The sequence below is a fragment of the Mesorhizobium sp. WSM4829 genome, assembly GCF_055811475.1.
Genome location: NZ_JBVVQJ010000042.1, coordinates 1 through 57,671, shown reverse-complemented (window position 1 = coordinate 57,671; position 57,671 = coordinate 1). Strand labels below are relative to the sequence as shown.

General features: G+C 59.6%; 37 protein-coding genes, 2 pseudogenes and 1 riboswitch (1 of these 40 running past the window's edge). Of the genes and pseudogenes, 16 read left to right on the top strand and 23 right to left on the bottom strand.

From position 1 onward, the window contains the following. Positions 1 to 2,550 carry the 5' portion of a hypothetical protein gene (locus AC0L17_RS28930; RefSeq protein ID WP_473518286.1) on the bottom strand. 594 nt of this gene lie to the left of the window's left edge, so 2,550 of the gene's 3,144 nt are visible here — the first part of the coding sequence; it begins with the start codon at positions 2,548 to 2,550; the stop codon falls past the left edge of the window. A gap of 1,557 nt (positions 2,551 to 4,107) precedes the next feature. Between AC0L17_RS28930 and AC0L17_RS28925 the strand changes: the two genes are divergently transcribed. Next, positions 4,108 to 4,410, top strand: a complete 303-nt coding sequence (locus AC0L17_RS28925; protein ID WP_473518285.1) for a hypothetical protein — start codon at positions 4,108 to 4,110, stop codon at positions 4,408 to 4,410. Positions 4,411 to 5,766: 1,356 nt separating this feature from the next. On the opposite strand, the gene AC0L17_RS28920 is transcribed toward AC0L17_RS28925, so the two are convergent. Next, positions 5,767 to 6,540, bottom strand: a complete 774-nt coding sequence (locus AC0L17_RS28920; protein ID WP_473518284.1) for an HAD-IIA family hydrolase — start codon at positions 6,538 to 6,540, stop codon at positions 5,767 to 5,769. 1,302 nt (positions 6,541 to 7,842) lie between these two features. Beyond that, on the bottom strand, positions 7,843 to 9,318 hold the full coding sequence (locus AC0L17_RS28915; RefSeq protein ID WP_473518283.1) for an NAD-dependent succinate-semialdehyde dehydrogenase: 1,476 nt from the start codon (positions 9,316 to 9,318) through the stop codon (positions 7,843 to 7,845). Positions 9,319 to 10,811: 1,493 nt separating this feature from the next. On the opposite strand from AC0L17_RS28915, the gene AC0L17_RS28910 reads away from it, so the two are divergent. Then, the gene (locus tag AC0L17_RS28910; RefSeq protein WP_473518282.1) at positions 10,812 to 12,167 is read left to right on the top strand and encodes an aspartate aminotransferase family protein; all 1,356 of its coding nucleotides are present in this window, start codon (positions 10,812 to 10,814) and stop codon (positions 12,165 to 12,167) included. 122 nt (positions 12,168 to 12,289) lie between these two features. Here AC0L17_RS28910 and AC0L17_RS28905 read toward each other — a convergent pair whose 3' ends face one another. From AC0L17_RS28905 to AC0L17_RS28890, 4 genes are all read right to left on the bottom strand, one after another. Beyond that, complete coding sequence (locus AC0L17_RS28905; RefSeq protein WP_473518281.1) at positions 12,290 to 12,730, bottom strand: hypothetical protein; 441 nt, start codon at positions 12,728 to 12,730, stop codon at positions 12,290 to 12,292. A 420-nt stretch (positions 12,731 to 13,150) separates the two neighbouring features. Continuing rightward, complete coding sequence (locus AC0L17_RS28900; RefSeq protein ID WP_473518280.1) at positions 13,151 to 14,992, bottom strand: type II toxin-antitoxin system HipA family toxin; 1,842 nt, start codon at positions 14,990 to 14,992, stop codon at positions 13,151 to 13,153. Between the two features lie 282 nt (positions 14,993 to 15,274). Continuing rightward, on the bottom strand, positions 15,275 to 16,660 hold the full coding sequence (locus tag AC0L17_RS28895; RefSeq protein WP_473518292.1) for a M16 family metallopeptidase: 1,386 nt from the start codon (positions 16,658 to 16,660) through the stop codon (positions 15,275 to 15,277). Between the two features lie 4 nt (positions 16,661 to 16,664). Then, a complete protein-coding gene (locus AC0L17_RS28890; protein WP_473518279.1) occupies positions 16,665 to 18,224 on the bottom strand; it encodes a M16 family metallopeptidase in 1,560 nt (519 codons plus the stop codon). Between the two features lie 519 nt (positions 18,225 to 18,743). Between AC0L17_RS28890 and AC0L17_RS28885 the strand changes: the two genes are divergently transcribed. Beyond that, positions 18,744 to 18,956: a cold-shock protein gene (locus AC0L17_RS28885; RefSeq protein ID WP_008874821.1), complete on the top strand. Its 213-nt coding sequence runs from the start codon at positions 18,744 to 18,746 to the stop codon at positions 18,954 to 18,956. Positions 18,957 to 19,175: 219 nt separating this feature from the next. Beyond that, positions 19,176 to 19,886, top strand: coding sequence for a prephenate dehydratase (locus AC0L17_RS28880; RefSeq protein WP_473518278.1), 711 nt, complete (start codon positions 19,176 to 19,178; stop codon positions 19,884 to 19,886). Between the two features lie 518 nt (positions 19,887 to 20,404). On the opposite strand, the gene hemN is transcribed toward AC0L17_RS28880, so the two are convergent. Together hemN and AC0L17_RS28870 are read right to left on the bottom strand one after the other, a co-directional pair. Next, positions 20,405 to 21,739, bottom strand: coding sequence for an oxygen-independent coproporphyrinogen III oxidase (gene hemN / locus AC0L17_RS28875; RefSeq protein WP_473518291.1), 1,335 nt, complete (start codon positions 21,737 to 21,739; stop codon positions 20,405 to 20,407). Between the two features lie 201 nt (positions 21,740 to 21,940). After that, positions 21,941 to 22,408, bottom strand: a complete 468-nt coding sequence (locus tag AC0L17_RS28870; RefSeq protein ID WP_473518277.1) for a Ros/MucR family transcriptional regulator — start codon at positions 22,406 to 22,408, stop codon at positions 21,941 to 21,943. 540 nt (positions 22,409 to 22,948) lie between these two features. Here AC0L17_RS28870 and AC0L17_RS28865 point away from each other — a divergent pair. Further along, complete coding sequence (locus AC0L17_RS28865; RefSeq protein WP_473518276.1) at positions 22,949 to 23,986, top strand: cytochrome-c peroxidase; 1,038 nt, start codon at positions 22,949 to 22,951, stop codon at positions 23,984 to 23,986. A gap of 212 nt (positions 23,987 to 24,198) precedes the next feature. Here the strand turns inward: AC0L17_RS28865 and tdh are convergent, their stop codons facing one another. The 7 genes and pseudogenes from tdh to AC0L17_RS28830 form a co-directional block, all read right to left on the bottom strand. Further along, the gene (gene tdh / locus AC0L17_RS28860) at positions 24,199 to 25,251 is read right to left on the bottom strand and encodes an L-threonine 3-dehydrogenase (protein WP_473518275.1); all 1,053 of its coding nucleotides are present in this window, start codon (positions 25,249 to 25,251) and stop codon (positions 24,199 to 24,201) included. A 188-nt stretch (positions 25,252 to 25,439) separates the two neighbouring features. Further along, entirely contained in the window at positions 25,440 to 25,733 is a 294-nt protein-coding gene (locus tag AC0L17_RS28855) for a hypothetical protein (protein ID WP_473518274.1), read from the bottom strand. A 180-nt stretch (positions 25,734 to 25,913) separates the two neighbouring features. Beyond that, positions 25,914 to 28,151: pseudogene (gene metE, locus AC0L17_RS28850) on the bottom strand (5-methyltetrahydropteroyltriglutamate--homocysteine S-methyltransferase). A gap of 199 nt (positions 28,152 to 28,350) precedes the next feature. Then, a riboswitch (cobalamin riboswitch) is annotated at positions 28,351 to 28,551 on the bottom strand. Positions 28,552 to 28,937: 386 nt separating this feature from the next. Continuing rightward, positions 28,938 to 29,930, bottom strand: a complete 993-nt coding sequence (locus tag AC0L17_RS28845) for an adenosine kinase (protein ID WP_473518273.1) — start codon at positions 29,928 to 29,930, stop codon at positions 28,938 to 28,940. 108 nt (positions 29,931 to 30,038) lie between these two features. Next, positions 30,039 to 31,214: a methionine adenosyltransferase gene (gene metK, locus AC0L17_RS28840; RefSeq protein WP_473518272.1), complete on the bottom strand. Its 1,176-nt coding sequence runs from the start codon at positions 31,212 to 31,214 to the stop codon at positions 30,039 to 30,041. 54 nt (positions 31,215 to 31,268) lie between these two features. Then, positions 31,269 to 32,606 (bottom strand): serine hydroxymethyltransferase, encoded by a 1,338-nt coding sequence (locus AC0L17_RS28835; RefSeq protein ID WP_473518271.1) that lies wholly within the window; start codon positions 32,604 to 32,606, stop codon positions 31,269 to 31,271. A 30-nt stretch (positions 32,607 to 32,636) separates the two neighbouring features. Further along, positions 32,637 to 32,984, bottom strand: coding sequence for an ArsR/SmtB family transcription factor (locus tag AC0L17_RS28830; protein WP_473518290.1), 348 nt, complete (start codon positions 32,982 to 32,984; stop codon positions 32,637 to 32,639). A gap of 285 nt (positions 32,985 to 33,269) precedes the next feature. On the opposite strand from AC0L17_RS28830, the gene AC0L17_RS28825 reads away from it, so the two are divergent. From AC0L17_RS28825 to AC0L17_RS28815, 3 genes are all read left to right on the top strand, one after another. Next, a complete protein-coding gene (locus AC0L17_RS28825; RefSeq protein ID WP_473518270.1) occupies positions 33,270 to 33,473 on the top strand; it encodes a hypothetical protein in 204 nt (67 codons plus the stop codon). A 77-nt stretch (positions 33,474 to 33,550) separates the two neighbouring features. Continuing rightward, a complete protein-coding gene (locus AC0L17_RS28820) occupies positions 33,551 to 34,168 on the top strand; it encodes a type IV toxin-antitoxin system AbiEi family antitoxin domain-containing protein (protein WP_473518269.1) in 618 nt (205 codons plus the stop codon). After that, positions 34,161 to 35,030 carry a nucleotidyl transferase AbiEii/AbiGii toxin family protein gene (locus AC0L17_RS28815; RefSeq protein ID WP_473518268.1) on the top strand — a complete coding sequence of 290 codons (870 nt, stop codon included), beginning with the start codon at positions 34,161 to 34,163 and terminating at the stop codon, positions 35,028 to 35,030. Before AC0L17_RS28820 ends, AC0L17_RS28815 begins: the two co-directional genes overlap by 8 nt. A gap of 113 nt (positions 35,031 to 35,143) precedes the next feature. Here AC0L17_RS28815 and AC0L17_RS28810 read toward each other — a convergent pair whose 3' ends face one another. From AC0L17_RS28810 to AC0L17_RS28800, 3 genes are all read right to left on the bottom strand, one after another. Then, positions 35,144 to 35,575, bottom strand: a complete 432-nt coding sequence (locus tag AC0L17_RS28810; RefSeq protein WP_473518267.1) for a PIN domain-containing protein — start codon at positions 35,573 to 35,575, stop codon at positions 35,144 to 35,146. Continuing rightward, entirely contained in the window at positions 35,572 to 35,871 is a 300-nt protein-coding gene (locus AC0L17_RS28805) for a hypothetical protein (RefSeq protein WP_473479578.1), read from the bottom strand. Before AC0L17_RS28805 ends, AC0L17_RS28810 begins: the two co-directional genes overlap by 4 nt. Before the next feature lie 632 nt (positions 35,872 to 36,503). Next, entirely contained in the window at positions 36,504 to 37,412 is a 909-nt protein-coding gene (locus AC0L17_RS28800; protein ID WP_473518266.1) for a BRCT domain-containing protein, read from the bottom strand. Positions 37,413 to 38,025: 613 nt separating this feature from the next. Between AC0L17_RS28800 and AC0L17_RS28795 the strand changes: the two genes are divergently transcribed. Further along, a complete protein-coding gene (locus tag AC0L17_RS28795; RefSeq protein WP_473518265.1) occupies positions 38,026 to 38,307 on the top strand; it encodes a hypothetical protein in 282 nt (93 codons plus the stop codon). Between the two features lie 402 nt (positions 38,308 to 38,709). Here the strand turns inward: AC0L17_RS28795 and AC0L17_RS28790 are convergent, their stop codons facing one another. Next, entirely contained in the window at positions 38,710 to 39,039 is a 330-nt protein-coding gene (locus AC0L17_RS28790; protein WP_473518264.1) for a helix-turn-helix domain-containing protein, read from the bottom strand. A gap of 786 nt (positions 39,040 to 39,825) precedes the next feature. On the opposite strand from AC0L17_RS28790, the gene AC0L17_RS28785 reads away from it, so the two are divergent. The 3 genes from AC0L17_RS28785 to AC0L17_RS28775 all read left to right on the top strand — a co-directional run bounded on the left by AC0L17_RS28785 (position 39,826) and on the right by AC0L17_RS28775 (position 41,168). Then, the gene (locus tag AC0L17_RS28785; RefSeq protein ID WP_473518263.1) at positions 39,826 to 40,170 is read left to right on the top strand and encodes a hypothetical protein; all 345 of its coding nucleotides are present in this window, start codon (positions 39,826 to 39,828) and stop codon (positions 40,168 to 40,170) included. 403 nt (positions 40,171 to 40,573) lie between these two features. Next, complete coding sequence (locus tag AC0L17_RS28780) at positions 40,574 to 40,822, top strand: DUF6088 family protein (RefSeq protein WP_473518262.1); 249 nt, start codon at positions 40,574 to 40,576, stop codon at positions 40,820 to 40,822. 4 nt (positions 40,823 to 40,826) lie between these two features. Further along, positions 40,827 to 41,168 (top strand): DUF6088 family protein, encoded by a 342-nt coding sequence (locus tag AC0L17_RS28775; protein ID WP_473518289.1) that lies wholly within the window; start codon positions 40,827 to 40,829, stop codon positions 41,166 to 41,168. 84 nt (positions 41,169 to 41,252) lie between these two features. Here the strand turns inward: AC0L17_RS28775 and AC0L17_RS28770 are convergent, their stop codons facing one another. The 3 genes from AC0L17_RS28770 to AC0L17_RS28760 form a co-directional block, all read right to left on the bottom strand. Continuing rightward, positions 41,253 to 41,726 (bottom strand): (2Fe-2S)-binding protein, encoded by a 474-nt coding sequence (locus tag AC0L17_RS28770; protein ID WP_473518261.1) that lies wholly within the window; start codon positions 41,724 to 41,726, stop codon positions 41,253 to 41,255. Continuing rightward, entirely contained in the window at positions 41,614 to 44,625 is a 3,012-nt protein-coding gene (locus AC0L17_RS28765) for a xanthine dehydrogenase family protein molybdopterin-binding subunit (RefSeq protein ID WP_473518260.1), read from the bottom strand. The genes AC0L17_RS28770 and AC0L17_RS28765 overlap by 113 nt, the downstream gene beginning before the upstream one ends. A 1,037-nt stretch (positions 44,626 to 45,662) precedes the next feature. Beyond that, the gene (locus AC0L17_RS28760) at positions 45,663 to 45,806 is read right to left on the bottom strand and encodes a hypothetical protein (protein WP_473479330.1); all 144 of its coding nucleotides are present in this window, start codon (positions 45,804 to 45,806) and stop codon (positions 45,663 to 45,665) included. Positions 45,807 to 47,088: 1,282 nt separating this feature from the next. Between AC0L17_RS28760 and AC0L17_RS28755 the strand changes: the two genes are divergently transcribed. The 4 genes and pseudogenes from AC0L17_RS28755 to AC0L17_RS28740 all read left to right on the top strand — a co-directional run. Next, complete coding sequence (locus AC0L17_RS28755; RefSeq protein ID WP_473518259.1) at positions 47,089 to 47,955, top strand: hypothetical protein; 867 nt, start codon at positions 47,089 to 47,091, stop codon at positions 47,953 to 47,955. Between the two features lie 246 nt (positions 47,956 to 48,201). Beyond that, on the top strand, positions 48,202 to 49,947 hold the full coding sequence (gene virD4 / locus AC0L17_RS28750) for a type IV secretion system ATPase VirD4 (RefSeq protein WP_473518258.1): 1,746 nt from the start codon (positions 48,202 to 48,204) through the stop codon (positions 49,945 to 49,947). A gap of 75 nt (positions 49,948 to 50,022) precedes the next feature. Then, positions 50,023 to 57,183 carry a Ulp1 family isopeptidase gene (locus AC0L17_RS28745; RefSeq protein WP_473518257.1) on the top strand — a complete coding sequence of 2,387 codons (7,161 nt, stop codon included), beginning with the start codon at positions 50,023 to 50,025 and terminating at the stop codon, positions 57,181 to 57,183. Between the two features lie 127 nt (positions 57,184 to 57,310). Next, positions 57,311 to 57,608, top strand: a pseudogene (locus tag AC0L17_RS28740) (IS66 family transposase); the annotation flags it as partial. Positions 57,609 to 57,671: the final 63 nt, after the last annotated feature.

Genomic DNA, 57,671 nt, shown 5'->3' with positions numbered 1-57,671 from the left:
GACGAGAGCATCGTTCAGCATGGGCAGGCTCGGAGCGTTCGTTGCTTCGATGAAGTGTTGCCCCAATTCGTCGAACAACAAATCGAATTCCTGCCTGAGATCAACGCGGATGTAAGTCTGTACGGTCCCGAGAACGTTGCCCAGGTGGGCCCAGTAGATTTCGAAAAAGGTATCTAGGAACTCGTCGAATTCGAGGATGCTTTGCGCTTCCGCAGAAAACCCCATGACGACCGCGTCGGCAAAACGGTAACTGATAAGTCCCTTTGGCTTCTCCACTCGCCGTATCTGCACGAAATCGGAGGAGAACCGCTCTACGAGCATGTCGTATTTCTTGGAGAAAGCGCCAAGACCTCTGGATACCCGGTCCGCATTGTCATGGCCTACCAATGGCTCGAGGAGTTCGTACCAATGGTCGTTCGCCGCGTAGGATCCCCCGGATGATACGCTGGTCAAAAGGTGCTGTTCCTGTGAAGGGCGTCTTAGCTGGCCCGAGATGGTGCCATGGCGTATCCTCAAGCTCAGATAGCTGTTGATGCCATGCCTGCTGTTGAGACTGCTTTCCCGGCAGAGCTGATCTAGGATTTCTGCGAACAACGCCGAGACCTCATTGTCGGGTATCTCATACGGCTTGGTATCCGAAGCCCCCGAAGCGAGACGATCGAGCATCTCCAGCAAATATTTATCCGAGACGGTCTCCATTCCCGCTTCGGTAAGGGCTCGGAAGCGATCGAACTTGCCTCTGAGATTTTTTCGGGCCCAGTCCCGTATCAGCTCCTCGTCCATGGAAATCTTGCTTCGATCCAGGGACTTGATTGCCTTAACCACCTCTTGGCGGCGCAGGATGAGCTTGATCTCTTCGTCGTAGACTTCAGTCCGTTCTGATGACAACGATTTGAGGGTTGCCAAGATCGCTAGCCGTTCCTCATCCAGCTCGAACTGGTTCCCGTAGGTGAGCGAAAGGCTCAGCATGTCCTCCGTGCAGATCGCCCACAGCAGAAAAATCAGTTTATCCACGTTGTCGACACGGCTCGGTTGCAATTCTGAAGGGCGGAGCACGCCACTGTCATCGAGGAACCGCTCGACCGCGTATGAAAGTGAAGACCTGAATTCACGGTCGAAATTCTCGGCCAGAAGCCAAGTTGCCAGCGCCATGTTCGTGGAGCCGGAATACCTTCCAACGGTCTGATCATCGAGGCGCGTGGCGAGGCGCTCGAGCGGCAGCCATTGCAGAAGGCCGTTGTCACGTCGATAGAGCTCGGCGACTAGGTCCACAGCCGAGTTGATCCTGCCCGACGCCAGAAGTCCCTCGATCTCGCACCACGTTGCGAGCCGGGTAGCCGGAAGACCTCCGGATCGAGCCGTTTTCAGCACTTCCACCATCGAAGGGTTATCCTTGGCCCGTGCCAGCACAGACATCGTCCACCAAGCTTGAGAGCGGTCTTCTATCGCGCCAGGTTGAAGGGATGGATCGAAGCGGTGAAAGTTGGCCACAAGGGCCGGGCATCCTGCCGAAGTCGTCAGCACCCCGGCGTAGTGAGGCACCAGCGGATCTGGAAGGTATGGGATTATGGTAGGGTCGTGGTCGTTGTTGGCCATGAACCTACGTCGTTGGGTGGAAGCGTCGGCCAGCGAAGACGGAGTGTCCGACAGCCTTGATATCGCTGTGGCGAATTCTCCGATATTGAAACGAGGAAAAAGAACCGCATGGCGCAGAATATGCTCTCGAGCAGTGTCCAGCTTTTCGGGGCGCAACTGTACATCCGCGATGGACGCCGCCAAGTCTTCGGAGACGTTTTCGACCTTGGGAGCAAACCCCAGGTTTGAGGCGAAATGAACCTGGTGCAGATTTCCTGCAGCCGGAAGTCCTTCGATGCCGAAGCCGATCAACCTCTCATCGAACTCGAAATCGACTGCGTCGAAATTGTCCACGGCTGCCAAATTGCCCATGAGATATGAAAGCTTGAGCACCCTGATGTCTCCAATTTCCGACATCAGCGGCACTACGTATTGATAGAGTAGGCCAGCGGTAGGGCGGCCCTCCGCAGCGCTCACGCGCGCCAGGTGGACCAGGCATTCATAAAGATCCAAAACCGACAATGTTTGAGCCTGCGCCAACATCTCGGCTTCGTCGCCGTCCTCGATGTCGCTGTTGGCGAGTTGGTAGTTGAGAAAGCGCTTGCCAGGGGCATCGGTCCACACCCGATGTATGTGTCCAGCGATCTCAGAAAGAAACCTGCTCGGATTCTGGTCGTTTTCAGAACGGACCCCAAACCAATAAGAATAGAAGAGGGCGGCGACCGATGCACCACCCGATGTCTGCGACGCGATCCATGACTTCTGCGCTTCAAGTCCATGGACCAGACTTGTTAAGGCGATGCGCGCCGAAAGCATTTCTAGCGACCAACAAACCTCGCCGTTGATCTCGTCAACCAACCCGATTGAGTCTTCGTAACGCGATTGCTGAAGGCAATTCTCAAGGTTCTGACGCAGCTCGACGTAGCGGCGTACCTTGTTCAGCACTGCCCGCAGAGTGCCGAGCGCCCAAGCCAATTCGCGTTCCAAGGACACGGCAGCCAGTGAAGGCACCGAGCTGATTTGTGTGAGCGCTCGGGGTACAAGCCCATCTAGGGGTGAACGATGACGCTGGCTGCGAACGACCCAGTAGGCAATGGTGGGCAAGGTGCCAATAGGTGACGAAGCCCTCAAGTGCGCGATGGAAATCTTCGGGTCGATCCCACCCCTGACCGCGTTCCGCCAACCGGAATGAGGGGGAGGAGGTCTTTTTCTGCTTAGCGGCAAATTGAAGTCCTCATCGAAAGAACTTCGATTACATTTCAAACTACATCAATCAAGTGTGCTGCACGATGTGCTCGCGCAATTCCACAGTGGAATTTGAATGATCAGAATTTCCAGATCATGCAAGTGGCTCAATATGCAAGAGGGGCAGTCCTGATGTCCGCTGCTGGCGCAGCATGCCAACTCACCAGAGGGGCTGAAGTCCGCTCGTGGGGAGCCGGTCGCCGTAGTCTCTGCGTCCAATAATCAGGATACACGTAGTTTGCGATGCCGACATTGATCTATGCAACCCGCACCGTCTCGACCGGCCCAAGCCTGCCATTGACCCGTCTTTCGCGGCGCGACGTGCGTACAGCGGGAATTGAGCGTATCTAAAAAACGCCCAGAGTGTTATTGCTTTTCACTATGAGCAGAGCCAGACCAACAAGAACAGCGAACCCAATCCGTTTCGAAGACCTTGACCCCAAACGTTCGAGGACCTGGTCCGTGAGTTGATCTATGACATCCGGGAATGGCAAACGATAGAGGCCACGGGCAAGGGCGGGACGATGACGGCTTTGATATCAGAGCCTACGAACGCGCCACGACAACCACCATTGACGATGACGGTGACGAGGTTGTCCGCCCAATAGACGGCTACGCGTGGATGATCCAGTGCAAGCGCGAAAAAGCAATTCCCTAGCAAGATATAGAAAAGCTTGGAGGACATCGCTCCAGACAATCCGCCATACGGGTATATCCTGGCTGCCGCGACAAACTCCTCGAAGAAGGCTTACGATACCTTCCGCGATGAGCTCACCAAGTTAGGCGTCTTAGAATTCTATCTTTGGGGCAATGCGACGCTCGAAACCGAGCTCCATCAACCGAAGAACGATAGAATCCTATTCACATTCTTCGGGATATCGAACGTCCTGCGCAGAAGATCACGCGCTACAGAAATCAGGTCCGAAGTCACAAACAAGAACCGCGTTGTGCGAGTGCTTGGAAATAGCCCCGCGCTCTCTTGGATTCTAGCACGAGACTCGAAGGCAGGCGCTATCCGTATGAATCCAAGTATGCGGATTTCGCGAAAGACCCCGTTGGAAGGGCTTTGAGGTTGTCGAACTTCACCCACGTGGCGTGATCGTATTGATGAAACGGTGCTATGCGTACTTTGACGAGTCGGAGAAGACCTTTGATCTCGCTGAGCCACCTATAGCGCTTCGAAAACCCATACGATAGAACGCGCGACACAGGAAGCGAACGAGAAGAACGAGAGAAGCCTGATCTTGTCAGGAATTATTGGGAAAGGCTGCGTCAGAAGAGCCAAGAATGTTTCATCTAAAGGGCATCATTCGTTACGAGGATATGCTTGAGATCGATGATAAAGGCGATAGCTGGAATGAGGTTCCACACATATTTGTCGACTTCGTCGGTGGGTTTCCAGTGTCCGGTACGCTTGTGTGCTTAGAAAAGGGACAGCGGGAAATCGGGCTAGATGGTTTCTCCCGAGAGGCTGTCTTCCCCAAGTCTTTTCCCGAACCAGAGTTTGGAAAAATCTACGACGAGGAAGGGCTGGCGTTGCCCGAAGGGCTCTGTGAACGATGTGAACTTCCACGGCGGCGACCTGGATAAGCTGTTCGATGTTGACGGACGATTTGCGCACCTGAAACCAAGCGATGTTGCTGTCGTTCGGTTCGGACAAAAAGACGACCGTTTCGTCCAGATCACTCATCGGTACGAATTGTCGAGCGGCGATCTAATACGGATCACCCCCAGATGGTTTGGCAGGTGAAGCAACACATCGGTCGAGATCCATTGGCGGATGATGTGATCCAAATCCTGGAGTGCCGCAGCTGTTACAAGCAACAATGGGAAGGCAAGCATTAGCCTTGCCAAACCTTGGCGGGCATTAGATCAACGCGGTGAATGGCCGCTTTCGAGTAGAGGGTCTGGAGACGTGAGCGACCGGGATTGGGCGCAAAGCTGTCGCCCGTCGGACGTCGCTCTTGGGTCATGATTTTCCCTTGATCTCCCCTTTAGGAAAGGTCTGCAACAGGTCGGAACAGGTAATCGCGTCGGACGGCTTGAGCTGCCCCGTGATCTCAATCGCGAGCCCGGCTTAGCCACCACCTTGCCGGCGTTGCCCGCGTTTTGTTTCCGTGAGCGGCAACACCTTTCGGCGTTCTTTCATGTTATCCGATGACTCGCATCGTGACGCTGAAGGGCTGAGCGAACTCTTGCCGCCCGACGCTCAACATGCCCACCTCCTTCTTGAGAGGGTGTCCACGTATCGTCGACCCGTCACACTTCAGCGCGTTTGACATCCACGAGCATATTGCAACGCGTTGCACTTCATTTTGGTGTTGAAGATGCGCCGAGTTCTGAGGCGACACTCGAATAGCCCGCTACCTCGACCCAGCTTTTCGTTTTGCTGCTTCGCTTTCGATCCCAGAAGACAGCTCGCAATCTTCTCAGAAATATCCTCGATAGTGCGCTTGCAAAACCGGCAGAAACAGCAGCGTCGATGGTAGGTCGCACTCAGCCACTGAAAGCGGTTTTGCAACGGGTTGCACCAAAGTTTGCCTGCCTTAAGGTTGGGGCGCTCGGCTAAGGTGCCAATTTGTGCCAAATGAACCCCCAATCCATCTACATGCAGCCCACAATTGTTCACATTGGCACCGATTTGCGAAATCTTAGGCGCGATCTCTAGCGTCTATCTCTTGAAACTGTTACTATTTTCTCGCAGCCAGCCTGACCCATTCGCTGGTAGCCTACTTCGGCGCGCGAGACTCTTCGGTCGAAGACTCTTGCTCCATAGGGTCAAGACCCGCCTGCATTGGGCTACATGGGTGTACTTCGACTAAGTTGTCACGCTTATCACTTCTTTTCTGGATGCGGCAGCTGTTCCTCCCGATCATTGCTCAGGTTGACGGCCGCCATGCGGAACGTAGGGGGAGCGTTCGGTCTTCGTGTAGAGGTGCGTTCGGCTTATTGGTTCACTATGATCTGGTCCAGATCGGCAAGGCACTCGACCACGTGGTCCGGTCTGAATGGAAACCGCTCTATGTCAGCCAGTTTGGTGACCCCAGTAAGCACAAGGGCTGTCTTCAGGCCCGATTCCAGCCCGGCGAGCACGTCGGTGTCCATGCGGTCACCGACCATGATGGTATCGACAGCTCGCACTCCGAGCCGGTCGAGCGCGTTACGCATCATGAAGGGGTTCGGCTTCCCGACGAAATAGGGCTGGCGGCCGGTGGCCTTCTCGATTAGTGCTGCGACTGCACCGCATGCCGGATGGGAGCCCCGCTCGGTCGGGCCAGTCGCATCCGGATTGGTGGCGAGAAAGCGCGCGCCCTTCGCCACAAGCTCGGCGCCAGTTGCGATCTGCTCGTAGTGGTACGAAGTGGTGTCTCCGAGGACCACGAACTCGGGGGCAAACTCCGTTATCCGGCAGCCTGCCTGCCGCAAGGCCTCTACCAGACCGTGGTCGCCGATGACATAAGCAGATGATCCGTGCTTTTGCAGTTCCACGAACCGCGCAGTGGCGAGCGCCGATGTGTAGATGTGCCCTGGCTGCACGGTGAAGCCAACCGCTCTTAGACGCTCGGCGTGATCTTCGGGCGTGAAGCGCGAGTTATTGGTGAAGATCTGAAACGGCTCACCCTTGGCGACTAGCCCGGCGACATATTTGACCGAGCCAGCAATCGGTTGGCCGCCGCGGACCAGGACCCCGTCCATGTCGAGCAGATGCGCTATAATCATTGGATCTCACCCCTCAATGTCTCTCGTGGATGCGCGGCCTGGGCACGTCTAATGTCACTGTATCTTCTCCAGGCCGGAATACCGGCGACTGTAGCGATTCAGAGCCATGCGCGAAGGGCGCTCAATTGCTTGTGCGGCAATAAGGAGGTTGCGGCGTAAAAAGTGTCCGCAACCGCTCGCCGTGCGGACGCGCTGCACCGTTGGGTTGACGACATTCGCTGTGTCAGCGCATCTGATGGACGATCGCGTTCTAGTTCGCGTGAACCACCTGGCGAGACGTTTCTCTGCAGAACCATCGTGATTGACGGCACCACAGTGATCCAGCATTGTCTCGCGCCGCGGACGCAAACACGCCGGAGTCTTGGCGAACTTTCCAATGGTCGGACAGCCTATCGAACGATTTCGAGAGTCGCTCCCGCGCCCAAGGTGTGATTCAGTACCGAATATTGACGCCGACCGCGAGTGGTTTACCCGTTCATTTGTTTTCGCGTTTCCGCCAAGTCAGGGTAACAGTCGGGCGCCTGCGATGTCCCTTCGCGAAGAGCCTGACCCGTTCAAAAGCGCTAGGCGCCGAGCTTGGGCCGCGGCAACAGAAGAGGAGTATTGCCACTTAGGGCATTTTTTGAGGCAGAGCCCGAGACACTTCGTTTTGGGGGCGGCGGCCGGGTATTGATGCTTGGCAGGAGTGAAGATAGAAAATGGCAGCGGCCGGCGTTGCAAAGAAGGGAAGGCAACAGGGCAGCGCTATGACAAGGGCGAGCGTCGATTCAAGCACGTCGGAAAGGGCGCTCATCCCGTGTTTGAATTTCACGACAGCGAGCCGAAAACGTGGGTTGGAAAATGCCCCTCAACCCTATCTGAACGTGATCGGACAAAATTACTAAATGAGGCAATTGGGGCGCCGAACTGTGATCGGCACCTGCCCGTTCCGAAGAAGCTATACGTCGTTTAACAGGGGACATTTATGAGGCCCAAACGAGCGATTACGGCCGAACCTATCAGGATATCCATATAAGGGTGAGCTGTCGGCGGCGTGGATCTCCGGGTACTTCTTGATGCTGTCGCCCCGCACAGATGAGATGCTTGCCGCGGTTGGATAGGATGAGCAACGTACCGTCAGGTACCGGCGCCTTGGTTCGTCGCCGCGGAGGCGGTTCAACGTACTGGGCGCCTAGATGCACCCTTAAGGCGCGCAGGCCGGGGTCGCGATAGACGACCCGAACCAGCCGCAAGCAGGTTCGCCAAAGCGCTCGATCATCCCTTTGGTTCATTCTGAGCCGGAGGTGTCCATCCACATAGAGATCAGATTCCGCCTATGCAGAGATATTTCATTTCGAGGTAGTCTTCGAGCCCGTGGCGGGAACCCTCCCGCCCGATGCCGGACTGCTTCATCCCGCCAAAGGGCGCCGCTTCCGAAGACATACGCCCCGTGTTGATCCCAACCATGCCATATTCCAATGCCTCGGCCACGCGCCAGACACGCTTCAGGTTCGAGGCATAGAAATAGGCGGCGAGGCCGTAGATCGTGTCGTTGGCCTCACGCACAACCTGATCCGCCTCGTGGAAGCGAATGATCGGCGCCAGCGGCCCGAAAGTCTCCTCTTGCGCAACCGCCATCATGCTGGAGATTTCGGTGAGGACTGTGGGCTTGAAGAAGGTGCCATCCTTGCCGATACGTTCGGCCCCGCATCGAATTGTCCCACCCTTGGCAACGGCATCTGCGATGTGGGACTCGATCTTGGCCAAAGCATTCAAGTCGATGAGCGGTCCGACGTCCACTCCGCGGGCGAAGCCGTCGCCAACCGACAAGCACCGGACTTTCTCCACGAACTTCTCAACGAACTCATCGTGAACGCTCGATTGGACGTAAAGGCGGTTCGCTGAAACGCAAGTCTGGCCGGCGTTGCGGAACTTCGCCTGGATCGCGCCGTCAACCGCAGCGTCGATGTCGGCGTCATCAAAGACAATGAAAGGGGCATTGCCGCCGAGCTCGAGGCTGACCTTCTTGATCTGGTCCGAGCACTGGCGCATGAGCAGCCGGCCAACCTCGGTCGAGCCTGTAAAGCTGATCTTGCGGATCTTGGGATTGGAGCAGAGTTCGCGTCCAACGCCAGCACCTTCGGACGCATAGATCAGGTTGACGACACCGTCTGGAAAGCCGGCTTGATGCGCGAGGGCGAACATTGCGCCTGCCACGAGCGGCGTCTGTTCAGCAGGTTTGAGCACGATCGCGCAGCCCGCCGCCAAGGCCGGCGAGATCTTGCGCGCCACCATCGACGCTGGGAAATTCCATGGCGTAATCGTGCCGACGACACCGATCGGCTGCTTGATCACCAGCATGCGACGGTCTGTCGAGGGTGCGGGGATCGTCTCGCCATAGATGCGATTGGCTTCTTCGGCGTACCATTGCAGATACGCGGCCGCATGCGAAACCTCCGACTTGGCTTCGGCAAACGGCTTGCCCATCTCTGCAGTGAGTATGGCGGCAAGATCACCGGCGTGGTCGATGATCAGCTCATGCCATCGCCACAGAACGTCGCTGCGTTCTCGGGCGGTCAGAGCCGCCCATCCAGGCTGCGCTACGTAGGCCTTTTCGATCGCAGCGCGTGTCTCCTCCACACCCATGTCGGGAAGTACTGCCAGCACTTCGCCGCTCGACGGGTTGAGGACCTCGAATGTCCGCTCGCTAACTGGCGTGCCGAGCGCCGGCAGGCGATCGATGGCGCCAAACAGGTCCGCGGATTTCAGGTGGCGGACCATCGGCAGGCACAGGGGCAATACTGAATTCCTCTCAAACACTGCGGATACGCATGTCAGCAGGCGTCGGTGTATATTCCGCGTCCGGGGATGCTTATAGGGCCTCGGCCTGATGGCTGGTAGACCATTCCACTCAACTTAAAGGGAGAATTCTTGAACTGTCGTGGTCGATGGCTTGCGGTTCTCATTAAGTGACAACCTGAACAATGGACATCGGCTTCCGACCGCGCAGCCAGTTCATGTGGCCTGAACGGATCGCGATCTGTGCCATCGGAAGGGAGGCTCCCATGAGGAGAAGGCGAGCCACGATTCGGCGGATCGGTCGACTGACCCGGCAGGTGCTTCGCACGCCCGCGAAAACAGCTCCGCCGGCCTTTCTCACCGACCCGAATTTATCTCCCCGAGAAAGGGAGAAGGAAGGCGAACTGGGCTGCCGGGCTTATCCTTGCCCCCAGCGTCAGGCCGACGACCATAAATGGCGGGCTCGGCCGGAAGCAGCTCCGCCGCTGCCCTGACTTGATCGAGCATCACCGATCGATCAGGCTGCGCGGCGCTGAGTGTTGTCGATGCCGAGCTTCTCGAGCTGCGATTGGAGGGGCGGGGCTGCAATCGACCTGGAGGGATCCAGTTTGTAGATAGCATAGGCGCCGATCCATGTTCCTTGGTTGCCTTGAGCTCGGCCTCTATCCTTGAAGACCAGGAGATGTTCCTGTTTCCGGCCGTGTCCGATTGAAGACGTCTTAGGTTCGAAACCCGACACAACTGACGCGCCGGCATCCCACCCGCGTGGCACGAATGCGTGCTTTTCTCCTTTTGATCGCGCTCCTCGGTGGCACGTCAATTGCACGTGACAGTTAACGGCCGGGGGGCCTAGACGAATTGTTCCTCTCGATTAACCAACTGCGCGCAGAACGTGACGGTGCGCAAACTGAGGGAGTAGCTGATGCGAGTAGTCGTCGTATAGATCCATGGTCACACCGGCATGATCATCGGTTCGGACAGCCGCGCCCGGAGGTCAGACCACCGCGGCGAGGTCGAAAGCATGACGGCGGTACTGCGAGAGGGCGGCCACCAGACGCCGGGGTGCGACGGCGATAAAGAACTGCTCGCTTCGCTCGTGTGGTTTATGCCGCCCATCCGCGGGCCCGGCCCTCGGGGATCGCCTTCAACATGCGTACGGTATTCAGGGCGAGAAGTGGTCTCACCCACGTTCCCGCCATGCCCCGGCGGGCATCCCGTACACCGGATCCGGCCCGCCCCGGCATGGGCTAGCGCTCGACAAGATCATCGCCAAGAGACTAGCCCGCGATGCCGGCGTGCCGACGCCGCAGGTTCGCGTGATGGTTGCGGCACCGAGAGTGCCGGCGAGCTGCGATTCCGCCACGAAAGTAGGCAGCATGCTCGATCCGTGTTGATGGTGCAAGCACCTCCATCAGAACTCGCTCCAGCGCCAAATGGCATCAAAGTTTCGTAGAGCCTCGCCATCTCGACAAAGGTAGACAAGGAGTTCGGACATGCAGCGCATTTCAGGGCTGGGCCACAACCGGGGAGAGGTCGTTGGGCCAAAATCTCGCGAGGAGTTTCAACGAGCGCTAAAGATCACGCCCGGCGGCAGCATGCGTGCTGCGCAGTTCTTCGCTCCCCACCCGCCCTATGCTGTGGCAGGAGCGGGCAGCTGGATCACTGACGCGGACGGCAGCAAGGTCTTCGACTGCGCAAACAACTCCTTCTCGCTCATTCACGGCCATGCCTTTCCGCCGGTGGCCGAGGCGCTGCACAAGGTCCTGGACGACGGCACCGCATTCGGGCTTCCGACCACAAGCGAGACCAGGCTCGCGGAAGCAATCACGACGCGTTCGCCGAAGCTTGAGCAGGTCCGCTTTACGAGCTCCGGCACCGAGGCTGTTATGTTCGCTGTCAAGGCCGCTCGCGCTATTACAGGGCGCCCGATGATTGCCAAGTTCGAGGGCGCATATCACGGCGCCTATGACTATGTGGAAGTGAGCCTTGATTCTGCACCAGACAACTGGGGCGATTCGTCGCCTAACAGTGTGCTCTATGCCAGTGGAACTCCCGCCTCCACCGCCGCGGATGTCCTTGTCCTTCCTTACAACGAGGCCAAATCGTGCAGAGAGCTCATCCGTGCACACCATGAGCGCCTCGCCGCGATCCTTCTCGATCCAGTTGCTCCCCGCGTGGGCATGGTTCCGATAGAGGCGGATTTGCGGGAGGTCATCCAGGATTGCTGTAACCGCTACGGCATCCTGCTTGTGGTTGACGAGGTCGTTTCTTACCGCGTCGGTTTCCGTGGCGCCCATGACATCTTCGGCTTTGAGCCGGATCTGGTCGCTTTGGGCAAGATCATCGGCGGAGGTTTGCCCGTTGGAGCCGTAGCGGGGCCTGCGTCGTACATGGCGGTCTTCGATCACACCAGGGGCAAGCCAGCCGTGTCCCACGGCGGCACGTTCAGCGCAAACCCGCTCAGCATGACAGCTGGGCTGGTGGCACTGCAATCATACACAAAGGATGCCGTGGCCCGTCTTAACCAGATGGGCGAAACGCTTCGTAGTGAAATCATCGAGCAACTCAGAAGGCGCGAACTCCCCGCGCACGTCACCGGCGCGAGCTCCCTCTTTCGGCTCCACCTGAAGACTGAAGTGATCCGAAACTACCGGACGTCGTTCCCGAGCGCGTTGCAGAAGGCGGCGCTCGCAAAGGTGCACCTTGCAATGCTGGAACGGAGTTTTCTAATGACGACGAATTGCTCTGGCGCGCTCTCGACTCCGATGAGCGAGACCGATATCCAAGATTTAGCCGCAGCGCTCGTGGATGCCGTCCATGAAGTTTGGAAGCAATCTCCGTGGGACTGATCGAGCAATGGTGGAAAGCGCAGCTTCGCGGCAGCGCTCGCGCGGCGGCTTCGCCGATACGCACGACAATAACGTCGAACGGCGCACCGACGACCGTTGCCATGTCGAGAACACGCTGCAATTCAAAGGGCGGTTATCGGAGCCGCTCGCACCCGGTTCGACAAACTAAATTCGACCGTTAGCTGCCAATTGCGCTTGGCGCAGTATGGCAGCGCCTGGCGCGGCTGGTCCGGGATCGACCGGTAATTGTCAGCTTGCCTGCCCGTGCACACGCGCAAATCGAGGGCCGCGCGCAACGACGCCCCATCGGCTTCGCGGTTTGACTGCAGTGAAGAGGGTTGCGTTCGTTTTTCACCGAACCTCCAGCATTCCTGCCGTTTTCTGAGATTTTGCAGGGTTGGTTTGCGGCGTTTCCGAGTTCTTCTACCCAGTGTGATTTGTTTTTGCTGGGAGCCCGCTTCCTGCACAATGGCCCGGACCTGCGCCATCAAGAAGGCTCCCATCGCGTCGTTGTAGAGGCCAAGCTCCTGCGTGGCCTTCAGCGAAACAGAGTCTTGGCCCATACGGGTGACGATCCTTCGCGCAGAAAGACTATGGGAACATCATCAAGAATTATGATTCCAATGTGAAATTTGAATTATTGATAAAGAACTTGTCTTTTCACGACAGAGAAAGTTGCAAGTCCGCAGCATCGATGACTTGTCACCTGTCCACACGAGTCCTGGCGCTTCAAGAACCGCGCCTGATCACCCTTCAGCTGCCAAGCGCGATCCGCGCCCGCCCGGGCTGCGCAACCTTGACCAGCTCCGCCCGGGCGAACGCTGACCGTTGCACAGTCCATAAGGGGGTCAAAAAAGTGGACGCGGATGGAAGCCGGATTGGGAAAAGCGCAAGCTCAAACTCGAACGCGATATGGGTAGGCGGTTCCGCCAATAAGGTGTTTGAGTCTGAGAGCGGAACCGGCGTATCAGTAGATCGATCATCTACGCAAACCCATCAATGCGTTCGTGGACAATCGCGCGCATTTGCTCCGCCATCTTTGCGCCTTGAGAGCCGTCTGATAGAGGCGGCGGCAATTCGAGGTGGTTGAGAGCGCGTGAGAGGGCTGCAACGAGATCGTCGATGCTGCTATCCGCATCGGCTGCCTTGATGCCAGCCGTGCTCGCGAAAGCCTTGAAGTCGGCGCGCCGGAGACGATCGTCTTTGCCGTTCAGCTTGAGGGCCATCCGGTCTTTTTCGAGATGTGGAAACACGCGAGTCGTGACCGCGTCGTAGAGCGGAGCCATGCGGACTGAGCTGAACTGCGCGCTGCCGGGCTCTGCGATTTTCAGCAGTGCCATGTTCTTCAGGTGCATGTCGCCATCGGCGATCAGCCAGGCGAATAAGGATCGCTTGAGGACAAGCAGGACGTCGTCTTCGGGGGAGGTCGATAGCGGTCTTAGTGCCCGCGCGATTCGCTCCATTGTGCCGTCGTATTTTGCTTCCGTGGGCACACCGAGCACTGAGCAAAAATCCTCAAGCGCCAAAAGGCGCTTGTCGTCAAGGCTCGTTCTGATGTCGAACCGCTCGACGAGGAGCGCCGGAGGCATCCCGTCAGGCATGGGGACGAGCGCCGTCGCGGGCGTCTTGAAACCGGCCGCGCTGCCCAAAGCGAGCGACTGCCATTCGATAACCGGCAGGGCCTCAAATCCACCTGTACCGGCAGGCTTGAGGATGTGGGTGAACGGTTTGCCGGTACTGGGGGAGAGAGTACCGTCGATATCGAGGAACATCGGCGCTTTGATCTGAACGCCCGATAAACGGGGCGTATCGGTACGCTCGAAAATCTGCGCCAGATTGCGCTCGAAGCTCTGCTCCAGATCGCCCCGACCCGGCCCTGCATACTGGCCAGTGAAGATAGAATTTCTAGTGAAGCCAGTGAGCCGGGTTAGCAGGAGGTCGGGCGGCAGGGCGGAGAGATCGCTCGCACGCTCGACGATGGTGATGTTGGACATGTAGCGTTTGCCCGAGCGAAGCGTCGCGCGCTCGTCGCGGTCATTCAACACCGACTCAAGCCAGCCTTCAGGCAGCAGCGAGAGGATGAAAGGAGGGAGCTTGCCCGGCGTGGTCTGGCGAACAAGTGGCGGGCCATCCTGATCGTATGGATTCCAGCGCCACTCAAAACCATCATGTGTGAGATTGCCGAGCGGAGCGCCGTGCCACGCTACGATCAGATCGAACGCGGCTTCATTGCGCGCAGGCTCTGCGGTCACTGGACGGCGGAGGAGGAAGCGCTCAGCGTGCTCGCCTTCGCGATACCACTGGTTTTCGCGGGCAAGCGCCCATGTCGCGTCGGCAGCGCCCTGGGCGCTGCCGTATTCTTCTATGAGGCGGTTCGCGATTGTCTCGCGCATCGTCTCATCGATGGATGCCGCGTGTTCGCTGCGCAGGCGGAAAGCTTCGAGGAAGCGCTGGCGCATCGAGGAGACGTCGATCCGGAATTCTCCCATGCCATCATCGACATTCGCTTGAGCGACTGATGGGTGGTCGGGAGCTGCGTTCTGAATGATTTCCAGCGAGCGCAAGCGCGTGCGCTGTATTCGTCGCCCGCTCAGGAACAGACGGCCATCGCGGGTCGGGCCGAGAAGGACAGCGCTCGCCGCCGAGAGGTAAGCGTTGGGATACAGGTATTTGGCGATGCGGACGGCGTGTTTGAGTATCGTGGCCTCGATATCCTCCCCGGCATCGACATAGATGCCGCGCATTAGCTGGACGAGCTTGCCCGTTTCAGCTTGATAGTGGCTGCGGGTTTTATCGATGTTTTCCCCGACGAGGTGAAGGGCCATTTTCTAACTTTCTCGTATGTGAAATACGGGAAAGTTAGCATACTGAGCTCCAGATGTTAAGAGAATTGAACTTTCACGTATTTCAAATACGCGAAAGTTAGTACCTTCTCGGAACCTCGACGGTCTCTTGCTCGGCAATCGAACCGCCGGGCGAGAACCTGGTCTGCGGGGCGAGCAGGCAGAAATCACGGCGTTCATTCCGCCGCACCATAGTCGGATCAGCCAAACGTATGTGGGCGGAGTCCTTCAGCAACTATTCCTAGAGCGCGGGACTATTCGCTCTCACTGGACACCGTCTAGCCGCGGGCCAACGCCCATAATGGCGGGCTCGGCCGAAAGCAGCTTCTTCGCCGCTGCCCTGACCTGGTCGATCGTCACCTGCTCGATGAGGGCCGGGCGCCGCTGGATGTAGTCTATGCCGAGCTTGTCAAGCTGCAACGCGAGAAGCGTGGCTGAAATCGAGCTGGAGGAACCCAGATTGTGGATAGCATAGGCGCCGATCAGATGCTTCTTGCTCGCATCGAGTTCAGCCGCGGTTGGCCCGGTGTCCACCAGCTCCTTGATTACTCGTCTTATCAGGTCGAGCGTCTCGGCCGCCCTGTCGGCGCGCGTCGACGTGGTCACGACAAGCGTGTTGGAATGCTGATAGCCCTCCAGGCGAGAGGAGACACCGTAGGCAAGCCCGCGCTTTTCCCGCACTTCCTGGAACAGACGTGAGGTAAATGGCGAGCCTCCGAGTACATCGTTCATCAGCTGTGCGGCATAGAATTCCGGGTCGCTGCGCCCGATGCCGGGGAAAGCCAACCGGAGCGAAGTCTGAGGCAGGTTGTATCCGACCAACATCCGCCGGCCGAGCTTTGGGGTGACATCAGGTACCTGGGCGAGGGCCTGCTTCTGAGGCAAATCGCCGAACAACTGGTCGAGCCTTGCACTCAGCGCTTTGGCATCAATGTCGCCGACGACCGCCACGTGCAGCCCGTCGCGTGCGAAAGCGGCCTTATGGAAGGCGCCTAGATCGGCGGGCGTTGTGCGGGCGAGGCTTTGCTTGGTGCCCTCGGGCGGCCTCGAATACGGATGCGCGCCGTAGAGCCTGCGCCGCCATGCATTCCTGCCGATCGCGTGAGGTTCGCGCTCGTTGGCTATGACATCGGATAGAATCTGGGCGCGGATGCGGTCAACTGGCTCCTGGTCGAAGCGAGGCCTGTTCACCGCTAGCCCGACCAGATCGAAAGCGGCGTCCTGGCGCTTGGAAAGCAGGCGTATCGAGCCATAGATGCCGTCGCGCCGCGCGTCGAAGCTCATTCCGGCGCCGGCGTCGTCAAGCTTCACCTGAAAGGTGTCGCTGTCGTAATCGCCGGCACCCTCGTCGAACAAGCCGGTCATCAAATTGGCAAGCCCCTCCTTACCGGCCGGGTCCTGGCTGGTGCCGCCGTCAAACACGAACTGGAGCGTGACGATCGGCAGCGTATGGTCTTCCACCAGCCAGGCGGTGATCCCCTTTTCAGATTTCACCTCCTGGATGTTCACCGCAGCACGGGCGGTGAGCGCCGGCAGGATGAGGAAGAAAATAGCAAGGCAAAGGACAGCCAGCCAGGAGGCCAGGCGCCAGCCTTGTCCAAAAGGAGAGGGCAATGCTTGTGGAATGGCCCTGCGGAATTGGTTCGTCATCATATCAATTTTCCTTGGGCAGGAGATAGCCGGTGGTCGAATGGTCGGACACGAGGTAGCGGGCGGCAACGGCCTTAACCTGATCGGCCGTGACCTTGCGGATGCGGTCCGGCCATTCCTCGACGTCTTTCACATTGCCGCCTGTGGCAAGCGTGGCGCCATACATGCCAGCGACGGAGACCTGCTCGTCATGGGCGAAGATGAACGAGCGGATATAGCGGTTTTTCGTCTTCTCCAGTTCGTCGCTGGTGATGCCGTTCCTGGCGATGCGCGCTATCTCGGCGTCGACTGCGGCCTCGACATCCGCAAGCTTCGCCTTGCCGCGCGGCCAGCCACGGATGCTGAACTTGCCAGCATCCAGCATGGTGCCCTCGAAATCAGCGTCGGCCGCTGCGGCTATGCCCTGCTTCACAACGAGCTCCTGGTACAGCCGGCTGCGGTTGCCCCCGGCGAGAATCTGTGCCAGCAGGTCCAGCGCCTCGGCTTCGCCGGGCTCGGCGGTGCGATAGGACGGCACCACCCAATATCTGGAAAAGATGGGGACCGAAACGCGGCCATCCCTTAGCGTCAATGTGCGCCTGGTGTTCTGCACCGGCTCAGACGGGCGTTCGCGTGGCGGCAGATCTGGTCCACGCGGGACCTTGCCATAGGTCTTCTCGGCCAGCGCCTTCACGGCCTCGGGCTCGACGTCGCCTGCCACCACCAGCACGGCGTTGTTCGGCCAGTACTTGTCATAAAAAGCCACGGCGTCGTTGCGGTCCAGCTTCTCGATCTCGTGCATCCAGCCGATCACCGGGATCCGGTAGGGTTGGCTCTGCCAGAGCGTCGTGACGACCTCCTCATCGAGAAGCGCCTCCGGATTGTTGTCGACCCTCAAGCGACGCTCCTCGCGGACCACGTCCCGCTCGGTGTTGATGACGTCATCCGTGAGGGTGAGATTGCGCATGCGATCAGCCTCGAAGCTCATCATCTGCTCCACTGCCGAGGGCGCCACTCTTTCGTAGAAGGCAGTATAATCGTAAGAGGTGAAGGCGTTTAGCGAGCCCCCGATCTCCGCCACCGCGCGGTCCAACTCGCCGGCGCCGTGATTGGCCGTCCCTTTGAACATTAGATGCTCGAAGAAATGCGCGATGCCGGATTTGCCCGGAGGCTCGTCGGCACTGCCGACCTTGTACCACAGCATATGGGTGACGATGGGGGCGCGGTGATCGGGTATGACGACCACCTCCATGCCGTTGTCGAGCAGGAAATTCGCTATGTCATAGGCGGCCGCCGGAGACGGCGCGGTCGTCAGAAATGCCAGCGCGGTCGCAAAAAGTGCGCCCCGCAGCCAAGCAGACGGTGGCTTCGGTTGTGGTGACCGGGCGATGGACAAAGTTCGCACGGAAGTGAGTTGTCCCTCAATTTGAAGGTGCCGCGTCCCTGTCGCCCCCACTGGGAGAAGGTGGATCGGTGGGCAGCGCCGGTCCAGACGAGCCCTCACAATGCTGCCAGGCCCGGCTCGGATGTCAGTTTTGAGTAGGTCGGCGAAAGGTGGGGCGGCATTTTTCTGGGTGGGGATCATGGGACGACTCTCCTGCGTGTTTTGCATGACCCCGCAGGAACCGTGCCAGATGAGAAAGCCGTTTCGGCGATGCGATTCAACGGACTCTCTGTTGCGTACCTCCGACATTGTCCGACGTCTGACACCGCCGAATGGGGGGCGCTTGCCGTTTAAAGAGGTGGCTACGTGAACTACCCTTAGGACAACGGCGAAGATGGTGGCGTCAGCGCGCGCCCGCAGTTGCTGGTCGTCCGCGTACTCTTGCTCACATCGGCCGATCGCAGGTCCCTAACAGGACTCCAAACCAGCGATAGACGCGGTTCTGGAATTTACCGGAGCGTTTCAGAACTTGTGTTTGCCATTCGGAGCGCCAGCGCGGGAGACGCTGTCCGCGACAGGCGGTCATGATGGAGCTTGCGAGCCGCTTTAGCGATTTGACCGGGCTTTTGCTATTTTAGCTTTTGCTGCCCTAAAGTCTCGGATATGAAGCGGACCTGGCTTATGGCCTGCCTACATTGAATTGTTACAAAGGAATACGCTATGGCGACTGGAACGGTGAAGTGGTTCAACAGCACCAAGGGATTCGGTTTTATCCAGCCTGACAACGGAGGTCAGGACGTTTTCGTCCACATTTCCGCTGTCGAACGAGCGGGCCTTTCGACCCTTAATGAGGGCCAGAAGATCAACTATGAAGTCGAACAGGACCGCCGTACTGGCAAATCATCCGCTGGCAGTCTCAGCAAAGCTGGCTGACCTTTTTCTGCTTCTGCCCGGCAAGAGCCGGGCAGAAGTGCCACTGACCGCGCCATAGGAGCGGGCAAGAACACGGATCCCCGCCGACTGGGGCAGCGGATTGTAGCAAGCTGCTAAGTTCTACTGCCACACGATGTTGCAAGCGAAGAGGTGCGGGGCCCAGCCCTCTTACTTTCTGCAGCAGATGTTTATCGCATTCTCGATCGAGCGTGCCGGGGAATGAACGAGCAATTCAGCCAGCCTCCAGCGATCGACACCTCCTGGATCAAGAGGGCAGGGTACATTGGCCCTGAGGGGACCTGGACCCATCAAGCCTCGCTGGACCTCTTTGGTGACCAAGTTGAACTCGTTCCGTTCAGCGACGGATTGTTCGAAGCATATGAGAATGGCTGCGTCCACGTTGCATGCGTCCCAGCTACGACCTCTCTGGTCGGAGCCACTCCCTACCTCGACCAAGTCTTGAGCTTGAGGTCTCCTACGATTATCGCCGAGTACCCGAAGGTCCTGAGCTACAGCCTCATGGCCAGCAAGGATGCGAGTTTCTCGATGATCGCTAAGGTGGTGGGCCACCCCGTGGCTCTGCAGGAGGTAGCCGGGTGGCTCGACGAGAACATGCCCAATGTCGAGCGAGAGAGCCGTCGGGGATCGACATCTTTCGTGGCAGAGGAAAAATCTCCCTCGATAGCAGCATTTGGTTCTGCGCTTGGTGCCAAGCTGTACAATCTGCAGATATTGCGAACAGGAATTGAAGAAGGGCTGCATAACGTTACGCGGTGGTGGGTGCTCGGGCGCAGGACGCCTGCGCCGACAGGTTTTGACCGGACAACACTTCACCTCCGCGTTTCAGAGCAAAATCTCAGTTGTGTCCTGAGCAGGTTCTCGAAGGACAATTTAGCCGTTCTCAATGTCTATCAGCGTCCGACCTGCTAGCGGCTAGACACCCATCAGTATGTCATCGATGTCGCTGGACACGTTTTGACGCACCCGGCGCTGGCCGCGTTGGCGGAGATTGATGGCCTGAGAATTCTCGGATCTTACCCACGTCGCTATTAGTTGTGGCTAGGCTAGGCTAGTTTCCGTCCATAACCCAAAACTGTTGATCTTATCACTGACGAACAAGGGGCTGCCGCATCGAACTTGATGCGATGTACACGTAATGCGCGAGCCATGGACGAGATAATCGCGCCGACGATCTTGTCGTTCCCGCCAGTTTCTTGCCTGCGAAACGGAGTATTCATAGGCACAGATGTCGACCGGCCGGGCATCTCACAAAACCAGTGACCGTTGTATGACTGTGACGCGTTGTGGGCGGCACGCTCGTCCATTCGGGAAGGTCCAACACTTCAATCCGCGCAGGGGCGCCGTGACCGGGGCCTGCGGCATTTTTACGAGCGTGCCGTTTGGCACGAGCTTATCGCTTTGGCGCCCCTCACGCTGCTTGGCTGTGCTTATGGGACAACCCGGTCGAGAAAAGCATCGAATGCGGCAGCAACAGCGCGAATCACGAAGCGATGCTCCTGCCGCACCCGGATGAGACCGTTTTCGATGTCCACTACCCCGTCCTCGGCCAGCTTCGCCAGGCGTTCAGTTGAATCGAGAAAGCGGATTGGATCGAATCCATAGGCCGCACAGATTGCCGGCACATCGGCCTCCAGATCGCACATCAGCCGCTCGATGATTGCGGCTCGCACGCGGTCTTCGTCTGTGAGCCGGTAGCCTTTTGACGTTGCCAGACGGCCACCTCCTATGTGCCGGCTGTAGGACTCGTGTGTCACCTCGTTCTGGACGTAACCATCGCCGACCCGCCCGATAGCCGACGCGCCGAAACCGATCACGGTCTTGCAGGTGTCGGCCGAGTAACCCAGCGAATTACGGCGTAGCCGACCGCGGGTCTGCGCCAGCGTAAGTTCGTCGTCCGGCAAGGCGAAATGGTCGAGGCCGATCTCTCGGTAGCCGGCCGCAACCAGCGTATCTGCCACGGCCGCAGCCTGTTCGGCGCGGGCGATGCTGTCCGGCAGAGCAGTCTTCTCGATCAGGCGCTGATTCTTGATCACCGATGGAATATGCGCGTAGCCGAACACCGCAAGCCGGTTGGGACGCATGGCGGCGGTTGCCGCCGCAGTCTGGACGCAGGATTCTACCGTCTGATTCGGGAGACCGAACATGAGATCGACGTTGATGCCGCATACTCCATGCCGGCGCAGCTCTTCGACGGCAGCGGCCGTCTGCGCCTCGCTCTGGACCCGGTTGATGGCTTTTTGAACAATTGGATCAAAACTCTGCACCCCGAGACTCGCGCGGCTCACATTGGCTGCTCCCAGTGCCTCGGCGATCTCGCGCGTGAACGTGCGCGGGTCAATTTCGACGGCGATCGTAGCGGGCTCCCTGAACGCGAAGCGGCGGCGCAGGAGTTCGATCATGGCCAAGAATTCCGCTGCCCCGATCAGGGTCGGGGTTCCACCCCCGAAATGCACGTCGTTCACGACGAGCCTCTGCTGCACTTGCTCCGAGACCAAACGGATCTCGTCACGCAGAACGGCCACATAGTCGAGGATCGGACCCTGATTGCGGGCAATCGTGGTCGGAAAGCCGCAATACCAGCAAATCGATCGGCAGAACGGAATGTGGAGATAGAGCGACACCGGATCGTCAGCCGGCAGACCTCTTAGCCATTCCTCATAGCTTTGGGCGCCGACCGCTGCGGAGAACTCCGGCACAGTCGGATAGATGGTGTACCAAGGCAGGAGAGCCTCGCGATGTTTTTTCAGGATAGAAGTCTGCAACAGTTTCCCTCCCAAGTTGATAACTGTCCTCCTTTTACCCCTGCGATCTCCTGTGTCTCTGCGCTATGTCAATTCCATTCCGCTTCGCGCCGTGTAATCACACCGTGCAAGGAAAAGGCGGGATTTGATCCCGCCTTTCGATGTTTAGCTCACATCATGCCGATCGAGCCGCCAGCCCCACAGCGGGTCTGGATGAGGAAGTCACGCTGGTACCTTCTTTCTGGACCGCTTCTCCGGCGCCGAGACTTCAGGCTCTTTCGGTTTGCGGCCGAGTCCCATTGTCTTGGCCAGGGCAGAGCGCGCAGCCGCGTAGTTCGGCGCGACCATGGGATAGTTCGCCGGCAGACCCCATTTGGCGCGGTATTCATTAGGGCTCAGCCCGTAATGGGTCGACAGATGACGCTTTAGCGATTTGAATTTCTTCCCATCCTCAAGGGAGACAATGTAGTCCGGCGTCACCGATTTTCTGATCGGGACCGCCGGCGTCAACACCGTCGGCTCTTGTGCCGAGACGCGACCGGCCGCCGTGCCCTTCAAAGCTTCGTGCACTTGGCCGATCAGGGCTGAAAGGTCCCCCACCGGAACGGGATTGTTGGAAACATAGGCTGAGACAACATCTGTGGTAAGCTGGATGAGGTTGTCGATGTTTTTGAAGTCTTCTTCTGGCATGAAATTCTCCGGTGGATTTGTCTGCGGAGCGTCGCTTCTAGTGGTGATTTCCGATAATGGCAACAAATCTCGTGACAGGATTGTTCGTTGCTCGTCCAACGTTGAGGTCTATAGCGCCACATCACGCTGTCGTGACACCGATCTGCGCGGCAATCGCTGTCCATAACTGCGCCAGTATCCGCCGTTCAGTCCCGATCTCGTCCGTTTGAATTGCAAAAGGAAGACGCAGAAAGCTTGTAAAGCACCATGAGCCGTGCACTCGCTGGGGGCACAAACCTTGCGCGTATCAAACAGGTTGGCGTTGCGGCAGCATGTGGCGACCGGCCACGGAACCGACCACACCCTCAGGCGAACAAACAGCGATTGCGCGCGCCCACCAATGGAATCCGCCGTCGGGCGATGAATACACCGCAGTTACTGTTTTCGCCGCTCAATTGGCTTGGTCGGCAGGCACGATTCCATCGATCCGCTGATCTAGCGCAGGGCGTTCGCAGGCCGCATGTGGAGAATGGTTCCGTGCACATCGCAAGGACTCCATTTATGAAAATTCTATTCACTGCGATAGCTGTTGCGCTGGTGGCAGCCACAGCTTTTGCTGCGCAGTTCATTCCGCCAGACCTCAGGGAAACGGCACTGGCCACCTTCGAGCCCTTGACATTCACGCCGGCGCTCACCAACGACCCGATCACGCCGGAGAAGATTGCCCTCGGCAAGGCACTGTTCTTCGATCCACGCCTTTCGTCCTCTGGCGTTTTCTCCTGCAACTCGTGCCACAACCTGGCCACCGGGGGCGACGACAATCGTGAAACTTCGATTGGCCATGGTTGGCAGAAGGGGCAGCGCAACGCGCCGACGGTGTTTAACTCTGTCTTCAACAAATCGCAGTTCTGGGACGGTCGCGCCGAAGACCTGAAAGCTCAGGCCAAAGGGCCGATACAGGCCGGTGTCGAAATGGCCAACACATCGCATCGAGTGGTCGAGACGTTCAAATCGATGCCGCAATATGTGGAGTGGTTCCATTCAGCTTTCCCGGATGAAGCCGATCCCATCACCTTCGAAAACGTAGCCAATGCACTCGCAGATTACGAGGCGACACTGGTCACGCCGGCCCCCTTCGACGCCTTCCTCAATGGCGATGACACCGCCATCGGTCCCGAAGAGAAACAGGGCCTGGCCCTTTTCATCGAAAAGGGCTGCTCGTCCTGCCATTCCGGTGTCAATCTTGGTGGGGAAGGCTATTATCCATTCGGCCTCCTTGAGAAGCCTAGCGCCGACGTTCTGCCGGAGAACGACAAGGGACGATTTGCCGTCACCAATGTACCAGAGGATTCCTATGTTTTCCGCGTGCCGCCGCTGCGCAACGTAGCAATCACCGCGCCATACTTTCATTCGGGCAAGGTCTGGGACCTGAGAGAGGCCGTCGCTATCATGGGCACCACCCAGCTTGGTCAAGAGCTAACGCAAATCGAAATCGATAGGATCGTTGCCTTCCTTCATTCGCTGACCGGAAAGCGACCGGAGATTACATATCCCATCTTACCGACTGAAACGCCCACAACACCTCGGCCTCGATCCTAGGCATTGGGAAAGCAGACGATCGCGGCGGGGCCTGTGAGCATTTCCTTGCCCGATCTGGGCGAATTGCCACGAGCGTCCCCGATTTGGCCGCGATACGTCGCCGACGATTGAGCGGCGCACGTCGGGGGAGGAGCCACTGCTTTGCACAGCGATGCCCCTCGCGGGGAGATCGACGGCAGCCAGGGTGGCGTCCCGTCAGCACCTCCGCAAAGTCACATCGGCCAATCGCCCTGCCAGTCCATCACCACCTTGCCCGAATTACCGCTGCGCATCGCGTCGAACCCAGTCTGGAAGTCGTCAATTCCGATGCTGTGCGTGATCAACCCACTGACATCGAGCGGACCCTGCACCAGGGCGATCATCTTGTACCAGGTCTCGAACATTTCGCGGCCATAGATGCCCTTGAGATGCAGCATCTTGAAGATGACCTTGTTCCAGTCGATCTCGAAGCCGGTCGGTGCGATGCCCAAAATGGCGATCTTGCCGCCATTGTTCATGGCGTCGATCATGTCACGGAAGGCGGGGGCCGCACCCGACATTTCGAGGCCGACGTCAAAACCTTCGGTCATGCCGAGCGCCGGCATGATATCACGCAGCTTTTCCTTCGACGCGTCGACCACATGCTGGACGCCCAGTTTTTTCGCCAGCGCCAGCCGCACCGGGTTGATGTCGGTGATGACCACTTTTCGCGCGCCGACGCATTGAGCGACCAGCGCAGCCATGATGCCGATCGGCCCGGCGCCGGTGACCAGCACGTCCTCGCCGACCAAATCAAAGGAGAGTGCGGTGTGCACGGCATTGCCCAGGGGATCGAAGATTGCGGCGATCTCGTCGGGCACGTCATCAGGGATCGGCACGACGTTGTGCTGCGGGATCGCCAGATATTCACCGAAGGCACCCGGCCGGTTGACGCCAACGCCGAGCGTGTTGCGGCACAGATGCCCCCTGCCCGCCCGGCAATTGCGGCAATGGCCGCAGACGATGTGGCCTTCGCCCGAAACACGCTGGCCGATCTTGTATTCGGTCACCGCCGCACCGAAATCGGCGACCGTGCCGACGAACTCGTGGCCGGTCACCATCGGCACCGGCACGGTCTTCTGCGCCCACTGGTCCCAATTGTAGATGTGAACGTCGGTACCGCAGATCGCGGTCTTCTTCACTTTGATCAGAACGTCGTTGGGGCCGATTTCCGGCACTGGCACTTCTTCCATCCAGATGCCCGGCTCGGCCTTGGCCTTGACCAGCGCCTTCATCATGTTCGACATCAGTAGCTCCTTACACCTTGGTTGATTCCGCTCCTCGCCACTGCTCGGGTAGCCTGCACGGCGAAAAAGGTACGCTCGGAGAGCGCAGCTTTGATTCTTGGACCGATAGTAATGTGAGCGGCTGCCTTTGCGTCGAAGCAACATTCCACCGCGAGCCGTGCGCATGAAAAGCTCCGTTCCAGCGAACCTCAGCAGAAGCGGAGCAAACGCCATGCCAGATGCAGCCAAGTTTCAATTAAAGCGATGAGTAATGGTCGCAGCTTGCGGCTGGGCGGTATGTCGATGTCCGCCACATGCGACGCATTCCCTCGATACCGATGCTCTCGATGGTCGATCTCGCCGCCGATATCTCGATGGTGCCGGTGCACAGGCGGCATCCGCAAGCGTTCGCCCCTCAGTGAAGTGTCTGTTGACCCCTGGCTGTGTGAGAGGCTGAAGCTCATGGACAAAGCCGCCTTCCCCCATTTCGTGATCGAGATCATCCGTCCTTCGGACCAGAAGCGCTTCCCGGATCCTGCCCGCCGCTGGGCCGTCGAGCGGACCTTCGGCTGGACGACAAGGGTGGGGACTCGCGCGCGTCGACCGACCTGTGCGCGGCTTTTCGATGTCGTCCTTTCTGCTTTGAAATTGTCTGCGAAGCCCGCTGGTCACATGTTTGCCGGTCACAGTGGCCTAGCGACCTGCGCCTGCACTTTCTCCCGCAGCGCGCATGCTGCAGCGACCATGTTGATGAGGGCAGGGCGGACCTCCTCCCATTTCCTTGTTTTGAGGCCACAGTCCGGATTCACCCACAATTGGCCGTCCGACAGTCGCTCGCGGGCAAGTTGGGCGAGATGCAAAATCTCGCCAATCTCCGGGACACGTGGTGAGTGAATGTCGTAGACGCCAGGACCGATTTCGTTGGGATATTTGGACTTTGTGAAGGCGTCCAGCAGTTCCATTTTGGAGCGCGACGTCTCGATCGAAATGACGTCCGCGTCCAGTTCAGCAATCGAGTCGATGATCTCATTGAACTCCGAATAGCACATGTGGGTGTGAATTTGGGTCGCGTCCTCTACACCCGTTGAAGCGAGACGGAAGCATTCGACTGCCCAGCCGAGATAATGTTTCCAATCGGACTTCCGCAGGGGCAAGCCTTCGCGAAACGCGGCCTCATCGATCTGGATCACCCTTGCGCCAGCTCTTTCAAGGTCGGCCACTTCATCGCGGATGGCGAGTGCGATCTGGCGGCAGGCCTTGGCGCGGGGTACGTCGTCGCGAACAAAAGACCAGTTAAGAATCGTCACTGGGCCTGTGAGCATGCCCTTCACCGGCTTTTTCGTTAGCGACTGGGCAAATTGCCACCAGAGAACCGTCATCGGATTGGGCCGCGATACGTCGCCGAAGATGATGGGAGGGCGCACCAGCCGGGAGCCGTAACTTTGCACCCAGCCATGCTGGGTGAAGGCGAGGCCGGACAGCTGCTCGCCGAAATGCTGGACCCTGTCGTTTCGTTCGAACTCGCCATGTACCAGCACGTCCAGCCCGATCTCCTCCTGCCAGCGGACCGCCGCCTCGGTCTCCTTCTCCAGGAAGGCCTGGTAATCGACATAGCTCAGCCGGCCCTTCGCATGAGCGGAGCGCGCCCTGCGCACCTCGGGCGTCTGCGGGAAGGACCCGATCGTCGTCGTCGGGAACGGCGGCAGGCCGAGCGTGTCAGCCTGGACTCTGGAGCGCTTGGCAAATGCGCTCTTTCGTTGCTTCATGGCGCCGTCAATGCTGATAACCCGCCCATGGACGAGCGGATCATGGACCTTTCCAGACATTGCGCGCGCCGCGGCCGCCTCGGCAGAAGCTTTCAGTGCGCCTGCTACGGCCTCCCTGCCTTCGGATAAGGCTTGGGCCAGCACAAGCAGCTCTTCACTCTTCTGGGCGGCGAATGCCAGCCACGAACTGACATCCACATCGAGCGCGGTCTCCATCCGCAGGTCCATCGGCACATGAAGCATCGAGCAGGACGGCGCAATCTCGACGCGATCCAGCGGCCAGCCGGCAACTACCGGCTTGATGCGGTCGAGAATGGCAGCCAGGTTCGCGCGCCAGACGTTGCGGCCGTCGATCAAGCCAAGTGAGAGCACCAGATCCTTCGGTGCGAGCCGACCAACCGTCTCCAACTGCTCGGGAGCGCGCACGAGGTCGAGATGCAGGCCCGCCAGGCGCAGCGAAAGCGCGGTCTCCAGATTGTCTCCCAGCGGCCCGAAATAGGTCGCCAGCATAATTTTCAACTTGGGCGCGGCTTTCGACAGCTGCCCATAGGTGAATTCGAAGGCAGCTCGTTCGTTCGGGTTAAGATCGAGCACAAGGGCCGGCTCATCAATCTGCACCCAGTCGGCCCCCGAGAGATCCAGCCTCTGCAGGAGTTGCTCGTAGACGGGCAGCAGGCGCGGTAGGAGCGCTATGGGATTGAAGCCCTGGTCGGGAGACTTCGCCAGCTTGAGGAAGGTCACCGGTCCAAGGATGACCGGGCGTGCCGGAGCTGGGCGACGATCAGACATTCGCCCTCTCGTCGGCGAAACCAGTCGATCACTTTCTGGAGGCAAAAGAGCTCGGCATCCATACACGCGTATCGGTCGCCGGCGAGAACTGAAATTCGCGCTCGAAAGGCTTGGCCGTCGACACTAGGTTGGCAGCAGACGCCAGCTGGAGCGAGCAGCACGATTTTCCGGACCAGTAGCTTTTGCTGCGGTGTCGAGCACATGGTCATACAGTGAGAAATCGTTCGACGGGATTTTCGACACGCCGCGGTCGATGTAGTGGTAGTTAGTGTCGAACCATTTGGTCATTTCCATCGCGGTTACGCGCTGCCCCTGAACTGCATGCCCGTGACTGGCGTGTCCACAACCGCAGTATCGCCGTGCCAGCTCGTTACGGCTGGACGGGCGGCGAGGTCCCGCTTGACATCTACTTCGCGATAGCGCGCGGGACGACATGCCAAGCGTTGCTATGGGAACTTGCTGGGAGACATTCATTCCATACCCCGATGGTTGCGGCGGGGACAAGGAAGGCGCTAGCAGGCCGGCATAAACGCCGAGCTGCCGCGGCCACCAGACACCCCGCCCGTGGACGTTGTTTACCGTGGCAGGTCTCCTGGCTCGCGGGTCACAGCCTCTGCCCCGTCTTCCCGGGGCAGTTCGCCCCAGTGACATTGATGGGTTTGGCTCGCCGCTTACAATTGCGGGGGCAGCGCCGGCATTGCACCGGCTTCCCTCTTAGCTCCGCTACGGCAACGCCTAGCGGAGAACCACGACACGCGAACAATCGCAGCAGCCCGCTTTGTTGCCGTATAAAGAAATGTTTATGTGTTTATGTGAACCGTTCACCTGCGGCGTGTTTCCAAAGTAGCAGGTCGCGGTAGAGCTGAGCCATTTGCGCCACTCGCCGGTCTGCGCAGGCTGTGCCTGGCCGCTCGGGCAATCTGCCAGTCTACGATCCCGGCTCAAAACAACTTTCGTCAAAAAGGGTGTTGGCCATCATGATCGGCCGGCAGTACTGGCCCGAAGTGCGACAACGTCCCTGAGCCTCAACGATCAGAAATTCGGAGAAAAACCGCCATCCTTCACGCAGGCACGCGACATTTCCATTTACCCGCGCCTGTCTGGACAGCCTGCACTACGGCAAGGTGGGCAGCACCTCGCGGAAATGCTGCCCTACAACAGCCCCGCCTGCGTGGCCTCGCGGCGCAAATTCTGCCGCGGCCTGGGGCCGATCTGCTGGATCACCAATCCGGCCGCCAGTGAGCCAAGGTCGCCGCAGGTCTGCAGGTCGCGGCCTTGCGTGTAGCCATGCAGGAAGCCGGCGGCATAGAGATCGCCGGCGCCTGTCGTGTCGACCAGTTCCTTGATTGCGGTCGCCTTGATCACCACCGTTTCGCCGCCGCGCACGATCACCGAACCTTTTTCAGAGCGGGTCACGGCGGCGACCCTGCAATCCTTGCGGATCTGGGCCAGCGCCTCGTCGAATGACGATGTCTGGTAGAGCGACTTGATCTCGTGGCTGTTGGCAAAGACGATGTCGACCATGCCCGAACGCATCAGGTCGAGGAATTCGTCGCGGTAGCGGTCGACGCAGAACGAATCCGACAATGTCATGGAGACTTCGCGGCCTGCCGCGTGCGCCAGCTTCGCCGTCTGCCGGATCGCTTCCTTGGCGCGCGGCGGGTCCCACAGATAGCCTTCGAAATAGGTGACCGCCGCACCCGAAGCCTTGTCTGCTTCGACGTCCTCCGGCCCGAGCTCGATGCAGGCGCCGAGATGGGTGTTCATCGAGCGCTCGCCATCGGGCGTGACGAAGATCATCGAGCGCGCCGTCGGCGGCTCGCCCTTGAGCGGCTTGGTGTCGAAAGCAACGCCCTGCGCATGGATGTCATGGGCGTAGATTTCGCCGAGCGGGTCGTTCGAGACCTTGCCGAAGAAGGCGGCGCGACCGCCGAAGCTGGCGACACCCGCCGCCGTGTTGCCGGCGCTGCCGCCGGAGGCTTCGATGGCCCGGCCCATGCGGCTGTAGAGCAGCTCGGCGCGCCTCGTGTCGATCAGGTTCATCGCGCCCTTGATGATGCCGTTCGTCTCCAAAAATGCCTCGTCGCACTGCGCGATGATGTCGACGATGGCATTGCCGATGCAAAGCACGTCATAATCCGGCATCAAAATCTCCGCCAAAAACCCAAGCCGGCTTCTCGCCACGCCGGGGCCGGCCTGTTTTTGGCGAATGTGAAATGGTCGCCCCATGCCGACGCATCCAATACCGGCGCATCACGCAGCTGCCGGTCCTGCCTCACGCAACAGGTCGTCGGCTCTGTCCGTCTTTTCCCAGGTGAACTCCGGCTCTTCGCGGCCGAAGTGTCCGTATGTCGCGGTCTTGCGGTAAATCGGCCGTAAGAGATCAAGCGCCTTGATGATGCCTTTCGGCCGGAGATCGAAAAGCTCAAGGACGGCGCGCTCGATCCTTTTTTCATCAATCTTTGCGGTTCCGAATGTATTGACGAGGATAGAGACCGGCGCGGCAACACCAATCGCGTAAGCAAGCTGAACCTCGCACACCTGCGCCAGTCCGCTGGCAACGACGTTTTTTGCAACGTACCGCGCCGCATAGGCGGCCGACCGATCAACCTTGGACGGGTCCTTGCCCGAAAAGGCACCGCCGCCGTGACGCCCCATACCGCCGTAGGAATCGACGATGATCTTGCGGCCGGTAAGCCCGCAATCGCCGCGCGGCCCACCGACCACGAACCGGCCTGTTGGATTGACCAGGAACCTTATCCCGGTCGTATCCAAGTCGTGGGGCAAGACCGGCCTTATGATCTCCTCAATGACGCCTTCGCGGACCGTGGCTTGTGAGACCTCTTCGTCGTGCTGCGTTGACAGGACTATGGTATCAAGCGCTACCGGGCGCAAACCCTCATAACGGACGGACACTTGAGATTTAACGTCCGGGCGAAGCCAGCCAAGGCGTCCGGTTTGGCGCACCTCCGCCTGTTTTTTTGTCAATTCGTGAGCGAGTTGGATTGGCAACGGCATCAATGTTTCGGTCTCGTTGCACGCGTACCCGAACATGAGGCCCTGATCCCCCGCTCCCTGCTCGAGATCCTGCCCTCGTCTCTCGTCGACGCCCTGGCTGATGTCAGGCGACTGCTCGGTCAAGGCCAAGATCAGGGCGCAACGCCGGCCGTCAAAGCCGATCGCATCGTCGTCATATCCAATGTCCAAAATGATATCGCGGGCAACTTGGCTGTAGTCGATATGCGCGTGACTGGTGATCTCGCCAGCCAGAACGACCATCCCTGACTTCACCAACGCTTCACAAGCGACACGAGCCTTGGGATCCTTACGAAGGATCGCATCGAGCACGCCATCTGAGATATTGTCGGCCATCTTGTCGGGATGTCCGGCGCCGACGGATTCGGAAGAAAACACGAATTGTCTGGTCATGGAATGTCCTCGCTTCAAACGTTGGAATTAGGTGTGACACTTGATCTGGCTGTCTTACCTGTCGGAGATGCCAGGCACGTCGAACGCGGCGCAGAAGTCGGCAACGTCTCTGCGGACGCGGGCATGCACGTCCGAATCATCGGGCTGGCGGCAAACCAGGTCGATAAAAGCGGCAATCTGCAGCATTTCCGCCTCGCGCATGCCCACGGACGTCACTGCTGGCGTGCCTAACCGAATGCCGCTGGTGAGCGCGGGATGGCGCCGGTCGCCCGGCACCATGTTGAAATTCGTAATGATGCCTGCTTGCGACAAGCGCTCGGCATAGGCTTTCCCGGACAGCGGCCGGTCCCGAAGATCAAGGATCAGCATGTGATTGTCAGTGCCCCCGGTGACGAGTTCATAGCCTCGCTCCAGAAGCGCCTGGGCCAGAGCCTTGGCGTTGTTGACGATTTGCTGACCGTACACGCGGAAGGACGGATTCCCTGCTTCGTGCAGAGCGACAGCTAGCGCGGCAATCGTATTCATATGCGGTCCGCCCTGGAGGAGAGGGAACACGGCACGGTCTATCCGTTTAGCCAGATTATGTTTGCTCTTGGAATGATAGAGCGCCTGATAGCGGTCTTCATTCCTCGACAAGATGAAGCCACCACGGGGGCCGCGGATCGATTTGTGAGAGGTGCTGGTGACCACATCGCAATGGCCAACAGGATTCGGATGCACTCCTGCGACAACGAGGCCGCTGATGTGGGCGATATCGGCCACCAGATAGGAGTTCACCTCCGAAGCAATATCGGCCATTGTCTCATAATCAAAGATACGCGGATAAGCAGTTCCGCCGACCCAAATGAGCTTCGGTCGTTCCCGCTTGGCCGTCTCGCGCAAGCGGTCATGGTCAATCTGCTGCGTCTTTTCGTGCAGCCCGTACGGAACTCGCTGATAGTCAGTGCCGGAGAAGTTGACGGCCCAACCGTGAGTCAGATGCCCGCCGCCGGGGAGGGTCAAGCCCATCATCTTGTCTCCCAGACACAACAGCGCTCGACAGACAGCCTGATTGGCCGGCGAGCCGGAATAAGGCTGCACGTTGGCGTGTTCACAGCTGAATAGCGCCTTCAATCGCTCGATGGCGAGGTTCTCAAGCTCATCGACGATCTCGTTTCCGGCGTAGTAGCGCGCGCCGGGGTATCCCTCGGCATACTTGTTGGTGAAAATAGACCCGGTCGCTTCCAACACCGCCGAGGACGCGAAGTTCTCGGAGGCGATAAGTTTGAGGGTCGTCCGCTCCTGGCGCTCCTGTCTTAAAAGCAGCTCGTGAACGCGAGAATCTACGGCAGCCAGGTGAGGCCACCCGTAAGTGTCAGGCTCCGCGATGGCGCCACCAATCGAATTGTTCATATCAGCTTCGCGCTCCATTCGGACTAAGTTTCAGGACAAGCAGGCGGTCACCTTGGACCGCGCGCCCTGTATCGTCTCCAGGCGCAGTAGGTCTTGTCTGTGATGGCCATCGCCGTGGGGCAGGAGATCAACCAACAATTGAACCAAGCCGCCGTCCGAGCCTCCTGCTTCGAGGTGGTACGAAGGCCAGGGGCGATGTTCGTTGCCGAGAAGAAAGCCGGCTCTGGCGAGCTGGCGGACGTGTGCGACCACGTGCTCCTGAGACAGACTCAGAACTTCTGCTAGCTCGCAGACGGTCAGGTCCGCATGCGCACAAAGTCCCAGGATTCGAAGTCGATCAAGATGAGCCGCGGCCTTTAGGCGCCTGACCAGTGTCATCATCGGCCGGCACTCCTTGTATTGACTTCCTCCATTTGGCGTCCTCCCACTCTTTCAGAGGCAATCTTGCCGTCCGACGAGGTCAATACGCCCGACCGCATCGCAGATCGTTTCCGATACGTCACGGTCTCGACTCGCAGCCCAAATGATAGGCTCAACGTACATATTCTCAGCGGTTTAGAGTGCTAAAAGTCCGCGATTTTCTTTGAAGGATCTGTTGCGACACGTGCATACCGGATGCGCCCCAGCACAACGGCGGCTGCGCGGTAAGGCCGGCTTGCGAAGATGCGGCGTACGGCAGAGGCCTTCATGCGCCGGTCGCCGCGCGATGGGACGCTCAGCATCGACGGGGATGAAATCCATCTTGTCCATGGCTCCGATCTCTATCCCGATGGACCACATCCCAAGGAAACCGATATCCTGCTCGAAGGCGCCGCCGTCTACGGCGAGCTCAAAGTATGGCTGCGGCGCAAGGCTCAATTCGGCTGACGATTGGCTTCCATTGATTCTCAACAAGTGATACAAATCCTCGGACTGTAACCCCTTAGTTCCGAGATTTCGTATCAATGCCAGAGCCCGCTCCCCAGCGCCAAATCGCCCACGCACTTCTGACAGTGCGCGGAATCGCGCGTCTCGCGGAGCTGCGCAACGCCGGCGTAACAGCGGCCACGATGAGTCGCATGGAACGGGATGGGGAGGTGCTCCGGCTCGCACGCGGCCTCTACCAGCTCTCCGATGCGCCGCTCGACGCTAATCATAGCCTAGCCGAGGCTGCCAAGCGCGTACCCAAAGGCGTTGTCTGCCTTGTGTCAGCCCTGGCATTCCACCAGCTGACGGATCAGCTTCCGAGACAGGTATGGCTGGCCATCGGCCAGAAGGACTGGGCTCCCAAACCCAACGGCACACCCATTCGCATCGTGCGTTTTACCGAAAGTCTGCTCAACGACAGCGTCGAAACTCATGTTGTCGAGGGCGTGACCGTAAAAGTCTTTGGGGTTGTCAAAACAATCGCGGACTGTTTTCGATATCGCAACAAGATCGGCCTGTCGGTGGCGATCGAGGGCCTCCAGGAAGCGCTTCGCCAGCGCAAGGCCACGCCCGGCGAAATTGCCAGGCAGGCTGAGCGTGGCGGTGTCGCCACGGTCATCCGGCCGTATATCGAGGCGCTGACTGCCAATGGCTAAAGAGATCAAGAACATCGGCGCCTCAGTGCGCGCACGTCTGCTACAACTCGCCAAGGTAAGTGGCCAGACCCTCGATCTGGTTCTGACCCGCTTCGCCCTCGAGCGGCTGCTTTTCCGGCTTAGCCAGTCACCCCACGCCGACCGCTTCGTGCTGAAGGGCGCGATGCTGATGATGAGCTGGTTCGATGATCCGCACCGCGGCACCCGCGACCTTGACCTGCTGGGTTTTGGCGATCCGAGCGCGGAGCCGATGCTGGCGACGTTTCGGGAGGTCCTGGCGCAGGACGCTGGCGATGGCGTCGAGTTCGACGCTGACGCACTCCGGGTCGACCGCATTCGCGAGGAGCTGGAGTATGGTGGGCTCAGGCTGCGGACGACGGCCTCGATCAGCGGCGCCCGGGTCAGCCTGACGATCGACATCGGCTTTGGCGATGCGCTGGAGCCTGGTGCCGAAGAGCTGGACTATCCTTCCATGCTCGACTTTCCCATGCCCCGGCTGCGGGCTTATGCGCGGGAAACCGTCATTGCCGAGAAATTTCAGGCGATGGTGGCGCTGGGGCGGGCGAATAGCAGGATGAAGGACTTCTACGACATCTGGATTCTTAGCCGGTCCTTCACCTTCGACGACGACAGGTTGCCACGAGCGATCGCCGCCACCTTCGCGCGGCGCGGAACGGCGATACCTCAAGACCTGCCCGATGCGCTGACGTCGGCCTTTGCCGAGGATGCGCAAAAGCAGCGACAGTGGCGCGCGTTTGTTGGAGAAGTTGCTCACGATCCGGGTGATCTTGGGAACGTCATTAGAGATGTAGCTGCATTCCTTATGCCCCAGGCAGCCTCAGCAGCGAGCTTGGGCCAATGAGCAGCTTGATTTCCACTGTCGGATTGTGGGGAGCGGACAAGGCGGTCGCGCTGAGTGGATATCTGAGTTTCAGCCATCTTGCCCTCCCGAGCATTCCTTGACCCGCCGCCGCATCAGACCGCTCCGCGTATCGGATTGACGACCTCGAGCCCGGCAAAGTCTTTTTCGTTATCCGTTACCAGCACGCACTCGTTCGCTCCGGCGACAGCGGCGATGATCATATCGAGCCCGCTGCGCGGCTTGCCGGCCGCTTTTCCTCCTGTCATCAGCCGCGCCCAGATCAGCCCGGCCTTGTCGTCGAACGAGAGGATGCGGCCTGCAAACAGCGCCTGCGGCCCCTCAGGCCCAGAGAACCACCTGTCGAGTGCGTCGCGTTTTTTCCCGCGCGGCTTCTCCAGAACCCCGCGAAGAATTTCCGCAACGGTCAGCGAAGCGATAAACAAATCCTCGTCACGCTGTCTCGACATCCATGCCAGGAGCGATTCCGACGGCTGCGATTTGACGACATTGCTGATGATGTTGGTATCGAGGAGGTAGCGTGTCACAGGTCGATCTTCCGTCCCTCTTCATGCGAGCGGGAAAGATCGAGGTCGGCTCCCACCAGCGGCGAACGACGCAATGCGGCGAGGATCCCGCCAGGCTTGGGTGGCTCGCCCGCGATGGTCCGGCTGACAGCAGCGCGCAGGCTAGAGGCATCCGGCCCATCTTCGGCCAGGCGGCGAGCCAAAGATCGAATAAGGTCGCGATCGGCATCGCGGCCAAGCACTTCGAAGCGCGCCAAGCCGCGCTCGCTGAGGCGAGATCGATAGTTTTGAATGGCGCGTTTTTGCGAGCTGCCCATAGTTGCCTCCGACATATTTCCAGTAATATAACCAGAACGCAGGGGTTGATCAAGGCGCGGGCAGTCCGGGCGGTGCTCCCTTGCGGTTGGATGGCATCGGTCTAGGATGCATGGTTGTGCGACGGTATTTTTTGACGAGCGTCGAGCAGGCCGCCGGGCGGCCGCCAGGGTGCAAAATCGTCCACCGGTCCCGATAGTTGACGAAACCTCAAACATATTTTTTCGGCGATTTTCCCTAAAATAGAAAGCGTAACTTTTTGACGCCTCAGGGTCGTGGCCAGAAAACATTTGGCAGTAACTCAATGGGTTATATGTTGCTTAAACAACCGCGTGGCCTTCGTTGAGGGGCATCGATCCGGCTCCTGTTCCGAGCGGAGGACTATCCCCGCTGACAGCCGCCCGACGTGTCGGGCTGAGCGCTGCAATCACGGCGCAGGCGCAGCCGCAGCGGCGGCATGCTCGCAGCCGATCCTTTGCGGGTTGATGGCGCCAGGTGCCGCCGCTACCCGCCTTGAAAAAGGACCCGTATCAGGATTCACTAAGGCTCAGGTGCTCAGACTCCGCGCTTCCGACGACTAGGCTCTGAAGCCGCACCTCCAAGACAATAGGGTTTCCCTTTGCCGGATAGGCGGTCAGAAACCCAACGCTTTGGCCAGCATCGGTTCAAGAACCAGATGCGGCCGACCTCCCTTTTCGCGAAGCTCCATTGCCCTTATGATCTTCGTGCCTTCGTGGCTGTGCTTCCAGTCCCGAGACGCTTCGGCCGCGACGATGAGGTAGTCGGTCTGGCCGCAGACGGTGTCCTTCCAATCACCGCCGCGTTCGCAAATCATCGCAGCGACTGCCTTTCGCGGGCCGATGGCGAATTTTCCCGTGAGGACGAACATCCGGCTCGGAATCACGAACTGGCTTGCATCCTCCAAGGCGCCGTCAATGACACCCACATTGCCGAAGGTAGGCAGCCCCGTGTCTGTCGCGCTGTCGCCGACAAGACGGGCAATCCACCCGCATATGTCTTCTGCCTCGTCGGCGGTTATGCGACCGTCAGCAAAAGACCTTCTGGCAGTTTCTCCGAGAGATGCCACGCGGCTGTCTCTGCGCAGGACCACACTCGAGTCCAACCTGGACAGCAGTTTTTCGACCTCTGCTGGCGTGATGGAGTTGTCGCAGGCGATACCGGCACAGAATCCGTAGAACTCGTTGACTTCGTCCTTGTCGTCAGCGGCGACAAACTCCCGTGAGCGTATGCCGATTATCGTTTCAAGGACGGCGTAGATCTCTTCGGGCGCGTTACCCCAAATGTCCAGATCGCGGATGAGCTCGGCAGCATCATCGTCGTGAAGAAGGGACAGGAACTGCTCAGCTTCGACCCTGAGTGGCGGCATCTCCGCCCGCTCGACCCGCTCGCTGGCCATCACGCCCTTCAAGAACCCGAGCCAGTACCCCAACGCCTTGCGGTGATTTGCCTGCGCATGGACTCTACCGAGCGCGGCCCCTTCGTGTTCGAGTTTGCCGCTCCTTCCGCGGAACACTTCAACCATTGTCGCCCCCCTCGACGCTACTTTTCGATTGTAGCAGACATCACAACACTCATCTATCCGCCGACTAGACAACGCGTGCCGAAACCGGAAGGCTTAATCCCCTTAGCTCCTTGCTTTCGAAATGGTATGGCCAGGTTGCCACCCCCAGGAACGGCGTTTCGCCCGAGCGGCCGACCAAAGAAGACGCTCTGGACTCACCAAGGATCAGGCCGCCTGAACCCGGTCCGCCTCCGACGCGCTCTGTCCCTCGCGCAGCCGTGCTCGTCCTCAAGGGACGCTCCGCTCAAGCCCTTGCGGAGTGCGCGCGCCTGCGCTTGACGGAACGCGCGACGGCGGCTCCGGGGATCAGGCTTGGGTTCCAGGCCGCTTCGTGCGGGAACCTAAAGCTCGGAGACCGCCTTCGCCCACTATGCCGACACTGTTCTGTCCCTGGCGCTGCCGTGCTTGTCACCTTTGATTGCATCTGCCGAATTCTCGCGTATCCTGCGGCTGCGCATGTGAGCACAAGGTGGCGCCTGGCGCTTCGACGAGCCACCCCAGCAAGAATCAGCGTCGGCATGGCGACCGAAAATGCTGAGGCAAGAGACCGCCACTCCAGAAGGAAACGTTCGTCATGGATTCCCATGCCGTTATTGCGTCCCTGCCAGTCGCCGGGGCCGACCGTACTGTGCTTATCGAGGCCGCCAACGCCGCGTTCGAAAGGGTCATTGAGCGGATTCAGCCGGCCAACGAGAAGCTGACTCGCACCCTTTGGGACGCCGAGTCCTATATCGATAATGAAATCACGGCAGACATGTTGCCTATTTCCCGGGACGAGGCTGCGTACCTCGTCGACGTGTTCCTGGTGCATCATGTCATCGGACTAGCTGTCGCAGCCAGACGAGGAGGCCGCTGAATCCCGGCCGTGAACCTCCCAAGAGGCAGCTGGATCTGCCTGCTGCAATCTCGCGGGCCGCGCGATCAATGCAGTGATCTTTGCCGCCATCTCTTCAAGGGTGGCGGTGAGCCGGTTTATCTAGGAGGCGGTGGCGGCCAGTTCCGGGCCGTAGCGGTGACGAGATATTCCGGTTCTGGCTAAGGGACTGGAGATGCTTGGCCGTCTTCGCGCGAAGGCGCAGGCCCGCCTCCAGGGCGTGCTCCGTGCGTCTCACAGGTCGTGCTGCTGCTGCAGTTTGCGGATCTGATTGGGATATGCCCACGATGGAGCAAAGCGCGGTCGGGTTAGAGTTCATTGGCATGCCGAGTAGCCGCGCGATGGAGTGGCCGTTCCGACGGCCTCTCCCCAAGACTTAGACTACTAGGGAGACGGCGCCGCCACTTCGTCCTCCATGTCGAGCGATTTTTCGACTGCCTCCGGATTCCGGGCGATGGTCCAAAGCAGAGTATTCGCCGCTGCATCCGGTTCCGAGCGACCTTGCTCCCAGTTTCGAAGCGTTGCCAGATCGAGGCCATACCTCACGGAGAACGCCTCCTGGGACAGCTTGGTGCTATCCCGAACTTCGCGAACGCTTATCGGCCGCGGCGCATGAACCTTCGCGATCACTCCTGCGGACGAGAGTTCGTCCTTCAGTGCCCGCAGGTCGTCGACGCAAGGAACAATCACGAACGCCTTGCCCTGATCGACCATCTCCGTGAGGACCGCATGGGCCGTCCTCAGCGGCAGCTGTCTCCTGACGAGAACCCTAGCAGCCTCAGGAGTATTCGCGCCGTGTAGAAAGCTGAGGCTCAGCCGGACGGGAGAGCCTGACGACACCTGGACGATGTCCCGGGTTCGCACCCGTTGTCCGAACCGCTCCATGAACTTCGATGTAGTCGACATTAAGCTTCTCCGCGATCACTCGACCGAGCTTGCGCAATTTTGGACCAACCCCATTGGACCTGGGCATCGCCTCCAATATGGAGGTCACGGACAACAAGATGGTTGCTGCCCATCTCCACGTCCCCCAATAGCTGAAGCACGCCATCGGGCGTGACGACATCAAAGAGGAGGCATGGGTCCTCCGAAATTTCAGCGTCCACAATGAGTTCGATATCATCGGGCTGCACACGCGTTCCCTACGCAAATTGCTTATAAAAAGTATGTCAGGTGCTGGCGAGGGTCAAGGCCGCACCGGTCTTCGAATTGGCGCGGTGCTAGCACTCCCGAATCGTGCCAACTTGGCGCTGCCGGGCCGCTCGGACGAGGTGAAAACTCCCGCTGCGAGCTTGGCCCGGGAGCGCCTACGACTTGGTGCTCCGAGTGGACCCCGCCAACGGGTCGGTTGCAGCCGTGGCATCCCTCCCTTCGGAGAGCTTCAGCAACGCAACTCCGGGGCTGCCAACACCCCTTTTATTTTTGGGTATTTGAAAAAACACCTTGCCTGCTATGTTGTCTAAAATCGATTTTTGTTAAACGGAACCTGCGGAAATCCCGATGACGAAGACAGCTGTACGTATGCGTCGCGGCCAAGAATCCGTGGGCAAGCGAACGAGAACCCTTCCCAAACTGGCTGAGAAATTGCAGATGCGTCGCTTGGCCAGGATTAACGCCGTCCTGCAGAGGGCGGAAGAATCCGGCCTGCGCGCTGAGAAGGACGGCAGGATTGCGGGACGGGTGAGTGCTGATCTCATTAAGATGGCCAAAGCTCGAACCGGATTGACATCTGATGCCGAGCTCGTCGAATTTGCGTTGGCCAATGTGGCTCTGGAAGACGACTTCGGCGAGACCTTCAGGAAAACACGGGGAACTGTGGATCCGACGCTGAAGCTCGGATTCTGAATTGGCCGATTTCGACTTTGGTGCGGCCGTAAGATGGTCGCGATTTGATTCCCAAAAACCTTGAGCCGCGGCCCCGACATGGAGCTGCCGATCATCGGCAACCTCGTCGGGCCTGAAGTTCCGGGCGAAGGCGGCAATGATCCAGCCATCTTCGGCAGTCGCCCGACCCGGGATGCCTCATTCGTCCACGCAGGACGGCCCCAAGACCTGCGGCAGCCTTGATCCCGTTCCAAAAAAGCTCAATGCAGACTTCCGGTTATGCACAGGCAGGCCGCGTCATAATTTGGATGGGATATAGCGTCCAGATTTGGCCATAGCCGATCTTGAACTGTTCTTTCCAATCAATACGATAACAGACAATTCGGTCAGAACTCGAATCTTCTCTCTGACAGGAGCTAATGCCATGGAAGGGGTCACGCGGGCGGTTCAAATGCGTACGAAAAGAGCCAAGGAAGGTGCTTTGCTCACTTCGAAGGAATTCGTTGGCTCTGGAAACCGTGCGGCAGCCGATCAAGCTCTCAGCAGACTTGCGAAAAAGGGCCAACTGGCGCGCGTCTACAGGGGAATGTACACGCCCTCCAGGAAGACGCCGTATGGATATGTGCTGCCGGAAGCGGAAGCCGTCGTGAAGTCGTACGCTTCGTTCAGGTGAGAGGATCGTCAATTCCGGTGCTACGGCGGCGAACCAGCTCGGCCTGACGACACAAGTTCCGGTTCAAACAGTCTTTCTCACGACCGGAAAGTCGAAGAACCTGAAACTTGGCCGCTGCACAATACGCCTCAAGCACGCGCCCGCTTGGATCACGAGCCTGCCAAAGAATAGGTCGGGCGAAGCTATCCGGGCAATCGCGCACCTTGGCCGATCTAACGGTGTCCACTACGCGAAATTGCTCAAGAACAGACTGACCCCCGAGGAATGGACTCGCGTAGTCGCCCTCAAGGCGAAAGTGCCCGCTTGGGTCCATGCGGCGATCTCGAAAGCAGAAAATGAGCGGTGAACGGAAACAGACCGCCCGTATTGGCTGTACGTCGACCTGATGTTTGCCGCAGGCCAAATGTCCAGGAACGCCTCATCGCCGGATTCAGCCCTGTACTAGGCCGGGCGTGCTCAGGATCACGTGACGGACCGCCTCATAAGAACGGACATAACCGGCGCAACGACAAATGTGCGGCGCAAGCGCCTGCTCGATCGTGCGTATCGTGCGTTCGACATCCGCCCTACGGACCGGCTTCTCTTTGAGATGCTCAACCAGCACGGTTGCACCGGTGACAAAGCCCGGCGTGCAATAGCCGCACTGGAACGAAAAACGTTCGACGAAGGCCTGCTGAATCGCCGAGAGCCGGACGACATCGCCATTCGCGTCGCGTTCGGCATGCGCTTCGATGGTGCGGACGGACTTGCCATCGAAGAAATGCGCTCCGGTGATGCAGCTCCGCATCTCGCTAGAATTTCCTTCCGGCCCATCGAGAATGATCGCGCAGGCGTGGCAGATGCCTTGGCCGCAGCCAAGCCGCGAGCCCGTGAGGTTGAGATATTCGTGCAGGAAGTCGATCATCATCAGATCGTCGGGTACGTCGACCGGGCCGACCTTGCGATCGTTGACGGTCATCGAAAGTGGTCGCGTGGCGACGGTCACGGGAGGGCCTCCAAAATCCTTTCCGGCGTGATCGGCGTTTGATAAAAACGCTTGCCGATGCGTGGTTGACGGCATTGACGATCGCCGGAACGATCGCGATCATCACGACCTCAGCCATTCCCTTTGGTGGGTCGATTTCGGAAAGCGGCGCCAACACCTCCGATGTCTGTGTCCAGACCGCGACATCCCTGGCATGCGGCAGGCGATACCGGTTCCAGTTCCACGTCCCGTCGCCGGGACCGTCCTCATAGAGCGGCAATTCCTCGAGCAGGGCGTGGCCGACGCCCATAGCCAGGCCGCCTTGGAGCTGACCCGAGACGAGTTCCGGCACGATTTGAGTGCCGCATTCGAGGATGGAATGATGTGCAAGGAGCTTCACGTCGCCTGAGGCGGTGTCCACTGCGATTTCGGCGATCGTCGCTACGCCCGTGTAACAGGTGCCGGCGGCGTTCTGGCGCTTTACCGGCGGATAGAAGACCTGGCGCCGGTCGAGAAAATGGAAGCCGCCGCAGGTCATCAGCGCCTTCAAACCAGCCGGCGCGCTTTGGCCATAGCAGACCGAAAGCGCGTCGACCGGCAAGCGGACGGCGCCGACGTTCGGCACATCGAACACCGCCTCGGCCCATTGCCAGCGGTTGAACACATGGACGCTGACTCCCGTGACCAGGCCGAGCCTGTGCGCCGCCGCCGCGAGTTGTTCCAGTGCGAGCGGCTCCATCCCTCCAGCCGTCAATTTGCCATCTGCGATCCGCACGTCCGCCATGTCGACAGCGAGCGGCCCCGCCCGCCCGCCGCCCGGTCCACTCGACCAGAGCGCGACCGCAGCCGGCCAGAGCGACAGGCGCAGCAGCGCCCGCGCCGCCGTCCGCGTGGCGTGGCCGACGAAATAGGCGCTGTTTGAGGCGCTCATCGGTGAAATAAACGAGGGCGTCCAGCGCGGATTGCGTGCCAGCGCGTCCTCCCTGTCCTGCGGCGTCGTATAGGGCTCCTCGGGGGAGACGAGAGGCATCTCGGGCCAGTCGACGATTCCGAAGGCATAGTCGTGCGGCACCCGGCCGATGATGTCGGCGACCATCACCGCCTGAGAGGTGGTCAGGCCCGTGCCGATATCATTCCCGTTCTGGCGCATTGTGAGCCGGCCGGACGGATCGAATGACAGCGTGGTCACCGCTGCCTCGGCTCCGGTGCCGTAATCCTTCTGCACCTGCGCGAAACCGATGCCATAGCGCTTACCCGGATTGGCGGCATCGAACGCCGCTTTGTTCGCATCGCGATCCCTCCACAACGGATGGGCACGGGCTCGCTCCAGGATCTCCTCGGTTCTTAGCGCCTCGCCGGCAATGGCGCCCTGCGAGTTCTTCATGCCGGTCTTGAACGCGTTCTTGAGGCGAAGCTCGATCGGATCGATGCCGAGCAGTTCGGCCGCCTCATCGATCATCATCTCGGTCGCGGCCATGGTCTGCAGCGTTCCGTACCCGCGCGTCGAGCCAGCATCGACAGCGCGCGAAGCGCGGACCTCGACCGAGAAATCGCTCTTCGGCAGATAATAGATGCTCTGCGCCGCGCTGGCCCCGACCTTGCCAACCTCGGGCGAGAAATTGCGCCGTCCTCCGGCATCCGTGCGATAGTTGCCTCTCATGATGCGGAAGGCGTGCGTGGAGCGATCCACGACAAGCGTATTCTCCATCCAGAAGGCATGGCGCTTCAACCCCATCTGGAACTGCTCGAAGCGGTCGTTGGCAAGACGCACCGGGCGCCCGTCGCCATAGAGGCCAGCCAGGACGGCGTAGTAGGGAAAGATCGAATGATCCTTGGTGCCGTATCCAACCGTGTAACCGATCGAAAGCTCGAGCGCCTTCACCGCGAACCGCGATTTCGACAGCATTTCCAGCGTCGAGGTCGCCACCTCGTAAGGCGATTGGGTCGCGATGAGTGCGTGCAGGGTCGAACTGCCCGGCTCGAACCAGGCATTGCCATTGTCGGCTTCCATCGCGCAGGCGTCGGTCGACTGCGAGAAATAGCTTCGCTTCAGGACCAACGCGCCGTCCCCGGCAGCCGTGATCTCACGCTCGATCTCGCCCGCCGCCCACAGGGCGCGGGCCGCCGCATCGCCGCTCCGATCCGGCTTCGGCCAGACGACCCGATCGCCGTCGAAACTGCCGTAGATGGTGGTGCCTTCGAGCGGAGCGGTTTCATCCGATATCGTACCGCCGATGCGCACGAACCGGCTGGCGCCGTAATGAGGTGGCGTTTCGTAGCCGCCGACCGCGCCCCAGCGCACGATGCCCTTGGCGAAACGGACCAACCGCTTGGCCGCGTCGAACCGCGCGAAATCCTTGTAGATCAAGAGCGCGACTGGCTGACCGAGCAGGCGCGGAATGCGCCCCTTTGGCACCAGGAACATGTCGCCATAGAAGCCGGGAGCCGTCGTTTCCGGCGGCGCAAGACCATCGCGCACAAGGTCTTCGCCGACTATCAATCGGTCGGGCTTGAGACCTCCGCCCAGCAGTGAGAGGTTCAGCCCGTCGAACGGAGCGTCGGCCCGGGTGCCGCGGATCAGGAACGCGTGGCTCTGTTCTTGCGGCCAGCCCGCTATGTCACGGGCGCGAAAATCGCGGGTGAAGGTCTTTTCCCCGGTGATCTTGGCCACGGCGTCCATCCGAAAACGCGGCCGACCGTCCGGTCCGATCCAGTTTGGCGAACGGCCGGGAGAATTGGCAATGGGCGCAGCGGGCCGGCCCAGAAAACCGATCTTGACCGCGATCCCCGCACCAGCCGCCGCTGCGATGAACTGGCGCCGCGAAACCCTGCCGCTCATGCCGTCTCCCCGAACGGCCGAGAGCCCGACCCTACACCCGGCCGGCTCGCCTCACCTATGTACTCCCGACTCGGGGCCGTTTCGCCATTCCGGCATCGCCGACAAACGGAACGGCCTTGCCCGGTCATGAAAAATCGCCGGGCCATTGCGTCAGTCCGCAAGATTGAAGCGCATGACTTCTGCTTCGGATCCGAATGTCCTGATACACACGTTTTTCTGTTGTGAGCCCTTCGAAGGAGATGGTCGAATTCTATGTGGCCGGGCGACACCGGCTGGCTTGTATGTCGCCCGGCGCCCCGCGGAAACAACATTGCGAGTTTTTCCCTTCCTGAATCCGACGCCTGATCGGGCGGCTATTTTACAGCCAAGCTAGCCGCCCACGTGCAGAACTCCCGACAAACTCAGCGGCGCTGCGCGGTTTCTTAAACTTCCAGTCACGTTTGCAACGCGCGTGTTGGAATCGTTGAATCCACGACACATTACCCCCACGTTTTGGCCACGAAGTTGCCGCAATATCCCTCGACATAGCCGGCGTTGCCTGAGACGGTTCGGTCCGGCACCGGCTCAACCAAGCCCCCCCGCCCAAGGGTCTGTGCCGGATCGAACCACTCTCTTCATGAGGGACACAGGTCCGAACCCCGAAATGCGCTCATCAGAAGCAAGCTGATCCGCTTCATTGATGCGTGGTCTCCCAAATTGCACAGGGCGGCAAAGACCTGCACGGCGACAATGGTTTGACGCGCGCCTCGGCTTCAGGCGAGAGGCAACTCTGGCCGGCTCTACGATGCCTTCGATGTGAGAGGCTCCTTCGAAGTAGCAACCTGATGCTGGTCGCTAAGCAGGCTTGCCTACCCGTCGCCGCTGTCGATGCTCCCATCATAGTTGGTGTCCTCAACTGTGCCTGATGATCCAACGATCTCGTCGATGTTGCAGTGATCGTGGTAGATCTCGGTCACTGTGCCTTGGCTCTGGCTGCAGATCGGCTCCCTGTTCCCATAGGTTGCGGTCGAACTAAGTTCGAACCGCGTCACAGGCTTTCACACGTGAAAAACGCTGACCGCCATGTTGCTCTCCGCATCGGGTTCGCCCAGGACGTGAAATGCCGCTTTGTAGGATCCATCTGTTCCAACCGCTGGCAGACAGACAAAGTCGACAGCGACCGACGCAATGATGCCTGTCATGTTCATTCCTGGGATTCCCCTCTCGGTCTATCGCGGTTCCGCGCAAGTTTAGGATCATCTGCTGCATCAAGCGTGCCAAAAGAGAAAAGCTTTCAACTGCACGGTTGTGGGCCGCCCGTGTCAGTCGGACCTCTGACATTGTTGCAAAGTCGACACTGTCTTGAGGTCTTCGGTCGCGACCACGCAAGCCAGAGCTGACTCGGCGACGAGAGGCGGGGGCATCGGCAAAAGACGCAACACGTTGAATTGCCCAAAAACAGGCATGGTGTCAGGATGGCTGCATTCCCGCGGTAATACCAATGGCGTCTGACAAGCAGAGCGCGTCGGCGCCACTTGCACCCTCATCCATCGAACTCTTTTGACCCGATCGTAGGACCATCCACAGTTGGCCCCGGACAGGAGCGCGAGAAACCGACCGTCTTTGGGGAAAGGTTTCTGTGAGTCGAGGGGATTGCAGCCAAAGCAAGTTAGTCGATGGCGGGCCTGCATCAATGCGGTTGGGGCGCAAAGCCGCGCGGCAATTGCACCCGGTCAAGGTGGCGCTGAAGTATGCCGTCCTTTCCGAGGTGGCTGCGCCAGGCGACTCCCGTTGAGAAAACCCCGGAACAAAGGCATTGAAGACGTCGCGATCGCCCAGCCGACGGTTGGCTCGCCGCGGGCTGGTGCTGACGACCGCGGCACATAGACGACAGGCGGCCGCGTCGAGAACGGAGCGGCATTGCGCGATGCCGTGCTGCCCGCCCGCGCGCGTTTTTGCCGTCGGACCTTTGCTCCTCGCCTGGCGCCGGTTGGGCCGGGGGATTGCCACGGGTGGCCTGCGGCAGGAATGCCTTGGCGGTGGCATGGTACAGCGATGCTATTGGCGCGGCGCGGCGCAAATTGCCGGTCAGGTCGCGACTGATTTCCTTGCCGAGGGAGCACGACAGCTCGGCCGCGGCTGATCAGCCGGAGTGGGCGATGGTCCTCATCGAAACCGTCGAGCATGCAAGCCTGCGCCCAAAGGAGAACCTGCTGCGGGGGATCTCATGCCGGGCTCTTGCAAGGAACCGGAAGGGGGAGGTGAAAGAGTCGGCGACGGCGTGCCATTCATGCCCTCGGGCAGACCCCACTCATCGCATTTGATGCCAGCCTCATCAGATTTTCCTTGGCTCAGGCGGGCTCTTGGCAGACCCACAGAGCTGGGAACCCTCTGCCAGACTACAACTGTAACATCATATCTGTTCAGCAGGTCAAGCTTCGGTGGTAACCTCATTGCGTAGAATAGCGACTTTGGAGACCGAGCATGGATCGCGATAACAAACGGGCACGCGCAGCTGCAAGTTCATCCCAAGGCGGCAGGGAACCCAGCAACATCCTGTCCCTTCCAGAGGGGGCATTAAGCGAGGTAGCAGAACGGCTGGTAACCGCTAACCCGCGCGATACAGCACGAAATCTTGGGGGCTTCAAAGACCTCGGGACGCAAGCGCGGACAGCCGTTCGGGGCACTCAACCCGGGCCAGAAACTGACCTCGCGAAATTTGAAAGGCGGGCCAATCAGCTCGGACAATCAGCCATGGAGCTGGCCCGGAAATTGACAGACGGATTGGGGTACCAGCCGGATAACGTCGCATTGGAGCAAGTCAGAGCGGTCAGTAGTATAGCCAATTACATAACGCCACAGATGCAAGATGCTGTTGTTAATCGCATTGGCAACATGGAGCCACCGGAGCAAGCTCTCGGAGCTCTTTACGCTTCACAAAACTTCGGTAAGTTTAATGACGCAAATAAATCCCGCATTTTTGAGCAGGCCATTGAATTGGCGGCTGATCCTCATAATCACCACATGGTCAAGGAGAACGCACAAAATGCCATTATCGCCGTGTATCATGAATTAGACGCAAATCAACAGGCGCAAGCTAGCTCACTTCCCCACCTGCATGGTCTGTTGCAGAACATGCCTCCGCCGCGGTATGCAGCAGCGGAACGGAATGCGAATCTGGACGGCCATATAGCAGGTCTTGAGGCTGCAGTCCGTGCGACAAGCGCGCAAATCTCCTATGAACAGCTGCAGCGGGGTGGTCTAGTCGGTCAGGCCATTAACCAGGACTTCAGTCACGCTCGAGACGACCTGATGGCTGCCTCCAGAAGCAGAGATCGCTCGGGCCGTTGAGGTCTCGGCCATGGTACAGTGACGCCTTCTCTCCCGAATTCCGTTCACGGCCTTGCCGTTTCCAATTCGCTGTCCGTTGACGTACCTGCCTGGTGTAACTTTCAAAAACCACGTCTGCCGGGTGGTCGATGCAAGCATCGCACCACCCGCTGCGGCATCGATCTGTCGAGCGGCGACATCGCGCGACGTCGGTTCGGTGTCTGAAGCAAGCGCAGCACTAGCTACGGCTAATCCGGCAATGGAACAATGCCCTCAACAAAAACGACGCCCCCTAACATAGCCGTTAGCATCGCGTGCTCGCTCGCCTTGGGCTTCTGCGCGGCAAGTCTGTACGCAACGTTCCGCCACGGGGGTAGCGGCGAGGCTTTGATGACGTTTGACGTCCGTGCCTTTTGGTTTGAGACCCCCTTCTATCTGGGTTTCGCAACCCCCGTCTTCTATCGGGGCGCAGCTATCTTGCTCTCGACGTCCGCGGTCGTCTTGCTGATTCAGCGGATCGTATTACGCCACAAGCTCGAACACCACGGGACGGCTCGTTGGGCTCGAGTGGATGAAATGCGACGCACCGGATATCTGCGACGATACCGTGGCGTGACAGGCCCGGTATTTGGGAAGACGAGTGGCCCTTTCTGGCCTGGCTACTACCTGACCAATGGCGAGCAGCCTCACAGCCTTATCGTTGCACCGACCCGTGCTGGCAAGGGCGTCGGCATAGTCATTCCAACGCTACTTACATTCAAAGGCTCAGTGATAGCTCTGGATGTCAAAGGGGAGCTCTTTGAGCTCACCTCGAGGGCGCGCAAAGCCGCAGGCGACGAGGTGTTCAAATTCGCGCCGCTGGATTCGGAGCGGCGCACAAACTGCTACAATCCGCTGTTGGATCTTATAGCGCTGCCTCCACAGCTGCAATTCACCGAAGCCCGCCGCTTGGCCGCAAACCTGATTACGGCGAAGGGGGAGGGCGCGGAAGGTTTCGTCAGCGGCGCGCGAGATATCTTTGTCGCGGGGATCCTTGCCTGCATCGAGCGGGGCACGCCAACAATCGGCGCCGTCTATGATCTCTTCGCCCAGCCGGGGGAGAAGTTTAAGCTCTTCGCGCGACTCGCCATGGAGACCCAGAACAAAGAGGCACAACGCATATTCGACGACATGGCGGGGAACGACACGAAAATCCTGACCTCCTACACTTCCGTGCTCGGCGATGGCGGGCTCAATTTGTGGGCGGATCCCGCTGTAAAGGCAGCTACAAGTCGCTCGGACTTTTCGGTCTATGATCTTCGCCGTCGCAGAACGTGCATCTATCTTTGTGTTGGTCCGAACGATCTTGAGGTGATCGCGCCTTTGATACGCTTGTTTTTTCAGCAAATCGTTTCAATTCTGCAGCGGTCGCTGCCCCGCCGGGATGAAAAGAACGAGGTTCTCTTTCTGCTCGATGAGTTCAAGCACTTGGGTAAGCTGGAGGCGATCGAGACCGCAATTACGACCATCGCGGGCTACAAGGGTCGCTTCATGCTCATCATCCAGAGCCTCTCCGCACTGACGGGGGCTTATGGCGAGGCTGGCAAGCAGAATTTTCTCAGCAATACCGGCCTGCAAGTGTTCATGGCCACTGCCGATGACGAGACTCCGAACTACATTTCCAAAGCTATCGGTGAATACACGTTTCAAGCCCAATCGATTTCCTACAGCCAGGCGCGCACGTTCGATTGGAACATCCAGAATTCACATCAGGGTGCACCGCTGTTGCGTCCCGAACAGGTGCGGCTACTTAATGACGAGTACGAGATCGTTCTCATCAAAGGTCTGCCACCATTGCAATTGAGGAAGGTGCGATATTTTTCGGACCGCATACTTAAACGCATCTTCGAAAGCCAGACAGGCGCCCTCCCGGAGCCGGCACCCTTGGTGAAAGCAGACGAGGGGCTCTCGGCAGAATCTCAACCCGATCAGGAACTGCGTGGATTGGCGCAGAACTTTGACGATACAGTTTGATGTGAGGCTAGTGTGGACCCGCGAAATAGTAACCCATCCCGGGTATCAGCTTTGTCACAGGTGCAGGACGCCGGCTTGGAAGAGGGGCAATCGGACCAGGCACGGCAAGTGGGCGATGAGCAGCACCTTGCCGAGGCCCGGAGGCTGTTCGATCAAGCTGACGAGTCGCCAACCAATCCAGAAGAGGTTCTGCGACTAGAACAATTGAGCGCAGGGCTTGAGCGACGGCAGGATGATCAAGCCGCCTCGTCTCTTTTCAGCGACCCAGGCATGCCCGCTGGACGGGGTGACCTCAACAGCATCGTGGCGGACGCTTTCGCAGCGGCCGGCTCTGGGTACGCCGGAGTTGAGGCCGCCGCCCCTCCAGCGTTAGCTGCCAGCCAACAGCAGATCCGGCCCTCGCCGGATGCGCTTGACCAGGGCAACCACCTGCCACCCGAGTGGGTGATCATCAACGATGAACATTACACAGCGCTGTTGCGGCCAGCGGAGAGGCAGAGGGCCCTGAATACGCCGCAAGCCGCCGCCATTCAGCCGCCGCTGAGCGAAATCGGCAATTCAGCCGGCCGCGTGCCGATGCAGCCTCCCAGGCAGCAGTTGCCATTGGAAGGGGTACCTGTTCAAGGGACATGGTCCGAACACATCGGAAGGCTGCATGCGGAGGCCGCGCCCTCCGCAAGGGCTGAGCCCCCCGCTGCCATCGAGAACTCCATAAACGTCTCATTCGCCGTCCCCAAAGGCTTCTCCCATGGGACTCAAGTCCCAGACGCGATGCTCTCTTTCTTGGACCGCCATGGCTCCTTGCCGGATGCGGGCCAGGCCCGGCAAGTGGGCTTTGAGCAGCACGTGGCCGAGCCGCGCCGAGCCGATCCTGTCGCGAATGGCGCCCGCGCTACCGGCTATCCCCATCTCTCCGGCGAACACCGGGACGTTATTGATAAGGCGATCACTCACGTTGCGGCTCAGCAAAAATATAGCGAGAGCACGGTCCGAAAATACACGTATGCACTTCGCCGATTGGCCAATGATCTCGGCGCTCGTGGCCAAGCGACTGATCTAAAAAATCACCAATCCCTGGTCGATCACGTCGATGCTTTCTTTCCGAAAAACGATGATATGAAGAGGGCGTTGAACGTCCTGCGTGCGTATCATGAGCCGGGCTATTCAGCGACTGCTGGCGCCCCTGCTACCCGCTATCCCCATCTGTCCGACGAACACCGAGACGTTATTGATAAGGCGATCGGCCACGCTGCGGCTCAGCAACACCATAGCGCGGAGACGCTTCGAATATACTCGTCTGCGCTTCGCCGATTGGCGAATGATCTCGGCGCTCGCGGCCAAGCGACTGATCTAAAAAATCACCAATCCCTGGTCGATCACGTCGATGCTTTCTTTCCGAAAAACAATGATATTAAGGATATAAAGCCGGCGTTGAAGGTCCTGCGTGCTTATCATGAGCCGGGCTATTCAGCGACTGGCCGGTGGCCAGTGACGGTGCCCTCAAAGGCAGACGCGTATGTCTTGGAACAAGTGACCAATGACAGCAGGTTGGCCTCAACCACCCGTGCTGTCTATGGTCGTAGTCTTCGCAGATTTTCTGAGGAGCTTGAGAGTCGGGGCCAGACGATCTCTGGGCTGGATCACGATTCGCGGATCAAATTCGCCGAGACGTTGTTTCCAGGCCACCCCTATCTCCGCTTGGCGCTGCAACGGGTTCGCGATATGGAGTCCGCGTCAGACAGAAGCGTGACGGACGCTTTCGCAGCGGCCGGCTCTGGGCACGCCGGAGTTGAGGCCGCCGCCCCGCCAGCGTTAGCTGCCAGCCAACACCGGCCCTGGCCGGATGCGCTTGACCAGGGCAACCACCTGCCACCCGTTCCATTCGCCGTCCCCAAAGGCTTCTCTCATGGGACTCACCGCGTCCCAGACGCGATGCTCCCTTTCGTGGACCGCCACGACCCCTTGCCGAATGCGGGCCAGGCCCGGCAAGCGGGCTTTGAGCCGCACGTGGCCGAGCCGCGCCGAGCCGATCCTGTCGCGAGTGGCGCCCGTGCTACCGGCTATCCCCATCTTTCCGACGAACACCGGGACCTTATTGATAAGGCGATCGCCCACGTTGCGGCTCAGCAAAAATATAGCGAGAGCACGGTCCTAAAATACAGGTATGCACTTCGCCGATTGGCAAATGATCTCGGCGCTCGTGGCCAAGCGACTGACCTAAAAAATCACCAATCCCTGGTCGATCACGTCGATGCTTTTCTTCCGAATAAGGAGGAAATAAAGAGGGCGTTGAACGCCCTCCGTGCCTATCATGAGCCGGGCTATTCAGCGACTTCTGCTACCCGCTATCCCCATCTGTCGGACGAACACCGGGACGTGATTGATAAGGCGATCGCCCACGCTGCGGCTCAGCAACACCATAGCGCGCCGACGCTCGGAATATACTCGTCTGCGCTTCGCCGATTGGCGAATGATCTCGGCGCTCGTGGCCAAGCGACTGATCTAAAAAATCACCAATCCCTGGTCGATCACGTCGATACTTTCTTTCCGCAAAACAAGGACATAAAGCCGGCGTTGAACGTCCTGCGTGCGTATCATGAGCCGGGCTATTCAGCGACTGGCCGGTGGCCAGTGACGGCGCCCTCAAAGGCAGACGCGCATGTCTTGGAACAAGTGACCAGTGACAGCAGCTTGGCCTTAACCACCCGTCTTATCTATGGTCGTAATCTTCGCAATTTTTCTAAGGCGCTTGAGAGTCAGGGCCAGACGATCTCTGGGCTGGATCATGATTCGCGGATCAAACTCGCCGAGGGGTTGTTTCCAGGCAATCGTTATCTCCGCTTGGCGTTGGGACGGGTTCGCGATGCGAAGCCCGCGTCAGACAGGATCGTGGCGGACGCTTTGGCAGCGGCCGGCTCTGGGCACGCCGGAGTTGAGGCCGCCCCGCCAGCGTTAGCTGCTAGCCAACAGCAGATCCGGCCCTCGCCGGATGCGCTTGACCAGGGCAACCTCCCGCCACCCGAGCGGTTCATCGTCAACAATGAACATTCGACGGCGCCGTTGCGGCCAGCGGAGAGGCAGTGGGCCCCGCAAGCCGCCGCCATTCAGCAGCCGCCGAGCGAAATCGGCAATTCAGGCGGCCGCGTGCCGATGCAGCCCCCCATGCAGCAGTTGGGTGAATTGCCATTGGCAGGGGTACCCGTTCAAGGCACAGGGGCCGAACATATCCGAAGGCTGCATGCGGAGGCCGCGCCCTCCGCAAGGTCTGAGGCGACCCCCGCTGCGCTCGAGGACTTCATAAACATCTCATTCGCCGTCCCCAAAGGTTTCTCCCATGGGACTCAACGCGTCCCAGAAGCGATGCTCCCTTTCCTGGATCACCAGGGCCTCTTGCCGGACGCGGACAAGCCGGAATGGAACTACGAGATTAAAGGTCACGGCTACACCGCCCGGAGGCCAGAAGGAGGCAACGACGTTTGGCTTGTCCATCGCGGTGCGATGAGGGAAGCTGCAGCGGCGGCAGTACCGGCAAGGGCTCCAGCACACGGCTTGCCTGCGACCGCCAGGCTGTCAGACACCTATCGCGGTGTTCCGTTGGTCGATCTGACCACCTCCTCCGATGCACAGATCGCAGCGCTTCCGTCAGGTTCGTCCAACCTTCCCGCGGGGGCGGTGCTCGGGGCCACCGAACTGCTGAGCGACGCCCATATCCAGAGGGATTACGAATTCCTCCAGCAGCAGTTGCAGCAGGCCGATCCAGCGCTCGCCGCCCGAACGCGGCTGGTGGATCCCTTGGTCTCCCAGCAACTGCGCCGTCACGACCGAGACGCGCAACATACGGTGCTGTCCATCTATCATCAAAACGACGTCGCAGCCGACTTCGTGTTCCTGCCGGTGAACAGTGGCAATCCTATGGCTACGGCGGAGAATGAGGGACGCAACGAGCATTGGTCGCTGCTGCTCGTAGATCGCCGCGACCCGGAAAGAGCGGTCGCCTATCACTACGACTCCATCCATCAGAGCTATCGACGGGGATACAATGACGCGCCTGCACGAGAGCTCGCAGCAAGACTGGACGCGACCACCGTGGTGACACCCGTCATGGCGCAGCAGAACAACGGTGTTGATTGCGGCGTCTTCGTGGTGGACGGCACGCGCGCGCTGGTTCAGAGATTGGCGAACCAAGAGTGGCCGGAACGGCAGCGGCCGCTGCACCTCGACAACCTCGTCGCCGATCGGCAGGCGCTGCAAAACCGACTGAGGCAGGGCCGCTTGCCGCACGAGCTTGCCGCAATCCCCGCGGAAGCTTTTGGAGCAGCCGGGTCGCAGGTGCAACACGCCGTCTTGCAAGAGCAGCAAGCCCGACAAGTCGCGCCAGCGCCGTTTGACCAGCACTTGAGCAAGTCGCGCGAGGCCCATGACGAGCTGACGCGTACACTTGACAGGAGCAACACCGGGGGCGTCATCATCAACACTGAACATTACGCAGCGCTGTTGCGGCCAGCGGAGAGGCAGAGGGCCCTGAATACGCCGCAAGCCACCGCCATTCAGCAGCCGCTGAGCGAAATCGGTAATTCAGGCGGCCGCGTGCCGATGCAGCCCCCCATGCAGCAGTTGGGTGAATTGCCATTGGAAGGGGTACCTGTTCAAGGGACAGGGTCCGAACACATCGGAAGGCTGCATGCGGAGGCCGCGCCCTTCGCAAGGTCTGAGGCACCCCCCGCTGCCATCGAGAACTCCATAAACGTCTCATTCGCCGTCCCCAAAGACTTCTCCCATGGGACTCAAGCCGTCCCAGACGCGATGCTCTCTTCCTTGGACCGCCATGACCTCTTGCCGGTTGCGGGCCAGGCCCGGCAAGCGGGCTTTGAGCAGCACGTGGCCGAGCCGCGCCGAGCCGAACCTGTCGCGAGTGGCGCCCGTGCTACCCGCTATCCCCATCTGTCCGACGAACACCGGGACCTTATTGATCGGGCGATCACTCACGCTGCGGTTCAGCAAAAATATAGCGAGAGCACGGTCCGAATATACACGTCTGCACTTCGCCAATTGGCGAATGATCTCGGCGCTCGCGGCCAAGCGACTGATCTAAAAAATCACCAATCCCTGGTCGATCACGTCGATGCTTTCTTTCCGAAAAACGGTGATATAAAGACGGCATTGAACGTCCTGCGTGCGTATCATGAGCCGGGCTATTCGGCGCCTGGCCGGCGGCGAGTGCCGGTGCCCTCAAAGGCAGACGCGCAGGTCTTGGAACAAGTGGCCAGTGACAGCAGCTTGGCCTCAACCTCCCGTGTTGTCTATGGTCGTAGTCTTCGCAGATTTTCTGAAGCGCTGGAGAGTCGGGGCCTGACGATCTCTAGGCTGGATCATGATTCACGGATGAAATTCGCCGAGACGTTGCTTCCAGGCAGCCGCAATCTCCGCTGGGCGTTGGGACGGGTTCGCGATATGGAGTCTGCGTCAGACAGAAGCGTGACGGACGCTTTCGCGGCGGCCGGCTCTGGGCACGCCGGAGTTGATGCCGCCGCCCCGCCAGCGTTAGCTGCCAGCCAACACCGGCCCTGGCCGGATGCGCTTGACCGGGGCAACCTCCTGCCACCCGAGCGGTTCATCATCAACAATGAACATTCGACGGCGCTGTTGCGGCCAGCGGAGAGGCAGAGGGCCCTGAATACGCCGCAAGCCGCCGCCATTCAGCCGCCGCTGAGCGAAATCGGCAATTCAGCCGGCCGCGTGCCGATGCAGCCTCCCAGGCAGCAGTTGCCATTGGAAGGGCTATCGGTTCAAGGGACAAGGTCCGAATACATCGGAAGGCTGCATGCGGAGGCCGCGCCCTTCGCAAGGTCTGAGGCACCCCCCGCTACGATCGAGAACTCCATAAACGTCTCATTCACCGTCCCCAAAGGCTTTCCCCATGGGACTCAACACGCCCCAGACGCGATGCTCTCTTTCTTGGACCGCCATGACCTCGTGCCGGATGCGGAAAAGCCGCAATGGAACTACGAGATTAAAGGTCAGGGCTACGCCGCCGAGAGGCCAGAAGGGCGCAACGACTTTTGGCTCGTCGATCGCGGTCCGATGAGTGCATCTGCAGCGGCAGCAGTACCGGCAAGGGCTCCAGGACCCGTCTCGCCAGCGACCGCGAGGCTGTCAGACACCTATCGCGGTGTTCCGTTGGTCGATCTGACCACCTCTTCCGATGCACGGATCGGAACGCTTCCGTCAGGCTCGTCTAACCTCCCCCGGGGGGCGGTTCTCGGGGCCACCGACCTGCTGGACGACGTCCATATCCACAGGGATTACCAGTTGCTGGAGCAGTACCTGCAGGCGGCCCACCCAGCGCTCGCCGCCCGAACAAGGCTGGTGGATCCCTTGGTCTCCCAGCAACTGCGCCGTCACGACGGGGACGTGCAAGGTAGGTTGCTGTCGATCTACCATCAAAACGACGCCCCAGCCGACTTCGTGTTCCTGCCGGTGAACAGTGGCAATCCTATGGCTACGGCGGAGAACGAGGGACGCACTGAGCATTGGTCGCTGCTGCTCGTTGATCGCCGCGACCCGGAAAGAACGGTCGCCTATCACTACGACTCCATCCATCAGAGCTATGGACGGGGATACAACAACGCGCCTGCAATAGAGCTCGCAACAAGACTGGACGCGACCACCCTGGTGACACCCGTCATGGCGCAGCAGAACAACGGTGTTGATTGCGGCGTCTTCGTGGTGGATGGCACGCGCGCGCTGGTTCAGAGATTGGCGAACCAAGAGTGGCCGGAACGGCAGCGGCCGCTGCACCTCGACGACCTCGTTGCCGACCGGCAGGCGCTGCAAAACCGACTGAGGCAGGGCCGCTTGCCGCACGAGCTTGCCGCAATCCCCGCGGAAGCTTTTGCAGCAGCCGGGTCGCAACAAGCCGTGTTGCAAGAGCAGCAAGCCCGACAAGTCGCGCCAGCGCCGTTTGACCAGCACTTGAGCAAGTCGCGCGAGGCCCAGCACGAGCTGACGAGTACACCTGACAGGAGCAACACCGGGGGCGTCATCATAAACACTGAACACTACACAGCGCTGTTGAGACCGGCGAAGAGGCAGAGGACCGATAATCCGCAAACCCTCGCCACGGGGCGGCAGGCGAGCGAAGCAACCACGACGCCCATCAGGCAAGCCTCCGATCAAGCCCGAGCGGACCTCATGGCTTCCTCCAGAAGCAGAGAGCGCTCCGACGCAGGGCGTTGAGCTCGATGGCCGGGATGAAGCAGAACAGCTCTTTGGCGACGGAGAGGCTGATGCGATCTCCGGACCGGTAGCTCTCGCCGTAATTGATCAGGCTGGCACTGTTGGCAGGCGACTGTAGGCCTGGAACTCGCCGATCGCCAGCCAGGAGCTGAGACGATCGCCGACCTCAAGATCGAGGACGATATCCGCGGCCGATCGGCCAATGAACGCCGTGCGATGCGTCAGGAAAATAGCCGCGCTATTGTCGCCGATCTTGAACCTTACTGCGCGAAAAGCTCGGCCTGATCAGTCAGAAGACCAAGCTCGCCGAGGCAATCCGCTACACGCTCTCACGCTGGGAAGGCCTCTCGCGCTTCCTTGACGACGGCCGTATCGAGATCGATAGCAACACCGTCGAGCGCTCAATCCGTTCGATCGCCATCTCGGGGTCATTCTGCCCATGTTGGGCAGGAGATCGAGGTCCATTACCGTTGGCACCCGTATTTCGG

Coding starts and splice junctions, on each gene's coding strand:
- AC0L17_RS28845 (WP_473518273.1), bottom strand. CDS start 29,930: ATGCCGGATTATGACGTGCTTTGCATCGGCAATGCCATCGTCGACATC.
- AC0L17_RS28855 (WP_473518274.1), bottom strand. CDS start 25,733: ATGATCTCGATCACGAAATGGGGGAAGGCGGCTTTGTCCATGAGCTTC.
- AC0L17_RS28895 (WP_473518292.1), bottom strand. CDS start 16,660: ATGACGAACCAATTCCGCAGGGCCATTCCACAAGCATTGCCCTCTCCT.
- AC0L17_RS28825 (WP_473518270.1), top strand. CDS start 33,270: ATGCGGCGTACGGCAGAGGCCTTCATGCGCCGGTCGCCGCGCGATGGG.
- virD4 (WP_473518258.1), top strand. CDS start 48,202: ATGCCCTCAACAAAAACGACGCCCCCTAACATAGCCGTTAGCATCGCG.
- AC0L17_RS28765 (WP_473518260.1), bottom strand. CDS start 44,625: ATGAGCGGCAGGGTTTCGCGGCGCCAGTTCATCGCAGCGGCGGCTGGT.
- AC0L17_RS28785 (WP_473518263.1), top strand. CDS start 39,826: ATGACGAAGACAGCTGTACGTATGCGTCGCGGCCAAGAATCCGTGGGC.
- AC0L17_RS28890 (WP_473518279.1), bottom strand. CDS start 18,224: ATGATCCCCACCCAGAAAAATGCCGCCCCACCTTTCGCCGACCTACTC.
- AC0L17_RS28800 (WP_473518266.1), bottom strand. CDS start 37,412: ATGGTTGAAGTGTTCCGCGGAAGGAGCGGCAAACTCGAACACGAAGGG.
- AC0L17_RS28835 (WP_473518271.1), bottom strand. CDS start 32,606: ATGAACAATTCGATTGGTGGCGCCATCGCGGAGCCTGACACTTACGGG.
- AC0L17_RS28870 (WP_473518277.1), bottom strand. CDS start 22,408: ATGCCAGAAGAAGACTTCAAAAACATCGACAACCTCATCCAGCTTACC.
- AC0L17_RS28900 (WP_473518280.1), bottom strand. CDS start 14,992: ATGGCCCTTCACCTCGTCGGGGAAAACATCGATAAAACCCGCAGCCAC.
- AC0L17_RS28910 (WP_473518282.1), top strand. CDS start 10,812: ATGCAGCGCATTTCAGGGCTGGGCCACAACCGGGGAGAGGTCGTTGGG.
- AC0L17_RS28905 (WP_473518281.1), bottom strand. CDS start 12,730: ATGGGCCAAGACTCTGTTTCGCTGAAGGCCACGCAGGAGCTTGGCCTC.
- AC0L17_RS28795 (WP_473518265.1), top strand. CDS start 38,026: ATGGATTCCCATGCCGTTATTGCGTCCCTGCCAGTCGCCGGGGCCGAC.
- AC0L17_RS28830 (WP_473518290.1), bottom strand. CDS start 32,984: ATGACACTGGTCAGGCGCCTAAAGGCCGCGGCTCATCTTGATCGACTT.
- AC0L17_RS28755 (WP_473518259.1), top strand. CDS start 47,089: ATGGATCGCGATAACAAACGGGCACGCGCAGCTGCAAGTTCATCCCAA.
- tdh (WP_473518275.1), bottom strand. CDS start 25,251: ATGTCGAACATGATGAAGGCGCTGGTCAAGGCCAAGGCCGAGCCGGGC.
- AC0L17_RS28770 (WP_473518261.1), bottom strand. CDS start 41,726: ATGATCGACTTCCTGCACGAATATCTCAACCTCACGGGCTCGCGGCTT.
- AC0L17_RS28780 (WP_473518262.1), top strand. CDS start 40,574: ATGGAAGGGGTCACGCGGGCGGTTCAAATGCGTACGAAAAGAGCCAAG.
- AC0L17_RS28920 (WP_473518284.1), bottom strand. CDS start 6,540: ATGATTATAGCGCATCTGCTCGACATGGACGGGGTCCTGGTCCGCGGC.
- metK (WP_473518272.1), bottom strand. CDS start 31,214: ATGACCAGACAATTCGTGTTTTCTTCCGAATCCGTCGGCGCCGGACAT.
- AC0L17_RS28805 (WP_473479578.1), bottom strand. CDS start 35,871: ATGGGCAGCTCGCAAAAACGCGCCATTCAAAACTATCGATCTCGCCTC.
- AC0L17_RS28760 (WP_473479330.1), bottom strand. CDS start 45,806: ATGACAGGCATCATTGCGTCGGTCGCTGTCGACTTTGTCTGTCTGCCA.
- AC0L17_RS28815 (WP_473518268.1), top strand. CDS start 34,161: ATGGCTAAAGAGATCAAGAACATCGGCGCCTCAGTGCGCGCACGTCTG.
- AC0L17_RS28925 (WP_473518285.1), top strand. CDS start 4,108: ATGTTTCATCTAAAGGGCATCATTCGTTACGAGGATATGCTTGAGATC.
- AC0L17_RS28820 (WP_473518269.1), top strand. CDS start 33,551: ATGCCAGAGCCCGCTCCCCAGCGCCAAATCGCCCACGCACTTCTGACA.
- AC0L17_RS28880 (WP_473518278.1), top strand. CDS start 19,176: ATGAACGAGCAATTCAGCCAGCCTCCAGCGATCGACACCTCCTGGATC.
- AC0L17_RS28885 (WP_008874821.1), top strand. CDS start 18,744: ATGGCGACTGGAACGGTGAAGTGGTTCAACAGCACCAAGGGATTCGGT.
- AC0L17_RS28790 (WP_473518264.1), bottom strand. CDS start 39,039: ATGGTCGATCAGGGCAAGGCGTTCGTGATTGTTCCTTGCGTCGACGAC.
- AC0L17_RS28865 (WP_473518276.1), top strand. CDS start 22,949: ATGAAAATTCTATTCACTGCGATAGCTGTTGCGCTGGTGGCAGCCACA.